This window comes from Cyanobium sp. Lug-B, assembly GCF_024345635.1.
GTDB lineage: Bacteria > Cyanobacteriota > Cyanobacteriia > PCC-6307 > Cyanobiaceae > Cyanobium > Cyanobium minutissimum.
This window is the reverse complement of the sequence record NZ_JAGQBM010000011.1, coordinates 1-57,035: the sequence shown is the minus strand read 5'-3', so window position 1 is coordinate 57,035 and position 57,035 is coordinate 1. Positions and strand designations below refer to the sequence as shown.

54 protein-coding genes and 1 tRNA gene (1 of these 55 running past the window's edge) are annotated in these 57,035 nt (G+C 61.4%); 44 read left to right on the top strand and 11 right to left on the bottom strand.

What is annotated here, in order from left to right; all coding sequences use genetic code 11:
• Both holA and KBY81_RS04645 read right to left on the bottom strand, forming a co-directional pair.
• Positions 1 to 951, bottom strand: the 5' portion of a protein-coding gene (gene holA, locus KBY81_RS04650; RefSeq protein ID WP_106222081.1) for a DNA polymerase III subunit delta. 75 nt of this gene lie to the left of the window's left edge; the window shows 951 of its 1,026 coding nt (coding positions 1-951); it begins with the start codon at positions 949 to 951; its stop codon lies beyond the left edge, outside the window.
• Positions 951 to 1,631, bottom strand: a complete 681-nt coding sequence (locus KBY81_RS04645; protein ID WP_254975791.1) for a type II toxin-antitoxin system prevent-host-death family antitoxin — start codon at positions 1,629 to 1,631, stop codon at positions 951 to 953. Before KBY81_RS04645 ends, holA begins: the two co-directional genes overlap by 1 nt.
• Positions 1,632 to 1,910: 279 nt before the next feature.
• Here KBY81_RS04645 and KBY81_RS04640 point away from each other — a divergent pair, with 279 nt between their 5' ends.
• Positions 1,911 to 2,576, top strand: coding sequence for a precorrin-8X methylmutase (locus tag KBY81_RS04640; protein WP_254971850.1), 666 nt, complete (start codon positions 1,911 to 1,913; stop codon positions 2,574 to 2,576).
• Here KBY81_RS04640 and mutS read toward each other — a convergent pair.
• On the bottom strand, positions 2,549 to 5,422 hold the full coding sequence (gene mutS / locus KBY81_RS04635) for a DNA mismatch repair protein MutS (protein WP_254975790.1): 2,874 nt from the start codon (positions 5,420 to 5,422) through the stop codon (positions 2,549 to 2,551). The two genes, KBY81_RS04640 and mutS, sit on opposite strands and share 28 nt — an antisense overlap.
• A gap of 110 nt (positions 5,423 to 5,532) precedes the next feature.
• Between mutS and ribH the strand changes: the two genes are divergently transcribed.
• From ribH to KBY81_RS04520, 23 genes are all read left to right on the top strand, one after another.
• Positions 5,533 to 6,021, top strand: a complete 489-nt coding sequence (ribH, locus tag KBY81_RS04630) for a 6,7-dimethyl-8-ribityllumazine synthase (RefSeq protein WP_094584241.1) — start codon at positions 5,533 to 5,535, stop codon at positions 6,019 to 6,021.
• Positions 6,018 to 6,926, top strand: coding sequence for a glucose-1-phosphate thymidylyltransferase RfbA (rfbA, locus tag KBY81_RS04625; protein ID WP_094584242.1), 909 nt, complete (start codon positions 6,018 to 6,020; stop codon positions 6,924 to 6,926). Before ribH ends, rfbA begins: the two co-directional genes overlap by 4 nt.
• A complete protein-coding gene (gene rfbC / locus KBY81_RS04620) occupies positions 6,923 to 7,522 on the top strand; it encodes a dTDP-4-dehydrorhamnose 3,5-epimerase (protein WP_254975788.1) in 600 nt (199 codons plus the stop codon). Before rfbA ends, rfbC begins: the two co-directional genes overlap by 4 nt.
• A gap of 86 nt (positions 7,523 to 7,608) precedes the next feature.
• Positions 7,609 to 7,797 (top strand): photosystem II reaction center protein PsbZ, encoded by a 189-nt coding sequence (gene psbZ, locus KBY81_RS04615; protein ID WP_094584244.1) that lies wholly within the window; start codon positions 7,609 to 7,611, stop codon positions 7,795 to 7,797.
• A gap of 1,295 nt (positions 7,798 to 9,092) precedes the next feature.
• Positions 9,093 to 9,563 carry a hypothetical protein gene (locus KBY81_RS04610; protein WP_254975787.1) on the top strand — a complete coding sequence of 157 codons (471 nt, stop codon included), beginning with the start codon at positions 9,093 to 9,095 and terminating at the stop codon, positions 9,561 to 9,563.
• A gap of 432 nt (positions 9,564 to 9,995) precedes the next feature.
• Positions 9,996 to 10,865, top strand: a complete 870-nt coding sequence (locus KBY81_RS04605) for an ABC transporter permease (protein WP_254975785.1) — start codon at positions 9,996 to 9,998, stop codon at positions 10,863 to 10,865.
• 1 nt (position 10,866) lies between these two features.
• On the top strand, positions 10,867 to 12,252 hold the full coding sequence (locus KBY81_RS04600; RefSeq protein ID WP_254975784.1) for an ABC transporter ATP-binding protein: 1,386 nt from the start codon (positions 10,867 to 10,869) through the stop codon (positions 12,250 to 12,252).
• Positions 12,253 to 12,403: 151 nt separating this feature from the next.
• Positions 12,404 to 13,156 (top strand): class I SAM-dependent methyltransferase, encoded by a 753-nt coding sequence (locus KBY81_RS04595; RefSeq protein WP_254975783.1) that lies wholly within the window; start codon positions 12,404 to 12,406, stop codon positions 13,154 to 13,156.
• Entirely contained in the window at positions 13,135 to 14,106 is a 972-nt protein-coding gene (locus KBY81_RS04590; RefSeq protein ID WP_315858473.1) for a Gfo/Idh/MocA family oxidoreductase, read from the top strand. Before KBY81_RS04595 ends, KBY81_RS04590 begins: the two co-directional genes overlap by 22 nt.
• A 7-nt stretch (positions 14,107 to 14,113) precedes the next feature.
• Positions 14,114 to 15,238 carry an SGNH/GDSL hydrolase family protein gene (locus tag KBY81_RS04585; RefSeq protein ID WP_254975782.1) on the top strand — a complete coding sequence of 375 codons (1,125 nt, stop codon included), beginning with the start codon at positions 14,114 to 14,116 and terminating at the stop codon, positions 15,236 to 15,238.
• The gene (locus KBY81_RS04580; RefSeq protein WP_254975781.1) at positions 15,235 to 17,229 is read left to right on the top strand and encodes a hypothetical protein; all 1,995 of its coding nucleotides are present in this window, start codon (positions 15,235 to 15,237) and stop codon (positions 17,227 to 17,229) included. The genes KBY81_RS04585 and KBY81_RS04580 overlap by 4 nt, the downstream gene beginning before the upstream one ends.
• 9 nt (positions 17,230 to 17,238) lie before the next feature.
• Entirely contained in the window at positions 17,239 to 18,201 is a 963-nt protein-coding gene (locus tag KBY81_RS04575; protein WP_254975780.1) for a Gfo/Idh/MocA family protein, read from the top strand.
• A gap of 108 nt (positions 18,202 to 18,309) precedes the next feature.
• Positions 18,310 to 19,026 carry a sugar phosphate nucleotidyltransferase gene (locus tag KBY81_RS04570; RefSeq protein WP_254975779.1) on the top strand — a complete coding sequence of 239 codons (717 nt, stop codon included), beginning with the start codon at positions 18,310 to 18,312 and terminating at the stop codon, positions 19,024 to 19,026.
• Positions 19,023 to 20,405, top strand: a complete 1,383-nt coding sequence (locus KBY81_RS04565) for a CBS domain-containing protein (protein ID WP_254975778.1) — start codon at positions 19,023 to 19,025, stop codon at positions 20,403 to 20,405. Before KBY81_RS04570 ends, KBY81_RS04565 begins: the two co-directional genes overlap by 4 nt.
• On the top strand, positions 20,402 to 22,288 hold the full coding sequence (locus KBY81_RS04560) for an N-acetylneuraminate synthase family protein (RefSeq protein WP_254975777.1): 1,887 nt from the start codon (positions 20,402 to 20,404) through the stop codon (positions 22,286 to 22,288). Before KBY81_RS04565 ends, KBY81_RS04560 begins: the two co-directional genes overlap by 4 nt.
• Positions 22,285 to 22,875 (top strand): SIS domain-containing protein, encoded by a 591-nt coding sequence (locus KBY81_RS04555; RefSeq protein WP_254975776.1) that lies wholly within the window; start codon positions 22,285 to 22,287, stop codon positions 22,873 to 22,875. The genes KBY81_RS04560 and KBY81_RS04555 overlap by 4 nt, the downstream gene beginning before the upstream one ends.
• Positions 22,876 to 22,880: 5 nt before the next feature.
• A complete protein-coding gene (locus KBY81_RS04550) occupies positions 22,881 to 23,606 on the top strand; it encodes a cytidylyltransferase domain-containing protein (protein WP_254975774.1) in 726 nt (241 codons plus the stop codon).
• Positions 23,607 to 23,614: 8 nt separating this feature from the next.
• Positions 23,615 to 24,991 (top strand): aspartate aminotransferase family protein, encoded by a 1,377-nt coding sequence (locus KBY81_RS04545; RefSeq protein ID WP_254975773.1) that lies wholly within the window; start codon positions 23,615 to 23,617, stop codon positions 24,989 to 24,991.
• Positions 24,988 to 25,425, top strand: coding sequence for a VOC family protein (locus KBY81_RS04540; protein ID WP_254975772.1), 438 nt, complete (start codon positions 24,988 to 24,990; stop codon positions 25,423 to 25,425). The genes KBY81_RS04545 and KBY81_RS04540 overlap by 4 nt, the downstream gene beginning before the upstream one ends.
• Before the next feature lie 95 nt (positions 25,426 to 25,520).
• Positions 25,521 to 26,393 carry a bifunctional 2-polyprenyl-6-hydroxyphenol methylase/3-demethylubiquinol 3-O-methyltransferase UbiG gene (locus KBY81_RS04535; RefSeq protein ID WP_254975771.1) on the top strand — a complete coding sequence of 291 codons (873 nt, stop codon included), beginning with the start codon at positions 25,521 to 25,523 and terminating at the stop codon, positions 26,391 to 26,393.
• A 13-nt stretch (positions 26,394 to 26,406) separates the two neighbouring features.
• On the top strand, positions 26,407 to 27,219 hold the full coding sequence (locus tag KBY81_RS04530) for a sugar phosphate isomerase/epimerase (protein WP_254975770.1): 813 nt from the start codon (positions 26,407 to 26,409) through the stop codon (positions 27,217 to 27,219).
• A gap of 1 nt (position 27,220) precedes the next feature.
• A complete protein-coding gene (locus KBY81_RS04525) occupies positions 27,221 to 27,982 on the top strand; it encodes an SDR family NAD(P)-dependent oxidoreductase (protein ID WP_254975769.1) in 762 nt (253 codons plus the stop codon).
• Between the two features lie 19 nt (positions 27,983 to 28,001).
• Complete coding sequence (locus KBY81_RS04520) at positions 28,002 to 28,835, top strand: SDR family oxidoreductase (RefSeq protein ID WP_254975768.1); 834 nt, start codon at positions 28,002 to 28,004, stop codon at positions 28,833 to 28,835.
• Positions 28,836 to 28,983: 148 nt separating this feature from the next.
• On the opposite strand, the gene KBY81_RS04515 is transcribed toward KBY81_RS04520, so the two are convergent.
• Both KBY81_RS04515 and KBY81_RS16705 read right to left on the bottom strand, forming a co-directional pair.
• Positions 28,984 to 29,157, bottom strand: coding sequence for a hypothetical protein (locus tag KBY81_RS04515; protein ID WP_254975767.1), 174 nt, complete (start codon positions 29,155 to 29,157; stop codon positions 28,984 to 28,986).
• A 94-nt stretch (positions 29,158 to 29,251) separates the two neighbouring features.
• Positions 29,252 to 29,668 carry a hypothetical protein gene (locus KBY81_RS16705; RefSeq protein WP_396103659.1) on the bottom strand — a complete coding sequence of 139 codons (417 nt, stop codon included), beginning with the start codon at positions 29,666 to 29,668 and terminating at the stop codon, positions 29,252 to 29,254.
• Positions 29,669 to 29,846: 178 nt separating this feature from the next.
• Here KBY81_RS16705 and KBY81_RS04505 point away from each other — a divergent pair, with 178 nt between their 5' ends.
• From KBY81_RS04505 to KBY81_RS04425, 17 genes are all read left to right on the top strand, one after another.
• Complete coding sequence (locus KBY81_RS04505; protein WP_254975766.1) at positions 29,847 to 30,902, top strand: radical SAM/SPASM domain-containing protein; 1,056 nt, start codon at positions 29,847 to 29,849, stop codon at positions 30,900 to 30,902.
• A gap of 5 nt (positions 30,903 to 30,907) precedes the next feature.
• Positions 30,908 to 31,588, top strand: coding sequence for a methyltransferase domain-containing protein (locus KBY81_RS04500; RefSeq protein WP_254975765.1), 681 nt, complete (start codon positions 30,908 to 30,910; stop codon positions 31,586 to 31,588).
• Between the two features lie 14 nt (positions 31,589 to 31,602).
• On the top strand, positions 31,603 to 32,913 hold the full coding sequence (locus KBY81_RS04495; RefSeq protein ID WP_254975764.1) for a polysaccharide pyruvyl transferase family protein: 1,311 nt from the start codon (positions 31,603 to 31,605) through the stop codon (positions 32,911 to 32,913).
• Complete coding sequence (locus tag KBY81_RS04490) at positions 32,910 to 33,632, top strand: bifunctional 2-polyprenyl-6-hydroxyphenol methylase/3-demethylubiquinol 3-O-methyltransferase UbiG (RefSeq protein ID WP_254975763.1); 723 nt, start codon at positions 32,910 to 32,912, stop codon at positions 33,630 to 33,632. Before KBY81_RS04495 ends, KBY81_RS04490 begins: the two co-directional genes overlap by 4 nt.
• Positions 33,625 to 34,455, top strand: coding sequence for a methyltransferase, TIGR04325 family (locus KBY81_RS04485; protein ID WP_254975762.1), 831 nt, complete (start codon positions 33,625 to 33,627; stop codon positions 34,453 to 34,455). Before KBY81_RS04490 ends, KBY81_RS04485 begins: the two co-directional genes overlap by 8 nt.
• Positions 34,456 to 35,466 (top strand): polysaccharide deacetylase family protein, encoded by a 1,011-nt coding sequence (locus tag KBY81_RS04480; RefSeq protein WP_254975761.1) that lies wholly within the window; start codon positions 34,456 to 34,458, stop codon positions 35,464 to 35,466.
• Positions 35,463 to 36,860 carry a glycosyltransferase gene (locus KBY81_RS04475; protein WP_315858471.1) on the top strand — a complete coding sequence of 466 codons (1,398 nt, stop codon included), beginning with the start codon at positions 35,463 to 35,465 and terminating at the stop codon, positions 36,858 to 36,860. Before KBY81_RS04480 ends, KBY81_RS04475 begins: the two co-directional genes overlap by 4 nt.
• Before the next feature lie 2 nt (positions 36,861 to 36,862).
• On the top strand, positions 36,863 to 37,735 hold the full coding sequence (locus tag KBY81_RS04470) for a glycosyltransferase family 2 protein (protein WP_254975801.1): 873 nt from the start codon (positions 36,863 to 36,865) through the stop codon (positions 37,733 to 37,735).
• A gap of 73 nt (positions 37,736 to 37,808) precedes the next feature.
• Positions 37,809 to 38,612 (top strand): DUF268 domain-containing protein, encoded by an 804-nt coding sequence (locus tag KBY81_RS16700; protein WP_396103658.1) that lies wholly within the window; start codon positions 37,809 to 37,811, stop codon positions 38,610 to 38,612.
• Positions 38,613 to 38,925: 313 nt separating this feature from the next.
• Entirely contained in the window at positions 38,926 to 39,540 is a 615-nt protein-coding gene (gene gmhB, locus KBY81_RS04460; protein WP_254975758.1) for a D-glycero-beta-D-manno-heptose 1,7-bisphosphate 7-phosphatase, read from the top strand.
• 1,276 nt (positions 39,541 to 40,816) lie between these two features.
• Entirely contained in the window at positions 40,817 to 41,665 is an 849-nt protein-coding gene (locus tag KBY81_RS04455) for a class I SAM-dependent methyltransferase (protein WP_254975757.1), read from the top strand.
• Between the two features lie 27 nt (positions 41,666 to 41,692).
• Positions 41,693 to 42,682 (top strand): glycosyltransferase family A protein, encoded by a 990-nt coding sequence (locus tag KBY81_RS04450; RefSeq protein WP_254975756.1) that lies wholly within the window; start codon positions 41,693 to 41,695, stop codon positions 42,680 to 42,682.
• On the top strand, positions 42,679 to 43,614 hold the full coding sequence (locus KBY81_RS04445) for an NAD-dependent epimerase/dehydratase family protein (protein WP_254975755.1): 936 nt from the start codon (positions 42,679 to 42,681) through the stop codon (positions 43,612 to 43,614). Before KBY81_RS04450 ends, KBY81_RS04445 begins: the two co-directional genes overlap by 4 nt.
• Before the next feature lie 177 nt (positions 43,615 to 43,791).
• Complete coding sequence (locus tag KBY81_RS04440; RefSeq protein WP_254975754.1) at positions 43,792 to 44,391, top strand: CmcI family methyltransferase; 600 nt, start codon at positions 43,792 to 43,794, stop codon at positions 44,389 to 44,391.
• Between the two features lie 23 nt (positions 44,392 to 44,414).
• Complete coding sequence (locus KBY81_RS04435) at positions 44,415 to 45,710, top strand: glycosyltransferase family 4 protein (protein ID WP_254975753.1); 1,296 nt, start codon at positions 44,415 to 44,417, stop codon at positions 45,708 to 45,710.
• Complete coding sequence (locus KBY81_RS04430; RefSeq protein WP_254975752.1) at positions 45,710 to 46,612, top strand: hypothetical protein; 903 nt, start codon at positions 45,710 to 45,712, stop codon at positions 46,610 to 46,612. The genes KBY81_RS04435 and KBY81_RS04430 overlap by 1 nt, the downstream gene beginning before the upstream one ends.
• On the top strand, positions 46,609 to 47,427 hold the full coding sequence (locus tag KBY81_RS04425; protein WP_254975751.1) for a glycosyltransferase: 819 nt from the start codon (positions 46,609 to 46,611) through the stop codon (positions 47,425 to 47,427). The genes KBY81_RS04430 and KBY81_RS04425 overlap by 4 nt, the downstream gene beginning before the upstream one ends.
• A 46-nt stretch (positions 47,428 to 47,473) precedes the next feature.
• On the opposite strand, the gene KBY81_RS16595 is transcribed toward KBY81_RS04425, so the two are convergent.
• From KBY81_RS16595 to KBY81_RS04410, 3 genes are all read right to left on the bottom strand, one after another.
• Positions 47,474 to 48,274, bottom strand: a complete 801-nt coding sequence (locus tag KBY81_RS16595; protein ID WP_254975750.1) for a methyltransferase domain-containing protein — start codon at positions 48,272 to 48,274, stop codon at positions 47,474 to 47,476.
• Between the two features lie 158 nt (positions 48,275 to 48,432).
• Positions 48,433 to 49,533, bottom strand: a complete 1,101-nt coding sequence (gene galE / locus KBY81_RS04415; protein WP_254975749.1) for a UDP-glucose 4-epimerase GalE — start codon at positions 49,531 to 49,533, stop codon at positions 48,433 to 48,435.
• 58 nt (positions 49,534 to 49,591) lie between these two features.
• A complete protein-coding gene (locus KBY81_RS04410; protein ID WP_254975748.1) occupies positions 49,592 to 50,980 on the bottom strand; it encodes an exopolysaccharide biosynthesis polyprenyl glycosylphosphotransferase in 1,389 nt (462 codons plus the stop codon).
• A 142-nt stretch (positions 50,981 to 51,122) separates the two neighbouring features.
• On the opposite strand from KBY81_RS04410, the gene KBY81_RS04405 reads away from it, so the two are divergent.
• Positions 51,123 to 51,194, top strand: a tRNA-Gly gene (locus KBY81_RS04405).
• Here KBY81_RS04405 and KBY81_RS04400 read toward each other — a convergent pair.
• Entirely contained in the window at positions 51,186 to 51,662 is a 477-nt protein-coding gene (locus tag KBY81_RS04400) for a GNAT family N-acetyltransferase (protein ID WP_254975747.1), read from the bottom strand. The genes KBY81_RS04405 and KBY81_RS04400 overlap by 9 nt on opposite strands.
• Before the next feature lie 165 nt (positions 51,663 to 51,827).
• Here KBY81_RS04400 and secA point away from each other — a divergent pair, with 165 nt between their 5' ends.
• Positions 51,828 to 54,662: a preprotein translocase subunit SecA gene (gene secA / locus KBY81_RS04395; RefSeq protein WP_254971806.1), complete on the top strand. Its 2,835-nt coding sequence runs from the start codon at positions 51,828 to 51,830 to the stop codon at positions 54,660 to 54,662.
• On the opposite strand, the gene cysE is transcribed toward secA, so the two are convergent.
• Entirely contained in the window at positions 54,652 to 55,416 is a 765-nt protein-coding gene (gene cysE / locus KBY81_RS04390) for a serine O-acetyltransferase (protein ID WP_106222022.1), read from the bottom strand. The genes secA and cysE overlap by 11 nt on opposite strands.
• A 12-nt stretch (positions 55,417 to 55,428) precedes the next feature.
• Positions 55,429 to 56,418: a GntR family transcriptional regulator gene (locus KBY81_RS04385; protein WP_015109798.1), complete on the bottom strand. Its 990-nt coding sequence runs from the start codon at positions 56,416 to 56,418 to the stop codon at positions 55,429 to 55,431.
• Positions 56,419 to 56,522: 104 nt separating this feature from the next.
• Between KBY81_RS04385 and KBY81_RS04380 the strand changes: the two genes are divergently transcribed.
• On the top strand, positions 56,523 to 57,035 hold a 513-nt coding region (locus KBY81_RS04380; protein ID WP_396103657.1), incomplete at its 3' end, for a dienelactone hydrolase family protein.

Here is a 57,035-nt window from a genome sequence, read left to right as displayed (position 1 = left end):
GGCACCGCGCTTGAGGGCCGCCTCCACATCGAGCAGGCGGCGCAGCAGGGCCAGCAGCTGGTCGGGGCTGCGGCCGCGGATCTGCTTGCGCATCACGTAGATCCGCTTGGGATTGCCGATCCCTGCGGCCTTGGCGATCACGGCCACGTCCTGCTCGCCGCTGCGCTCCAGCAGGCACACCCACAGCCAGCCCCGGATCTGACTGGCCAGGGCCGCCACGATGCGCAGGGCGGGCTCGCCCACCTCCAGCAGGGCCTCCACCAGGGCGATGGCCTCGGCGGGGTGCTGGGCCAGCAGGGCATCGCCCACGGCCAGGCTGCTGGTCACCTGGCCGCCGATCAGGGCGGCCACCGCCTCGGCCGTGATCGGGCCACCACCACCGCCGCCACTGCCACCACCGCCGCCACCGCCGGCATGAAGGGCCAGCTTCTCCAGCTCGCTGGCCAGTCGCATCCCGTCGCTTCCGATCGCCTCGGCCAGGGCCTCGGCCGCCGCCGGTGCCAGGGTCAGGCCCCGGTCCCGGGCGGCGCTCTGCACCCGCTCGATCTGCCCGGCTCCATCCCAGATCGGCGGCAGGGTGAAGGATTGCTCTTCGGCCAGGGTCCGCAGACGCTTGGTGGTGCGCAGCCGGGCGTCCGGTTTGCCTTCACTGACCAGGAACAGGTGGCCGTCGGGGGGGATCAGCTCGACGGCGGCCTCCAGCTGGGCGGCCAGCTCCGCCGGGCAGGCCTGGCAGAAGGGACTGCGCTGCAGCACCACCACCCGGGCCCCGGCGCCGAAGGGGGGGGTGCGGGCCTCCTCGAGGGCCCGGGCCGCCTGGCCGGCATCGGCCCCGTCCAGGCGGCTGAGGTTGATCGCGGCCCAGGTGGGATCCACCAGGGCCTCGATCTGCGCCGCCAGGGCCCGCTGCCGGGCGGCCTCGTCGTCGCCCCAGTAGAGGTGAATGGGCATCAGGGAAGAGGCGGTCGCGCCGGCACCGGCAGGGAGGCGAGCAGGCGGGGGTCCCGGCTGATCATCGCCGTGGCGCCGCCATGCAGGGCCGAGGCCAGCTCCAGGGCGCCATCGGGCCCCAGGGCCGGCCCGCTGCCGGGCCGCTGCAGGCGCGCCGCCGCCAGGGCCACCTGGGGGGTGAGGCTCACCAGGGTCCAGGCCGCAGGATCACTGAACACGGCTTCGTAGCGGGCCGCCAGGGCTTCGTCCCCCTGGAGCAGGGGCCCCTCCACCAGCGTCCTCAGGGTGGCCATGCTCAGGACCCCGCGCCAGTGGCCAGCGGCGATCGCGGCGATCAGGGGCTCGTGCCGGCGGCTTGAGGCGTCCCCGCGCAGCCAGGGAATCAGCACCGTGGCGTCGATGGCCACGGCCGACCCGAGGACCAGGGTGGCGCCGCCGTCCAAGGGCTCGATGGGCCCGCCGCTGCCGGCGGGGGGCGGCCGGTGGTCCGGCCAGCAGTCGCGGCCGCTGCCCTGGAGGGCGAGCAGGGCCTGGCGCTGGCCACGGTGGCGTCGCCACAGGGGGACCAGGGCAGCCACCGCGTGGCCATGGCGTGCGATCAGGGTCTCCTCGCCGTCGCGGGCCCGATCGAGCAGTTCGGGGAAACGCTTCCTGGCCTCGAGCACGCCGAGGGTGTGCATGGGTCGCGGGGCCGATATCGGAATCTGTACACAATGTACAGGACTCGGATTCGGTGGAGAACGACTGCCCCTGTCCTTGCCCCTTCGCCTGGCTCTGTTCCGGCTCCTGGGCCCCTCTCCCGGCCCCGGCAAGGGCCAAGCCCATCGGCATGGCTGAGGTCACGCCCCTGCGGCGCCCCGCCCCTACCGGCGCCTCCCGTAGCCTCGCCGTCTCCCCTTCCGGGCTGCAGGCCGCGCCGGGCGCCGGGGGAGGTTCTGCACCCCGGGGCGCCTCAGGCGATGGACAGCTTCGATTCTTCCGGCTCCGCGGCCTCCCTCGACCATCCGATCTTCCGGGAGAGCGTGCGCCGTATCCGCGGCTGGCTGGGGCCCACCGGCCTGGAGGGGGTGGAGCAGGAGGTTCTCGAACGCCTGGTGCACAGCAGCGGCGACCTGGCCCTGGCGCCGGATCTGCGTATGGGTCCGGGGGCCTGCGCTGCCGGCCTCCAAGCCCTGGCGGCCGGTGTGCCGATCCTCACCGACACGGCCATGGCCGCGGCGGCCGTGGCCCCCATGGCCCGGCGCACCTTCGCCAATCCGGTGCTTTCGGTGCTGGCCTGGGCGCCGTCGGTGGCACCTTTTGGCGGCACCCGGGCGGCGGCGGGCATGGAGCGGGCGCTGGTGGAGCACCCCGGAGCGGTGGTGCTGGTGGGCAGCGCCCCCACGGCCCTGGAGCGGCTGCTGGAGCTGGTGGAGGCCGGAACGGTCGCCGCGCCGGCCCTGGTGATCGGCATGCCGGTGGGGTTCGTGGGGGTGGCCGAGAGCAAGCGCCATCTCGCCGCCAGCACCCTCCCCCAGATCCGCCTGGAGGGCAGCAAGGGCGGCGCCGGCCTGGTGGGTGCCGCCGCCAACGCCCTGCTGCGGCGGGCTTGGCTGGATCAGGCCGCTCTGGATCCGCCGCCCTGAAGCCCCACCGCCACATGGCTGTTGGCCTCGATGCGGCCCAGCACCTGGCGGGCCCGCAGCACCACCGAGGCGGGAACCCCCGCCAGCCGGGCGGCCTCGATGCCGTAGCTGCGGCTGGCGCCCCCCCGGCAGACCCGGTGCAGGAACACCAGGTCGTTGCCGGTCTCCTCCACCAGCACCTGGGCGTTGCCCACGTTGGGCAGCAGCTCGGCGAGCTCGTTGAGCTCGTGGTAGTGGGTGGCGAAGATCGTGCGGGCGCCGATGCCCTCGGCCAGGTGCTCGGCCACGGCCCAGGCGATCGAGAGGCCGTCGAAGGTGGCCGTGCCCCGGCCGATCTCATCGAGCAGCACCAGGGACCGGGGGCTGGCGTGGTGAAGGATGTTGGCGGTCTCGGCCATCTCCACCATGAAGGTGGACTGGCCGCTGGCCAGGTCGTCCACCGCCCCCACCCGGGTGAAGATGCGGTCGGCGATGCCCAGTCGGGCAGAGCGGGCCGGGATCCAGCTGCCGATCTGGGCCATCAGCTGCAGCAGGCCGCTCTGGCGCAGATAGCAGCTCTTGCCGCTGGCATTGGGGCCGGTGAGGACGATCAGGTCCGGCGCCGGGGCGCCGTCGGGGCCGGGGGCCGCCAGGTGCAGGTCGTTGGCGGTGAAGGAGGCGTCGACCAGCAGCTGTTCCACCACCGGATGGCGACCCGCCTCGATCACCAGCTCGCGCCCCTCGCTGAGCTCGGGCCGGCAGTAGCCGCCGGTGGCCGCCACCTCCGCCAGGGAGGCCAGGGCATCGAGTTCCGCCACCCGCCGGGCGGCCGCCCGCACGGGGCCCGCCGCCTCCCCCACCCGGCGGCGCAGCTCGCAGAACAGCTCGTACTCCCGCTGGCAGGCCCGGGCCCGCAGCTGCAGGATCCGGCCTTCGCGGCCCTTGAGCTCCGGGGTGACGAAGCGTTCCTCGTTGGCCAGGGTCTGGCGGCGGATCCAGTGGTCCGGAACGGCGGCGGCCCGGGCGCGGCTCACCGCCAGGAAGTAGCCGAAGGTGCGGTGGTACTGGAGGCGCAGGTTGGGGTTGCCGCTGGCCCGCCGCTCGATCGCCTCCTGCCGGGAGAGCCAGGCCTCCTGGTCGTCGAGCTGGTTGCGCAGGCCGTCGAGCACCGGATCGACCCCGTCGTGGAGCAGCCCCCCCTCGCTCAGTGACAGGGGCGGCGTGTCGATGAGGTGGTGGCGCACCTCCTCGGCCAGGGCGGCCAGTTCGGGCCAGGGACCCTTGAGGGCCGCCAGGGGACCGCTGCGGCAGGACGCCACCAGGGCCGCCAGGCGGGGCAGCCGCTCGAGGCCATCGGCCAGGGACACCAGGTCGCGGGCGGAGGCGCTGCCGGCGCCGGCCCGGCCCGCCAGCCGCTCCAGATCCCCCATGGGTCGCAGCAGCCGGCGCAGGCCCAGCCGCAGGGGCCGCTGCTCCACCAGCTCGCTCACCGCCTCCTGCCGCTCCAGGATCGCGGCGCGGTCCACCAGGGGGGCCTCGATCCAGCGGCGCAGGCAGCGGCCGCCCATGGCGGTGGCGGTGCGGTCGAGGGCCCAGAGCAGGGAGCCCTGCAGGGCGCCGCCCAGCTGGGTGCGGGTGAGCTCCAGGTTGCGGCGGGTCTGGGCGTCGAGCACCAGCTGGTCGCCGGCGTGCCAGAGCCGGGGCATCTCCAGCGGGATGGTCGCGGCGGCCTCCGTCGCTGTCGCCGGGGCGGGTTCGGGCGCCGGCTGAGTCGTGTCCAGGTAGGCCAGCAGGCCCCCGGCGGCCCGCAGCGCCAGGGGTGCCTCCCCCAGCCCCAGGCCATCGAGGCTGGCCAGGCGGAAGCGGCGGCGCAGCAGGGCGGCGGCTTCGGTGGGGTCGAAGGGGGTGCGGGCCAGGGCGGTGAGCCTCAGCCCCTCGGGACACCAGGGCGGCGCCTCCTCCGGGCCGGGCCACACCACCTCGGCGGGCTCCAGCTGCAGCAGCTCCTGGTGCAGGCTGCCGCTGCCCGTGCGCTCGGTCACCCGGAACTCGCCGGTGCTGACGTCGGCGACCGCCAGGCCCCAGCGGCCGGCGTGGCTGCCGTCGCCATCGAGGACCACGGCGCAGAGCCAGTTGTTGCGGCGGGCCGCCAGCATGCCCTCCTCCAGCACCGTGCCGGGGGTCAGCACCCGGGTGATGCCACGGCGCAGCAGGGCCCCCTTGGCGGGGGTCGCCTCCAGCTGGTCGCAGAGGGCCACGCTGAGGCCGCGGCGCACCAGGTCGGCGCAGTAGCGCTCGGCGGCGTGGTGGGGGATGCCCGCCATCGGCACCCGGCCCAGGGCCTTGCCGGCGTCCTTGCCGGTGAGGGTGAGCTCCAGCAGGCGCGAGAGCAGGATCGCGTCCTCGAAGAAGAACTCGTAGAAGTCGCCGAGGCGGTAGAGCAGCACCCGGTCCGGGTGGGCCGCCTTCAGCTCCACGTAGTGGCGCAGCACCGGGGTGAGCGCCGCCGGGTCCACCAGGGAATGGTGGTGCCAGCGGGGCAGGTCGCCATCGGGCTCCGCCCCGGCGGCGCCCGGCGCCGCCGGGGCGCCGTTGTGGTCGCCACCGCTCGGGTCACCGGCCTGCTCGCCGTCGGACTCGGGGGCGGAGGCGGCCGGGGCCGACGCAGGCCGCTGGCGGCGGGGGCGGGGCCGGGCGCTGGCATCGGCCAGCAGGGCCTGGTCGTCCGGGGCGCCCTCGTCGGCATCTGACGCCGACACCGACGCCGGCAAGGGAGAGGCCACCGGCTCGGGTGCGCCCCCGAACAGGTCCCCCTGGAGGGCCGGATCGTCCGCGAGCGAGAGCTGCTGCTGGACTTCCCTGGCCATGGGTGCGCCGTCAGGAGCGTCCCGATCGTAGGGGGACCGGGCCGGGGGGCTGGCCGGGTCGGCCCTGGTGCTGCTCAACTGGAGCATGAGCTTGTTCGTGGTCTGACCCCTTGACGGTTTTCGAAGGTCGCTTCACCGATGTCGCCGGTCTGCGGATCGGTCTGGTGATCGCCCGCTTCAACGATCTGGTGACCGGCAAGCTGCTCAGCGGCTGCCTGGATTCCCTCTCCCGCCACGGCATCGACGTCAGCCCCGAGAGCACCCAGCTCGACGTGGCCTGGGTGCCGGGCAGCTTCGAGATCCCCCTGGTGGCCCAGCGGCTCGCCGCCAGCGGCCGCTACCAGGTGGTCATCACGCTGGGGGCCGTGATCCGGGGCGACACCCCCCACTTCGATGTGGTGGTGGCCGAGGTGAGCAAAGGCGTGGCCGCCGTGGCCCGCGACACCGGTGTGCCGGTGATCTTCGGGGTGCTCACCACCGACACCCTGCAGCAGGCGCTGGAGCGGGCCGGCATCAAGAGCAACCTGGGCTGGAGCTACGGCCTCCAGGCCCTGGAGATGGGCAGCCTGATGGCTGCGCTGCCGCAGCCGACGCCATGAACCGCAAGGGACTGATCCTGGCGGGGGGCAGCGGCACGCGCCTGGCCCCCCTCACCACCGCCGTCAGCAAGCAGCTGGTGCCGGTGTACGACAAGCCGATGATCTACTACCCGCTCAGCACCCTGATGCTGGCGGGCATCCGCGAGGTGCTGGTGATCACCACCCCCACCGACCAGCCGGCCTTCGAGCGGTTGCTGGGGGACGGATCCGGCTGGGGCATGGAGATCCGCTATGCGGTGCAGCCGAGCCCTGATGGGCTGGCCCAGGCGTTCCTGATCGGCGCCGAGTTCCTCGACGGCGCACCGGCGGCTCTGGTGCTCGGGGACAACCTGTTCCACGGCCACGACCTGATCCCCCAGCTGCAGGGGGCCAACGGCGAGCGGCCCGGGGCCACGGTGTTCGCCTACCCGGTGAGCGATCCGGAGCGCTACGGGGTGGTGGAGTTCAGCGGCGATGGCCGGGTGCTGAGCATCGAGGAGAAGCCGCCCCAGCCGCGCAGCCGCTATGCGGTCACGGGCCTGTACTTCTACGACCACACCGTGGTGGAGCGGGCCCGCCAGGTGCGTCCCTCGCCGCGGGGCGAGCTGGAGATCACCGACCTCAACCAGCTCTACCTCGATGAAGGCCTGCTGCGGGTGGAGCTGATGGGCCGCGGCATGGCCTGGCTCGACACCGGCACCCCCGATTCCCTGCACGAGGCCGCCAGCTACATCCGCACCCTCGAGAAGCGCCAGGGCCTCAAGGTGGGCTGCCCGGAGGAGGTGGCCTGGCGCCTGGGCTGGATCGACCACGGCCAGCTGGAGCGGCTGGCCCTGCCCCTGAAGAAATCCGGCTATGGCGACTACCTGCTGCGCCTGCTGCAGGAGGCCGCCAGCGACCACCAGGCCCTGGAGCCCCAACGATGAACGTTCAGTTCCTGGCCATCGACGGCCCCCTGCTGCTCACCCCGGCGGTCTACGCCGATGAGCGGGGCTGGTTCAGCGAGAGCTGGAACCGGCGCCGCTTCGCCGAGGCCCTCGGACGGGAGGACGCCGATGCCCCCGAGTTCGTGCAGGACAACCATTCACGCTCCGTGCAGGGGGTGCTGCGGGGCCTGCATTTCCAGCGGGCGCCGCACCCCCAGGGCAAGCTCGTGCGCTGCACCGTCGGGGAGGTGTTCGATGTGGCCGTCGACCTGCGCCGGGACTCCCCGACCCTGGGCCAGTGGGTGGGCGAGCGGCTCAGCGCCGAGAACCAGTACCAGCTCTGGGTGCCGGTGGGCTTTGCGCACGGCTTCCTGACCCTGAGCGCAGTGGCGGAGGTGCAGTACAAGACCGCCGGCTACTGGAGCCGGGAGTGCGAGCGCTCCCTGGCCTGGAACGACCCGGCCATCGGCATCGACTGGCCCCTGGGGGAGCTGCCGGCGCCCCACCAGCCCCTGCTGGCCCCCAAGGACGCCGCCGCCCCCGGTCTGGGGGCCCTGGCGGCCGCCGGGGATCTGTTCGCGCCCGACAACGTGTGAAGGATGGCTCCGGCGGCGGGCAGGGCCCCGCGCTGCATGGCAGGATCGCCCACGCTGCCTGATCCGGCCCCGAGCCTTCCTGCCCCATGCAGATCCTCAACACCCTCACCGTTCTGGCCCTGGTGGTGATGTCCTTCGCCCTGATCGTGGCGGTGCCGGTGCTCTACGCGAGCACCGAGGACAGCGGCCGCTCCAACCGCCTGATCCTGATCGGCGGTGCCGCCTGGGTGGCCCTGGTGCTGGTCAACTGGGGCATGAGCCTGCTGGTGGTCTGAGGCTGGGCGGTCTCCAACAGAGCCTCTGGGACTGTTGCTGGATTGGCTAAAGGTATCGGCGTCGACTCCTTGCAGTTTCGCAATCGGTGGCCAATTGACGCAACAATCTCTTGTTTAGCCGGCTTGCATCAGTTGGCGGCACAGTAAGGACAAGTTGGTTGAAGCCACCAGCTCCTTGATCTTGCAACGGCTCTTGATCATGCACCGTAGCCGGGTGTTCAAGATGCCGAACAGCTGCTTGATGGCCCGGAAGGGGTGCTCCTCTTTGGCCTGATTTGAGCCTTGGCCATCTCAATGAAACTGTCCACCCAGCCATCTGGGTAGTGCTCGACGTTTGCCGGGTCCCATGGCAATCCCGACCTTGATGCTCATCCCCTCCAACTCCTCCCGCTGATCCATGCTGTGGTAGCCAGCGTCCGCGTACACCAACGCTGATGCGCCGTGAAGCAGGTGGCGACTGGGGTCAGATCATGCACGTTGGCTGAGGCCAGCGGGTAGGCGAGGGCCCGCGCTTGCTGCTGCTCTTGGGTGATACGAATCGATCAGATCAATCAACGCCTGCGAAACCACCACAGGGCTGATTGGAGCTGACCAGCTGGGAACTCAAAGCTGGCTTTGGTCTTCTGCAGCACCTGCACCAGGGCGGGTGGCCGGGAAGAATCGGCAGGCCTGGGTCCTGCCCACGGAGGGCATAGAAGAACGGACTGGCCGGGGCTCCAGCCTGTCGTACCCAATGGCTGCGAAAGGCGAGCGAGTTTTGGTTGTTTGGTCAGCAGCGGCAGGGCGGCTTCCGCCGGCCAATTGCGGGGCACTGCGGAGCAGCTGGACATCGGAGGCCAGCAGGTGTTGGGGAACCACGACCTCAGGCAGGGCAGTGCGGCGGCACCCGAAAGCGCTGCTGCCAGGAAGGCGAGCACCAGCTCAAACAACGCCACCAGCACTGCGACGTGAAGGGTCTCGATCAGAACGATGTGGTGGTGGATGGCGAATCGCTACAGATCCCCCAGCCTCTCAGGATGCCCAGCACTGCGGGATGCAGAAGATGTAATAGAGTTGAAAATCAGTGCCTAGCGCGATCCGGGCATCAGGAGTCGGCTTGCGCTAGCTGATTAGGTCGAGATCGGTTGAGGCGTTAGGGCTTTCAGGCGCAGGGTTGAGGCCTTTCCGCCGACCTCAACCCATCCTGAAACCCAGGCAAGAGCCCATCGGATTGACTTTCAATCAGTCCTCGCCTGACGGGGATCTCGGGTCTGACATGATGGTTAAGGCGCTGACGTGGCACCGCAGCTCAGCTCGTGCTCGCAGCCCTCGACTACGGGATTGTTGTGACTAAGCCAAGCTCCTCTGCCGACCCCAGCCCTCGCAGCCGGCGCCGATCCCGCAACCGAGAGCTGTTCTGCCCTGCCCATCCCGATCATTTGCTGGCCGGGGGCGGCAAACGCTATTTCCTGCACTTGCTCAGCGCCGAGGAGCTCACCCAGAGGGGCATTCAAGCCGCCAAGGCCAAACTGCTGATCAACGCCTACCCCGTCTTCACGCTCAGCGACGAGTGGCTGGAGGAGCTGTTCTGCTCCCAGTGCGGACTGGCTCGATGGTGCCATGTGGTGCGCCATAACCGGGTGCAGCACACGGTGCGCTGGGCGCCGCGTGAGCTGTGGGAGCAGGTGGCCCATGTTGATCCTCTACAGGCCAATCCAAGCGTGAGCGACTACAGCCGGCGTGAGGCCCGGCGCGCCAACAGCAACACGCGTTATTGGGACCCTTAAGACGCAAGCACTTTTCCCTTGATCAAACATTTCAGCCGCCGGTCGTCCATTCCCTTCCACTCCAGCTTCCGCAGCCTCATCACCGGCGGCATTGGCTGCTTCGACCACCGGTGCATGCACAGCACCGAATGCGCTCTCCAAGACGACCAGCGGATACTGCGACCTGAGAACTGGTGAGTGGCCTTTTCCAGAGATGAACAGATTGATTTCATCACGTGGGGCGGCGACATGCACGACAGGCCCCTGGGCGATGATCCGCTCCTGTTCAGGGCTCTGTACAGCCTGTACGGTCTTGCGGCGGCGTTCCTGGGCGCGCTTCCCTCTGAACCGTCCAGTCGCCCAGCCGGAACGCCCATCAGGCCGTCGGCTTTCATAGACGCTCCGCCCCTCTGATTCCCTAACGAGCCGCAGCCTCACCCCCATTTGCCCCTGATGCCCACCACCCGCGCCCGCCGCACCACCAGCAGCCGCGACCCCGCCAACCAATGGCTGGTGCTCGAGCCCAACCGGATCGAGAAGCAATACTGGAAAGACCTTTGGCGCTACCGGGAGTTGTTCGCAATCCTGGCCTGGCGCGACATCACCGTGCGCTACAAGCAGACCTTCATCGGTGTTGCCTGGGCGTTGATCCGCCCATTACTCACGATGGTGGTATTCACGGTGATCTTTGGCCGGCTGGCCAGGTTGCCCACCGAGGGGGATGCCCCCTATGCGTTGCTGGTGTTTGCCGGCATTCTGCCCTGGCAGTTCTTCAGCAGTGCCCTGAGCAGCTGCTCCGAGAGCCTGGTTTCCAATGCAAACTTGCTTACCAAGGTGTATTTCCCACGGCTGATTGTGCCGGTGGCTGTGGTGATCACTAGTTTTGTTGATTTCCTGATTTCGTTTGGCATCCTGGCGGGACTGATGTTGTGGTTTCAGTGGTGGCCCAGCTGGCGGCTGCTCACCTTGCCGCTGTGGGTGGCCGTGGCTTTCGCGGCCAGCATGGGAGCCGGGCTGTGGCTGGCCAGTCTGAATGTGCAATACCGCGACTTCCGCTATTTGGTGCCGTTTCTGGTGCAAGTCGGCTTCTATGTGAGTCCGGTGGGTTTCTCCAGCGCAATCGTGCCCGCCAAATGGCAGCTGCTCTTTGCCCTCAATCCGATGGTGGGGGTGATCGAGGGTTTCCGCTGGGCGATCATCGGCCAGGGTGCGCGGATCAACCCTGTCGGCTTCTGGCTTTCGATGGGTGTCACGGCGCTGCTTCTGGTGACCGGCGTTCGCCAGTTCAGGCAGATGGAAAAGCGTTTTGCGGATGTGATCTGAGATGGGTAGCTCCGATGTGGTGATCCGAGTTGAGGGTGTGGGCAAGAAATACGCCCTCCATCACGAGAAGGCTCAGAGCTACACGGCCCTAGGTGATGTGGTGGCGCACCAGGCCAAGGCATTGAGCCGGTGGCTGAATCCCTTCACGCTGGCGGGGCAACTGCGCAAAGCCCAGGGCCAGGCAGCGTTGGAGCGCGCCGGTAGCGAGGAAGACTTCTGGGCTCTCAAGGATGTGAGCTTCGAGATCCGGCGCGGCGAGCGGGTGGGAATCATCGGCCGCAACGGGGCAGGCAAGAGCACCCTGCTGAAGATCCTGAGCCGCATCACCGAACCCACCATGGGTCGTGTGGCGATCAACGGCCGGGTGGCGAGCCTGCTGGAGGTGGGAACGGGCTTTCATCCGGAGCTCACAGGCAGGGAGAACATCTTTCTGAACGGCGCTATCCTTGGGATGACCCGGCAAATGATTCGATCAAAGTTTGATGAGATCATCGACTTCGCTGAAGTTGAGCGATTTCTTGATACACCTGTCAAGCGATATTCGTCCGGAATGTATGTGCGCCTCGCCTTTGCTGTCGCGGCTCACCTGGAGCCGGAAATCTTGATTGTCGACGAGGTGCTGGCGGTCGGCGATATCGGTTTTCAGAAGAAGTGTCTTGCACGCATGGAGAAAACGGCAGAAAGTGGCCGTACGATCCTTTTCGTAAGTCACTCGATGGCAGCTATCAAGACGCTATGTGACAAATCGATGTATCTCAATCGGGGCAAGATCGCAGGCTTTGGGGAAACATCGAAACTGATTAGCCAGTACCTTGCTGACGCCATACCAACAGACGAGAATGATGCTCCTGTCAGACTCTTCCCTGATGACCCGGAGAAGCCCGCGGTCATCAGGCGGGTGGCGGTTGTCGATGATGCCGGTCGGCCGGAACGCTCCTTTGGGATGGACGCCCAGATCTGGCTTGAAATCGATTACGAGTTGAAACGCGATGCACGGGACTGCATGGTGATTTTTGCCGTCAGTCGTGATGGTGTCTATATCTATCAGTCGCACGATACTGATCGAAACGAGTGCTTGCTTGATGTGCGGCATGCCGGGTGCTATCGGGCAAGAATCACCATGCCGAAGAGAGTTCTTACCGCTGGTACCTATCTGGTCTATCCTGCGATCACCATCGGACACAGTGGTCAGTACGGCCACGATGGACATCCAGATGCTCTTTCCTTCGAGATATCGGAGGATGACCAACCGATGGGAATTGAACGAAAGGGTTACTCGTCTACGCGCGGCACATTGATCGTTGCCGAACCCAATTGGGAGGTTGGTATGATAGATCCAGCCCTATGGCGCAGTTCCACAACCCAGTTGCCACCGACAGCAGGTTAAAAACATGGTCAAGCCTGACATTCAAACCGAGAATCAGGGTTCGGGGCGATGCCGACTATGTGGCGGCGCGGTCGCTCCCACTGCACACGCCTGCGGGGACTGCTCTAACCTCCCCGTCGGGAAGTGCAACGATTGCGGGCTGATCCAGCTGATGAACTTTGATCATGTCAGTCTTGATCATTACCGTGATGATTTCTACTTCCCCGAAGACTTCTCGACAGTTTACGCCAGGGAGGCCCATTGGAATATCAATCGCATAGAAAGGATCAAGGTTGAGCTGCCAGATCATCGGCGCAGAAGGGCGCTTGATTTTGGCTGTGGCGTCGGCGGTTTCCTGCGCCGTGCAGGCCCCGAGTTTGAGTATTTGGTTGGATTCGATCTCAGCGCCAGAATGTCGGCAGCTCACCGGGACTCTGGTGCGAACTGCGTTAGCTGCCTTGACGATGTACCGAGCGACATAGATACGCTGATTCTGTTTCATGTGCTCGAGCACGTTATCGACCCATGGTCTCTTCTCGAAAGTCTTGTCCAGCGATTCACGGCTGTCGATCGCGTGGTTGTGGAGGTTCCCAATGGCGCTGAACTTCTGATCGAATCCTTTGAACTTCCTTGCTATAGAGACACACATTTCAGTTCTGACCACCTGTACTATTTCACCAATCGCACACTCGGCATGGTTATGGATAGGGCTGGGCTTCGCGTTCTGGTCGATACCCAGTTGCAGCGGTATACGCTGGGCAACACACTTGGCTGGCTTGCCGAAGGCAAGGGTGGCGGGCAGAACCGCAGGCCATTGTTTAACGGTGCAGAGTTTCATCGGGCTTATGAGTCGGCACTCGCAGAGGCCGGCCTGGCCGACTCTGTCTTTATGATCTGTGAGCCATTGCGGGGACACGGAAACTGAAACTCCTCATCGTTGGTGGTGGACGCATGGGTCAACGGCACCTCATGGGAGCGTTGGGCCTCGTCCAGGAGATCAGCCTCGTCGAGCCGGTTTCTGAGGCACGGGAGGTGTGCCGCAAGCTTGCCGACAATAGGCTTGTCGTTTACGACGCGCTTGCAGCCATCGTTGATGGGGAGCGATTTGACCTGATCATCCTGAGCGCGACAGCTGCGGACCGCTTTGAGCAGTTCGAGTGGGCGTGTAGCCGGACAAGGAAGATATTGGTCGAGAAGCCGCTCGAACAGTCCCGCGCGCGTTGTCACGATATCTTCGCCTTGGCCGATGTCCCGGGCCTTGAGGTGTGGATCAACCACTACCGGCGCAGCCTTCGGGGCTATGACAGGCTCAGAGCAGCCGGTGGACCCTACATCATGACCGTGTCCTCAGGCGCAATGGGGCTCGGCTGCAATGGCATCCACTGGATCGACTTCGCGCTTCACTTGACGGGACAGTCCACCGGGAAGCTGCTGTTTGGCGAGATTGATGCGGAAGAGATACGCAGCGGACGGGGCACACAATTCCGGGACTATGGCGGCCGCGGCCTGTTTGCTTTTCCAGACGGCTCCCGTCTCGTTCTGTCGTCGATGGCGGCAAGTTCAGCACCCACCTCGCTGTCGATCATTACACCGACCAGCCATTGGCTCATTGACCAGACAACGGACCGTGCTTTCCTGCATGAGCGGCTTGAGGCTGTCACCCACCCAACGTATCTGTACGGTAAGGACTATGCGATGTCGGAGCGAAGCGGACTGGAGCTCATCGACCTTTCGGCATTCACGCGGGACTTCATCGAATCCCTGCAGCAAGGCAGAGAGCCGGCGCAGCCCCGGCTCTTGGAAGTGGCCGGGGCCTACGAGATGCTTTTTGACCTGCTCGAATGCAGCAGTCACCATAAGTTCGACTTCACATGATTGAAAGATGACAATCGGTTGGGCGGTTGCAGGGCTTGTTGTTCTTGGTCTCGGGATTGTCGAAGCTGCATTTCGTCTTTGGCATCGCCGCGCTTACGGTCGCAATTATCCCGTGGCTCTCAGATTTCGGTGGTGTGAGAACCATGTCGTCCCTCACCCGTTCCTGACTTTTGCCTACCGTAAGAACTTCGTCATTGACAAGAATCAGCGTCTACCCTACGTACTGCACCCAAATCGCTATTGGTCATTCAACAAGCCGCTGCAACTCAACAGCATTGGGCATTTTGGTGACGACTTGAGCGTCGGCCGAAACGACGACGTACTGCGAATTGCTTGTCTTGGGTCGTCGGGAACAGCCAACAACATTGCAGACGAGCACCAGGACTACAACTACCCAGATCTTTTGCGGGAGAAGCTTGCATCGAGCCCTGAGGTTCGGCAGCACTATCGGGCGGTCGAGGTGATGAACTGCGGAATCGGAGGCTGGACCACGCTTGATGTGTTCGTCGACTTCGCACTGAATGTCCTCCACTACCGGCCCCAGTATGTGATCTTCTATCAAGGGCTCAACGACCTTCCACTGCATCTCATGGAGGGTTACGCCTTTGACTACTCGCACGGTCGGCGCAACCTTGGCGAGGCGATGGGCGAGATAAAGCGCGGCTATTATTTCCCGAAGTTTCGCTGGTGGCATAGCTACGAATTCGCGCGAGACAAGTTATTTGGCACGGGAAACATTCGCAACGAGGTTCTTGCCCGGATTGACACCCAATCTCCCGACTACTATCGCTCCTATCGTCCGCTAGTCGCGGAAGAAATGGCGCTTCGCAACCTTGTTCTCCTTTGTCGGGCGCATGGCATACGCATGCTTGTCGGCAGCTACGTCTTCTACCTGCACAACGATTCGTTGCGTAACCGTAAGCTTCGCGAGGGTGTTGATATCGAAAATGAGTTGTATCGCAAGGTTGCTGATGAGTATGGCCTGCCCTTTGTTGATCTCGACGGTGAAATACCGCGCGATAACGCCTATTTTGTCGATGCGGTGCATTTTACGCCACTAGGTATCGACTTCTTGGCCGAGCGTTTTGCTCGTTGCATTGACGAGTTACTTGCCGGTGCGGCCGTGAAATGATTACCACCACTGGAGTGAGCGCATGTTTTGCAGAAACACCTGCGCAGGCGGAGGCGTTGCGTGTCTGCGGGCTGCCAGTAATGATCGTTGCGACCTCTCCGATCACTGACTACTGGGCAGAGCAGGCCGCCTGTCCAGTGATCGGCATTGAGGATCTGTTTAACGAGCGTGCCCATCGCTACCTGGGCGCCGCGTTGATTGACCGAACGGAAGCGCTCGTTACGGCCATCGACGCTGTCTTACATCGGCTAACGCCTGAGTGGCCCTTCGCCGATGCCGTCTCCTTTGCAGCATTTTTTCATTATGCGAATGGTACGCTTGATTCTATTGTCCTAAGGCTCGAGCAAGTATTGAGAGCTTGTGATGTTCTTGGGGCTACATCACTTGTGGTTTTCCGCCCACGACAGAACTATCAATATACGGGAATCACATCACTTGACCATGCACCATGGGGGCTGATTACTCAGATCGTGCCACTGGTCGCGGCGGCACACAACCTCGAAGTGCACTGGATTGACGAGCCTGTGGGGGATCCGAGTCTTTTCAACCCCGTGCGCGACTCTCCCCAGCCGGTTGCTACGCCAATCTCCGGGTCCATTTCCTCATTTCGAGCTCGTTCTCAACGGCTTCGTAGCTGGATTCGCAGGGCCACATGTCGCTCGGCCGGAGCGCCTGCAGCGGAGCGCGAGTCGTCTCAGCCCAGCTTTGGGGATGGCCCGCTACTGATCTCGTCGCTGTTTTCGGATCTCGGCGATGACGTTGTCGAATGTTGGGCTCGGCGGGGTGGCCATGTCATGGACATGAACCAGGCTTTTTCGCTCGCTGGTACAGAAGAGACTGGCATGCAGGCATCAGCCAGCTGCGAGTTACTTTGGGAGACACTGACGCAAGAGCCGCAGGTACGCGAACTGTTGGTCTGGAATGGAGTCGATCTTTGGCCGCTTTTCGCTCCATGGTTGCAGCAGGTGATTCGAGAGGCTCTGCCGCTGTTGTTTCGGCGGGCGGAGGCCGTCTGGAATCGTCTGATGATGGAGGGGGCTTTCGGCAATGCCGCATTTGTCGCCGGCGGTTGGGTGTCCGACCATTACGTCGTTGCCCGTATTGCACGGCGAGTCGGGCTGCCAACGGTCTCGTACCACTATGGCGGTTTTCTCGGGTTCTCCTTGTTGCCCAAGCACGAGCGTTTCGATTTCGCAGAGTGCGACTATTTCCTTTGTGGCGGGTTCGGAGCGGAGCATGCATTCCGGCAGTCGCCGCCGCAGACACGGTGGAATCCAGCTGTCAGGCGGGCGCGTCCGGTAGCGACCGGCGCGCCATGGGCCGCACGGCTGATGGCTTCGCGGTCCGAGATGCACCAGAAGCATGATCGACGCCGGGTCATGCTTGTCCTGAATGCATTGCTCGGCGATTGCCGTGATCTTGGTTTCGTATTTCCCCCGGAAACGGAGTATTGGCGATGGACGCGAAAAGTCATCGAATGTTTAGCCAAGTGGGACGATGTCGAAATTGTCATCAAGCCTCCGCTTCGAGCCCGTTATCCACAAATGCCCAACCCGTTACTCGACTGCATTCGTCACCGTGGTGTGTCCTCGATCTCGGTTGTCGCGGATGTGCCCCTCAAGGATTGCCTCCATCTGGCTGACGCATATATCTTGGAAAGCCCGAGTACGCCCCTCCTCCACGTAGCTGCTGGCAACAAGCCGATACTGCTATACATCAACTCGCAAGACTATCTTCTCGAACCCGATGCGGCCTCCGCGCTGCGCGACCGGGCAACCGTTTTTGCGCAAACGGAAGCTGATTTCTTTGCAGGACTTGAGCGCTTTCTCGCTGCGCAGGATTGGTCGTGCGACCACGTTGATGATCGGTTTATGCGCGATTATGTCGTCGGTGAGCCGGGAGCGACGCCGGCCGACAGGATCGCCGATTTCCTCCAAGGTGTGATAACACAGCGCACCGATGCCCCATGTTCCACCAGTAGCCCAGATTGAGGTCACCTTATGGAATCCCCATCTGTTTCCATCGTCGTCGTCGGTACCGGCCGGATGTCGAGAGAATATGTGCGCACCCTGCGGCACGCCGGGTTTGCTGGGGAGCAGATTAAAGTTCGTAGCTCGCACAAAGACCGTGCGCGAGTGTTTGCCGAAGAGTGTGGCATCGCTTGCTGGCAAGAAGGTATCGTCGCTCCGTTGGCGATTATCGCCGTCGCGCCCGACAAGACACCGGATGCTGTGCGTCGCCAGGTCGCCGACGGGGCTCGGCACGTCTTAGTGGAGAAGCCCGGTGCCCTAAGTTCGGCCGCCCTGCGCCAGCTCGATAACGACCTAAAGTCTTCAGGCGCAATCGCCTATCTCGCCCTCAACAGACGCTTTTACCCTTCGGTCATGGAGGCCCGCCGTCTCCTAGAGAGCGATGGGGGCGTCATCAATTGCCACGTCGAGTTCACAGATCTTGAAGCACACGTCAAAGCTTTGATTTCGGAGGGCTTTTGGGCCACGGACAACTTTCAGCGCTGGGGTCTGATTAATTCCGTGCATCCGCTTGACCTGGCGTTCTTTTTGGCAGGTGCCCCAGTAGCGTTGTCGAGCTATAGGAGCGGATCGCTTGCATGGCACTCTGCGGGCTCCGAATTCTGCGGTAGTGGCCGTACTGCTTCCGGCGCGTTGTTCTCGTATACAGCATCGTTCGGCGGGGCGGGCCGCTGGCGTGTTGAGTTGACCAGTCGCCGCCGTCGCTTGCTGTTCTGCCCACTTGAGGAGCTACGGCAACAGGGCAAGGATGGGTTTTCACTCGATCTTATGTCGGTTGCCACAGACCCAGCCAACATCAAACCCGGGCTGGCTGGGCTGATCGACGCCTTCCTCCACGCTTCTGGTCCCGGCATCGAGCATCCGAGCTTGGTACGTCTTGAGGACGGCGCAAGCCTTCTCGAACAGGTCGAGTCCATCTTTGGTTACGCCTGACCCCGGTTCTCCAAGGACTGCTCGGCCCAATTTTCAACCGAGATACAGCTTTCCTCGATTGCTCATGGCCAGGACAATGCAGAGTATCCAATCAGGTCTAGTGACGCCATGAAGATGCTGGTCTTGGCGGGAGGGTTCGGGACTCGCCTCCAATCGGCGGTGCCAGGTATCCCCAAGGCGCTAGCGCCAGTCAATGATGTGCCATTCCTGCGTTTGCAGATTGAGCATTGGGTTGAACAGGGAGTTCGGTCGTTCGTTTTCCTCCTGCACCACCAGGCGAGCATGATAATTGACTTTATCCAGGCGGAACAATATGCTTCACTCAGTGGCAGTGAAGTCCGATGGCTGGTCGAGCCCGTAGCAATGGGCACAGGCGGCGCTCTTGCCTATGCCGTACATGAACTGAATCTAACTGATGACTTTCTAGTGACCAATGCTGATACCTGGCTTGGCGGTGGCATATCAGAAGTCATCCATGCCGGAGCATCCAGAGTGGCAGTAATTCGGGTTGCTGATGCAGGCCGTTACGGCTGTGTAGATCTCAATAGCCATAATCGCAGAATCGAGTTGTTTGTCGAAAAGGGTGCTACGAAGACGTCTGGCTGGATCAATGCCGGTTTGTGCTGCCTAAATCCTGAACACTTCAGGAACTGGAACCGACTACCCTTTTCGCTGGAAATGGATCTTTTCCCCGCCGTTGCAGCAGAAGGCAAGTTATATGCAGTGCCTCTTGAAGTGGATTTCATCGATATCGGCGTTCCTGAAGACTATCATCGTTTCTGCCACTGGATCAGAGGCGGTCGAGGAGGTTCTTTATGCGGTTGAATCTCTTCTCCATTTCTGAAGATGCGTTGCTGAAGGACGCGTTAGCGAAGATTGAGGAAAACCAGCATGGATTCATTCTTACCATTGCAGCCAATGGTCGTGTGGTTGGGCTTGCTACGGATGGCGATATCCGCAGGAAGCTACTTGCCGGATCGTCGTTGACCGCCTCTATAGCCTCATGCGCGAATCCGGATTTTGTTTGGGCGGAGAAGGACACGCCGCGAGAGTTTCTACTCAAAAAATTCGACCAAAGTATCCGGGTAATTCCCCTACTCGATGAGCATCGCTGTCTGACTGGCATTGTCAGTCGCGACGATTTGCCGTTACAGGCCGAGGAGCCTGTCTATGCCCGTGCACGCTCTCCGGTTCGGATCAGTTTTGGCGGTGGTGGCTCGGATCTCACCCATTACTTTTCTGGCGATGGTGGTGCCGTCATCAATACGACGATTTCCCTGTATAGCCACGCCACATTGCGAGTAAGGAATGATGAGAAAATTCTCATTCATTCCTGTGACCTGGGCGAGTCCCTGAATGCTGATGATCTTTCGGGGGCGTTGCGGCAGAAAGGGCGTTTCGGACTAATCCAGGCCCTGCTTAAATCCGTCGATCCGGATTTCGGTTTTGAACTGTACCTGCATTCCGATTTCCCGATGAACTCGGGGCTCGGCGGGTCGGCCGTGGTGTCAGCGGCGGTGCTGGGGTGCTTCAACCAGTTTCGTCGCGATCAGTGGGATCTGCATGAACTTGCCGAACTTGCGTTCCAAGCCGAGCGCCTTTATCTCGGGGTGGCGGGAGGTTGGCAGGACCAGTACGCTACCGTGTTTGGCGGCTTCAACTTCATGGAATTCCACATGGACCAGAACATCGTCCATCCGTTGCGAATCCATCCGGACACAATTCTCGAGCTAGAGGAAAGCCTGATCCTGTGTGACACGGGTATCACCCACGATTCCGGAGACATTCATCAGGACCAACGCCAGCAGATGCAAAAGCCGAACGTGCGCCGCCATGTGCAGGCCAACGTTGATCTATCGTATCGAATGCGCAATCAGTTGCTGCGCGGTCGGCTGCTAGAGTTCGGACTGTCATTGCATGAGGCATGGCAATCCAAGCGAGAGCTTAGTAGCAAGATCTCCTCAAGACATCTTGACCAAATCTACGAAAGTGCACTTAGTCACGGCGCCGTCGGTGGAAAGCTTCTGGGTGCCGGAGGCGGCGGTTTTTTTCTTTTTTTTGTTCCGCCGTTCCGCAAGAACGAATTGATGACGAATCTCGAAGCACTGGGGCTCAAGATTCGGCCTTTTCGCTTTGATCAAGAGGGGTTGCGGGCTTGGATGGCACGCGAACGTAACAATCACATGGAAATCGGGTGCGTATGAAAATTGCGAAATGCGAGATCGGCACAGGTCGCACCTACGTCATCGCCGAAATCGGCAACAATCACAACGGCAGCTTGGAACGTGCGTTTGAGCTGATTGATCTCGCCCTCGATGCGGGCGCAGATGCTGTCAAGTTTCAGATGCGGCACCTGGATCAGGTCTATCGCCAACGCACTTTGCGCAAGGACGGCGAGGATCTCGGCACTGAGTACGTGCTCGATCTGCTGCGCAGGTTTGAGCTCACGGTCGAGGAACATCGTCAGCTTGCCGACTATTGCCGAACGAAAGCTGCGCTTTATCTCTGTACGCCATGGGATGCGCTCAGCGTGGACGTGCTCGAATCCTTTGGAGTTCCTGCTTACAAGGTGGCTTCGGCCGATCTCACGAACCTCCCCTTGCTTGACCATTTGGCGCAGACAGGAAAACCGCTGATCCTGTCCACCGGGATGAGCTTGCTGGAGGAAGTGAAAACCACGGTCGCCTTCCTTGATCATCGAAAGGCGCAGTTTGCTCTTTTACATTGCAATAGCACGTATCCGGCTCCCCTGCACGACATTCATCTGAAGTGGATGGGCCCCTTGCGTCAAATCCATCCCTTGGTTGGTTATTCGGGCCACGAACGGGGGATTAATGTTTCCCTCGCTGCTGTTGCGCTGGGCGCCGTCATTATCGAGCGCCATTTCACCCTGGACCGCTCGATGGAGGGGCCAGATCACGCCGCGAGCCTGACCCATCCCGAGTTCAAGCGCATGGTCGATGGGATCAGGGAGATCGAAGCGGCCCTCGGCGAGGGCCAAACCCGGGGTCTCTCCCAGGGAGAAATGATCAACCGCGAAAATCTGGGCAAAAGCCTGGTAGCGGCCACGGCTCTGCCCAAAGGCACCAAGCTTGCTCCTGAGCACATCAAGGTACGCAGCCCCGGCCAAGGGCTCTCTCCCCAGCGGTACGAGGAGCTCCTTGGCCGTACGCTGCAGCACGACATGGGAGAGGAGGACTTCTTCTATCTGTCTGACTTGCTGGAGACAAGAATCTACCCTAGGGCCTACTGTTTCAAAAGACCTTGGGGTGTGCCAGTAAGATATCACGACTTTGCAGAGTATGCGTCAAGGATCAACCCTGACATTTGGGAGTTCCACCTTTCATATTCAGATATGGAGCTTGATCCAGCGGTATTCCTTCAGGGTACCTATGCGGCAAACTTCGTCGTGCATGCGCCGGAACTGTTTGCTGGTAGCCGGCTGATGGACCTGGCTACACCAAATGAGGCTTATCGCAAAGAATCTCTACGGGAGACCCAGCGGGTGATCGATCTTACTAGGAGCTTGAAGCGCTTTTTCCCTAACACCCAAAGGCCGCTGATTGTCGCCAACATCGGCGGCTTTACGATGGACGAGTTGCTCCCTGCGGACGTGATTCCCAGCTACTACGAACGCTTTGCCCGCAGCCTGTCCGAGCTTGATCTGGAAGGTATCGAGCTGATTCCGCAGACCATGGCTCCATTCCCTTGGCACTTTGGTGGCCAGCGTTACCAGAACCTGTTCATCAAGATCGAGGAGATCGTCCATTGGTGCGCACAGTTGAAGTTGCGGATGTGCTACGACGTCTCCCATAGTGCCCTGACCTGCAAGCACCTTGGCTACGATCTCTACGAGTTCAGTCGGCAGATTGCGCCATGGACGGCCCACCTACATCTGGGCGATGCGAAGGGGCTCAATGGCGAGGGCTTGCAGGTAGGCGAAGGCGACATTGATTTCGATCGCCTCAGCGCCATCCTCAGCCAAGGCTGTCCGGATGCCTCGTTCATCCCTGAGATCTGGCAGGGCCACAAGAACAGTGGCGAGGGCTTTTGGGTGGCACTGGAACGCCTGGAGGGAAAGCTGTGACACCCGTTATCCAGACGATCCGCGCCCAGCTGGCCGAGTCTATAGCCGTCAAACAGCTGCTTCTTCAAGATGACAAGCTCCTCTGTCAGATCGAGGAACTCGCTCACCGGTGCGTGACATCACTTCGTGCCGGTTGTAAGATCATCTTCGCCGGCAATGGTGGAAGCTTTGCCGATGCACAGCACCTGTCAGCTGAAATTGTTTCCAGATTCAAGTTTGACCGTGCACCGCTTGCATCGTTGGCGCTGGGAACGAACAATTCCGCCATCAGCGCGATTGGCAACGACTACGGCTACGAGCAGATCTTTTCACGCGAGCTGGAAGCGGTCGCCAAGGCGGGTGACATATTTGTCGGCATCAGCACCAGTGGCAATAGCCCGAACATTCTCGCCGCAGTGAATAAGGCTACCGAGCTCGGCATCCAAGTCGTCTGCTTCACAGGCCGCACAGGCGGAAAACTGGCCAACATGTGTGGATGCTTGCAGATACCCTCGGATGAAACCGCGCGTATCCAAGAGTGCCACGTTACCATCGGTCATGTCATCTGCGGCCTCGTGGAACATATGTATTTTATGGAAGTGGACTAGCGCCCGTGAACAATGTTGTCGCCTTGATCCCCGCCCGCTCCGGGTCCAAAGGGGTTCCGCACAAGAACATCAAGAGTCTGGGAGGGCATCCCTTGATCGAGTGGTCGATCAAGGCCTGCTTGAGATCACGACTGATCGATCGCATCATCGTCTCAACTGATTCTACGGAGTATGCGGAACTCTCCGTCAAGCTAGGCGCAGAGGTGCCCTTCCTTCGCCCCGCGGACATCGCAGACGACCGCTCTACGGACTATGAATTCGTGCTCCATGCGCTCGACTGGTTCGCTGCCAACGGGGGTGAGCCGGAATCCCTGGTTCACATCCGCCCGACCACGCCCTATCGGTCACCTCGACTGATCGATGTGGCGATTGAGGCTTTCCGGAATGAGCCTCGGGCGACCGCACTGCGCTCTGTTCACGAAATGTCTGAGTCCGCCTACAAGACGTTTGAAATCGCCCCGGCAGGCCAGTTGCAGAGTCTTGGCGCCGACAGCACGGCACTGGATGCGGCCAACAACGCGCGTCAGCAGTTTCCTGCCACCTATCAGGCCAATGGCTATGTCGATGTGTTGTCATCCCGCTTTGTCAGAAGCCACGGCATGATTCACGGCGACTGGGTCATGCCGTTCATCACGCCTGCCGTGGTTGAGGTGGATACCGAGGATGATTTCGCTCACCTCGAATTCCTGCTTGATCGCGATCCTGAAATCGCCTACCAAATCTTTACCTGAGGAAAGCCATGGCCGGACACGAGTTTTCCCGTAGTCCTCAACAAGTGCCTTTTGTGAGCACCGAGCATCGGACCATCAGGACGGCGATTCCAGCTCCGGGGACTCAGCAGGTTCTCGCCAGCCTCGATCGCTATGAATCCCGTTCGATGCACGGGCAGTTTCCTCTGATCTGGGAGCGTGCAGTGGACGCCAGCGTGTTCGATATCGCCGGTAATCGTTGGATCGACTTCACCTCCACGATTTTCGTCGCCAATGTGGGTCATTCCAACGCCCGGGTATCGGCGGCTATTCAGGCCATGATGGATGCGCCCATCTACAGCTGCTATGCCTACCCAAACCGCAAACGCGCTGAGTATCTGCAAAAGCTGGTTGAATTCGCCGGCAAGCCCTATGAGAAAGCCTTCCTGTTGTCGGCCGGAACCGAGGCCACCGAAGCCGCCCTGAAGCTGATGCGTATGTACGGACAGAAGATCGGCAAGCGCCGCCGCGGCATCGTCTGCATCGAAGGCAATTGGCATGGCCGCACCATGGGCGCGCAGATGATGAGCAGCAACCTGGCGCAGCGGGACTGGATCGGCTTTCAGGATGCCGACATCCATCACATTCCGTTCCCCTACCCTTGGGCGCTCAATGGCGCCAGCCCAGAAGCTTTCCTCGATGCTGGCCTGGAGCGGCTGGCCTCATCGGGTATCGATCTGGAGAACGATGTGTGCGGCTTCATGCTGGAAACCTTCCAGGGCTGGGGCGCCGTGTTCTATCCCAAGGAATTCGTTCAGGCCATCGAAAAGGTGTGCGGCAAACACCGTATTCTGCTGGCCTTCGACGAGATGCAGGCTGGATTCGGCCGCACGGGCCGCCGCTTCGGTTTCCAGCATTACGAGGTGACGCCGGACCTGATCGCCTGCGGCAAGGGCATGGGTGGCGGCGTGCCCCTTTCCGGCGTGCTTGGTCGGTCCGAGGTCATGGATTTGCCGGATACCGGCAACATGAGCAGCACTCACTCCGCCAACCCGCTGGTGTGTGCCGCCGGCTTGGCGGTGATCGAGGAGCTGGAGCAGCGCGACCTCGTTGGCGAAGCCGCCCGTAAGGGCGAGTTGCTGTTTAAGGGCCTCACCGGCCTGCAACAGCGATTCCCCGACCGCATCTCCGACTTGCTCGGCAAGGGCCTGATTGCTGCGGTCCTGTTCCGCACTCCTGACACAGGCGTCGCCGATAGCGCCTTCACCAGCCGGGTCGCCGAGCGGTGCATGCAGAAGGGCTTGTTGGTGGTTCATACCGGAAGGGAGTCGATCAAGATTGGTCCACCCCTGACCATCTCGGACCAAGCCTTGCTGGAAGGTATCGACGTGCTGGGCGAGGCCATTGCCGAAGTGGCGGCGGAATGATCAGCGCGATTCGCCATACTGGCCTGGTGGTGACAGACCTTGATCGGGCTCTGCATTTCTGGTGCGACCTGCTCGGCTTCAAGGTGGTGAAGCAGATGGCGGAATCGGGGCCCCATATCGACGCCATGATGGGCCTCCAGGATGTCCGCGTGACCACCGCCAAACTGGCGGCGCCCGACGGCTGTCTGCTTGAGCTGCTGTGCTTCCAGTCCCATCCCGACAAGCCCCGATGGGAGGGCACCCCTTATTCGACCGGATTCACCCACATCGCTCTGACAGTGGATGATCTGGATCAGCTCGTTTCGAAGCTCACGCAGGAGGGCGTCAGCTTTCCTGCACCGCCCCAGTGCTCGCCAGACGGCTACGCGAAGGTGATTTACGTCAAGGGGCCCGAAGGCGTCCTCCTCGAACTTGTCGAAGTATTAGCAGCATGAGACACTCAACTGACCAGCGACCGGAGGCCGCCTGCCCCCTCTGCGCATCGGAAGCGAGCGAGATCCTCACCCACCAGCTGCGGCGGGGCACTGGCATGGTGCGCTATTGCCCTGCCTGTTCCCATGGCTACCTGGTCCAGGAACAGGCGGTGGACGCCAAGGAGTACTACGGCGAACTGTATCGCCAGGAGTATTCCCACAATGCCGAGGCGGCTGCGACGAACGCCAGGGAGATCTATCGGGTTTACAAGAACTACCAGCAGGATCGTCTGCATCATATTCTTCCCCACCTGACTACCGGTTCACGGCTGTTGGAAGTGGGGGCCTCAGCGGGTCAGTTCTTGATTCATATCAAAGATAAAGTGGGCGAGGTGAATGCCATCGAGCTCGACAAGGCATGCTGCACATTCCTGGGCAGCGAGCTCGGAATCGAAGCGGATGCGGAATTCCTGGAGAACTCCCGCTTTGCCGGCCAAGGCTACGACGTGGTCTGCGCCTTTCAAGTGATAGAACATGTCGAGCAGCCCGTAGAATTTCTCAATACTCTCCGGCAGGCCACGAAGAAAGGTGGAACGATCTTCATCGAGGCTCCAAACTTGCACGATCCTCTGCTGGCGGTCTGGGGCGTTTCGACATACAAGAGATTCTTCTACCACAGCGCTCATCTCCATTACTTTACCGAAGCCTCTTTGGGCAAAGTGGCGAGGGCTGCTGGCTTCCAACCCGACCAGATCGAAATCAGCTTCACCCAGGACTACAATCTATTGAATCACCTGCACTGGCTCATGAATGATGGCCCCCAAGCCGATTGTCATGTGGGCCTGAGTGAAATAAACCTGTGCGGCCCAAACCAGGAAATTGCGGCCTGGCTGACCGAGGAAATGCGGGCTGTGAACCGAAAGTACATCGCCAAGCTGATCGCAGCAAAATGCACCTCCAACATTCTACTGAAATTGCGCCATGACTAATAAAGCTGGGTTTATGCAGGGCCGCCTCTCTCCATTGGTGGACGGGAAAATCCAAGCCTTTCCTTGGGAATCCTGGCAGCATGAGTTTCCTTTGGCCCAGAGTCTCGGACTAGGGCTGATGGAATGGACCCTGGATCATGATCGGCTTTATCAGAATCCCCTGCTGATGTCCCAGGGCCAGCAGGAGATTCGCCGCCTGTGCGAAGCCCATGAGCTCTCCATACCTTCGCTGACCGGGGATTGCTTCATGCAGGCTCCCTTCTGGAAATCCAGCGGGCAGGACAGGGCAGCGCTCGAGGCGGATTTCATCGCGATAGCCCGCGCGTGTGCCGAGGTCGGCATTCAAATGATTGTCGTACCGCTGGTGGACAACGGCAGGCTTGAAAACGAGCAGCAGGAAGAGGCGCTTCTCGCCTTTATGCTGACCCAGGCTGATCTGTTCCGTGCGCTCGGCCTGCGCATCATCTTCGAAAGCGATTTCGCCCCCAGCGAACTGGCCCGCTTTATCGGACGTTTGCCGGCGGACGCCTTTGGCGTCAACTACGACATCGGCAACAGCGCGGCGCTTGGATACAACCCCTCGGAAGAGTTTGCAGCCTATGGTTCCCGCATCGTCAATGTGCACGTCAAGGACAGGGCCCTCGGCGGAACCACTGTCCCCTTGGGCACTGGCAATGCCGACTTCCCCACGGTGTTTCGGCTGCTTCGCGAGGTTGCCTACACTGGCTACCTGATCATGCAAACCGCCCGAGCCAGGGATGACGACCATGCCGGCGCCCTTCGCCACTACATGGCGCAGATAGAGGCCTGGTCGAAGGGAGCCTGACGTGCAGCTCCACTTGCAGGGGAAATCCGTTCTGGTCACCGGTTCATCCAAGGGCATCGGCCGTGCCATTGCTGAGGCGTTTCTTGCCGAAGGCGCCGAAGTCGCCTTCAATGGCCGCAATCTCGAAGATCTGGAGCGCGTCGTCGCGGCGCAGAGCGGGGGCAAGGCGATCTCCGTCGGCGGCGATGTCGTCAAGCCAGAGCAAGCCCGAGGGGTGGTCGAGAGGGTCCTGGCAGCGTTTGGCAAGCTGGACGTGCTGGTTTGCAATGTCGGGAGCGGTCGCTCGGTGCCCCCCGGTGCGGAAACCCATGAGGAGTGGCTGCGGGTTTTCGAACTGAACCTGTGGAGCACAACCAACATGGTCGAGGCCGGCAGAGACGCCCTGGCCAGTAGCGGGGGCACGATCGTTTGTATCTCCTCCGTTTGCGGCTATGAGCTGGTGCCTGGTGCCCCCCTGACCTATTCGGCTGCCAAGGCCGCCCTCAACGCCTACGTGCGCGGCATGGCGCGCCCCCTGGGGAAAGACGGGGTGAGGATCAATGCCGTTGCCCCGGGTAATATCCTGTTTGAGGACTCGGTTTGGCAACGAAAGGTCAACGAGAATGCCGCAGCAGTCGAGCAGATGCTGGCACGGGATGTGGCCCTGGCAAAGCTGGGAACGCCCCAGGATGTCGCCAATCTCGCCTTATGGCTGGCGTCCAGTGCGGCATCGTTTTGCACCGGCAGCATCTTTGTCTCGGACGGCGGGCAAGTTCGCGGTTAAACAATGGATAGGCTGAATGATGGCTTTTGAGAAATTTGATCTAACCGGGAGAACCGCCCTGATCACCGGCGCCGCCGGCCTACTGGGCATGGAGCATGCGTCGGCGCTGCTGGAGAGCGGCGCGACAGTCGTGCTGACCGACGTGAGCGCGGCGGTGCTTGACACTGCAGCGCAACACCTGAGCGAGCGCCATGATCGCTCGCAAATCCTGACCGCGGTGATGGACGTGACAGATCCAGCGGCCATCGGCAGCGTTGCGGAAATGCTATTCGGGCGCGGTTCGCGAGTGGACATCCTGGTCAACAACGCAGCCATCGACCCGAAGGTCAAGGGCGACCAAGGCATGGTGGAGACGTCGCGTCTTGAGCACTGTCCGGTTGAGCAATGGGACCTGCAGGTGGCCGTCGGCCTGACCGGCGCGTTCCTCTGCAGCAAGGTTTTTGGTGGCGCGATGTCATTGGACGGGAAGGGTGGTGTCATCTTGAACATCGCTTCCGATCTCTCGGTCTTCGCCCCCGACCAGCGGCTCTACCGCAAGGATGGCCTGCCAGATGAACTGCAACCCGTGAAGCCGGTGACCTATTCGGTGATCAAGGCAGGGCTGGTTGGATTGACCCGTTATCTGGCCACCTACTGGGCGGATAAGGGCGTGCGCTGTAATGCCCTATCGCCCGGTGGCGTCTACAATGGACAGGGAGACGACTTCGTCAGGCGGCTAACCTCACTTATTCCGCTTGGGCGGATGGCCGACAAGGACGAGTACCGGGCTGCGGTGCAATTCCTTTGCTCGGATGCCTCGGCTTATATGAATGGTCAAAATGTGGTGATGGACGGTGGGAGATCCGCTTGGTAGCTATTCGATACGCCTTGAGGGGTCGGGACGCAGCACCACAGAAGTCCCTCACTGGTCACCCATCACACGCGATCACTGGCACTTGGGCTGATGGCGGTGTTTCAGGGGTACGCCATCAGTGAAGGCATCACCCCCACGTGCTGACAGCTCAGCTCCACGACCAGCTGCTGCGTGGTCCGAACGCCAGCCAGATGTCTCGGCAACGGAGCTGCAACGCCGCCCAGCAGATTGTTCCGTCGTTGTCGCGGTGCCACTGCTCAAACAGCTGTTGCTGCAGGTCCAGCAGCAGGTGGTTGTAGGCCGAGAAGCGATCGTTCACCATGATCGCGCCAAGCCCTGGATCCGCAGTGCCATGGCTGCGGCCGCGGAGCGGCTCATGTCTTGTACAGGCTCCGCCACCAGGGCGGCCACCATGATCAACGGCCCGCCGCGCTTGCCCTTGGGATCATCGCTAACCGCTTCGCGCAAGACTGCGTCTCCGCTGTGACCGGTGGTTCAACCGGCTTCATCAACACAGGCCGCCCGTTGCCATCGCCTGCACCAGTGCAGCGCTCAGGCGCCGGCGGGGTCGTTGCGGGCATCGTGCTGCCTCTGCACTCCACCCCCACCAGTGGCCTGATCGGTGGGATCCGGACCACCTGATGACGCAACGGATCTGGGTGCTGTTCCAGCACCTGATCCCTCCGTTCAATCATCATCAGCTCCGGCCCAGCGCCGGGATGTCCCGGCTGGCCACCGCGCTGTCGGCCACTGCGCTTGTGCCTCACTGGTGGCTGACAGCCAGGGGCATCGTTGGAGGGTGGTTTCGAGGAACTCCGCGAGCTGCGGCCAATCCGCTCTCGCCGGCCAGTCCGCGACTGAAAGCCCAGTCGGAGCGGATAGCATCACAAGTAGTCTCAGCCTTAGATGCAAACAGGATTCAAGCCACCTTCAGGGTCTCAGCAGGCATGAAGTTCGCAGTGGGCTGTCTCGCCCCCTGAACAGGTAAACTAACCAAACATGAGGATGTAGATGACAGCTCCCAACCAGCCGATTCTTGACCGGTTCCTTGATCTCTTCTCGTTTATTCCTGCAGCCGACGAAAAACGATTGCGTCGAAGGATTCTTCGCGAATACCAAAAGTCGCAAGCGTACGGTATCCTGCCCCGCCAATTGGCAATCGAGACGGTAAATCATTGCAATGCAGCTTGCGTCATGTGCCCTTACCCAACGTTGGAGCGGGAAAAGGGATTCATGACGCCGGAGGCCCACAAGGTGATTGTTGACAAGGTCGCTGAATGGGGTGCCCCCATCGAGCTGATTTCCCATGCTGGGATGGGAGAGCCGCTTTTGGACAGGACTCTGACGGATAAGATTGCCTATGAAAAATCTGTTTTCCCTAAGGCTCGTGTTGCCGTTTATTCGAACGTCAGCGCCCTCGATGAAAAGCGCGCGAATCAATTGATTGATGTGGGCCTGGATATTCTTTCAGTGAGCCTCAACGCTATGGACAAGAATACCTATGAGGCGGTGATGAAGTTGCCATATGAACGCACTCAAAAAAACCTTCACCGGTTTGTTGACATGAATGCTTCGCTTGGCAAGCCTGTAGAGATTCATGTCTCCCTAATACCAACAGAGCACCATACAGCCGATGAGATCGAGCGTTTTCGGGCCTATTGGGGGCCTCTTGTTAACAATGTCATCGTGCCGCCTTTAATCGGTTGGGGAGGCCACTTTAAGGTTGGCACTACAAAAAAACAATACTCATGTCGTTACATCTGGCAGGTTCTTCAGGTTGACTGGGACGGGACGGTGGCGATGTGCTGCGAGGATTATGAGACACGTTACCCCCTAGGCAATCTGCTTTCCCAGTCTCCTGATGAGGTGTACAACTCACCGATGTTCCAAGCGCAGAGAATGCGTCAAGTTGCAGGTGACTTCGCCATGCCAGAGGTATGTGTGAACTGTGTCGAAAGCCATGAAGTCGCGCGCGATTTCTGGCGGACCGCAGACATCATTCCGGCGCCGGCCAACAAGCCTAGCCTTAAGGTGAACCCCATTGAAACTCTCGAAAAGAACGTCTAAGCCCTATGCGCTCACTGAATACTGGTTTTCATCCCGCTTCGGCGTTGTATAAGTATGCCCTCGGGCGCCTTCTTGGCTGGGGTCGTTATGTCAATCGCTTCCAGTATCCATCCGGTCACTCGCCGGTACCGACGCCAGCGCGGCATTACATCAATCTATTTCTTGAGCGTTATGACTGCGACGTTCGCGGACGTTGCTTGGAGTTCGCGCCACCCTATTATCGCGAGCGCTACATTTCCCGTCCCGAGGTTGTCAGCTACGACGTTTGGGATGTGGATGAAAGCCAGGGAACGACGCTGGTCGGGGATCTGCAGGACGCTTCCGGGGTCGCATCCGAGAGTTTCGACTGCATTGTAATGACCCACGTTCTTTGCAATGTCGAGCGACCTTGGCTGGCGGTGAACGAGGCCCGGCGCCTGCTTAGTCCGGGTGGCCTCATTCTATGTACGGCGCCGATGGTGCTTCAGGGCTATGCACCCCATCCGCATGACTATTGGCGTTTCACGCCGGATGCCATGCGATCTCTGTTCGCGGATTTCTCACGTCTCGAAGTGCACTCTTACGGCAACGCAGCCACCGCTTCGGGGTCACCGCAATACCTGATGTGCGAGCATTTTTCCTCTGCAACCCTGAACTATCATGATCCGGCCTGCCCGAGCATCGTGGCGTGTGCAGCATGGAAGTGAAGGCTCCGCTCCCCATGCGTCGGGTTTTCGTCGATCATGGTGAGGCCTATGGAAATCTTGGTGACGAGGCGATGCTGCTCAACGCGCTGCGCCGACTGACGCGCAGCCTTGGGCCCTGTCACTTTGTCATTCCTCGCGAGAGTTCGCGTCCTCTGCCTCGGCTCGACGATTTCGTCGTTGAGCATGTACCGTCTCCATTCTTGTTCTTTGACAGGACGGCAGGCATCCTGGACCGCTACCGCGGTTTACTTGCGCGGACACGCCTGCCGGTCCCGGCCGCGGGTTTGCGTGCCAAAGTTGCGTTTGCCAGGCTTGCGTGGCGAGGTGTGCGGCTAGGCACCTGGCGGGATGACTACGGACTTCGGCAGGCCATGCGGGCGATTCGCCAATGCGATGTCTTTTATGGTGTGGGGGCGGCCGATTTCAATGACTTCAATGCTTCTGGTGCGGCGTACAAATGCTGGCTCTATCGGATGGTTCGCCCGTTCGTGCCAATTGTGGCGGTGTCGGCACAGGGTTTCGGACCGCTCGACAATCCGGAATTGAAGATGCTGATGGCCGCCGCCTTCAACGAAGTCGATCTACTGGGTTTTCGTGATCATGCGTTCAGTGAGCGGTTCACCCGTGGGCTTGGCCCCCTCCAGTGTCGAACACGGATTACGGGAGACGAGGCCTTTTCGCTTGCCTCAGCGGGTCCCATCGTTCGCGATGCCTATCTCGCTGAGACCGGATTGTCGCCGGAAGAGCCGTTCATTGCCGTTCATTGGCGATCGACCGACTACACCCAGGATACCAATCACCTCTTTTCCCGCGTTGCCGAGTTGTGGGACGTGGCAACTCAGTCCAGTGGCTTACGGTTGGTCTTCTTCCCGATGAGTTACGACACTCATTCACGCCATGACGATGCCTGTTGCCAGGCAATAGGTAGCATGATGAGGTTTCCGGATCGGTTATTGATGGCTCCCATGTCTCACGATGTGGGACTGATCAAGGCGGCCATTGGTGCCAGTCGATTCACTCTGGGTTTAAGTTATCACGTACATGTTTTCGGCTTGTCTCAGGGCGTACCGGCGCTGATTCTGTTCAGTGGCGACTACTACAAGTTCAAGTCGGATGGGTTGGTTGCGTTCTATGGAGGCGCCAACCAGGCCGTGAACATCGGGACACCTGAGGGTGTCGAAGTCGCCCGTAGCGCCATTGAGGCAATGCTTGCCCAGGAGACGGGCGTGCGCAAGGCCATTGGCACAACAAACAAGGCACTGGCGCAAGACAACGATTGGATGCTCGGCGAGATATCGGCGCGTCTCGGCGGAGTCAGGCGATGAAAGCTCTTCTTGATCGTTTGCTTGGACGTCGATCCGGAACCTTCGATATGGGAGATCTGCGCTCGCTGCAGCCCGTTAGTGACAGTTTCGGACAGGATCGCGGCACGCCGATCCGGAGATACTATATCCAGCGTTTTTTTGAGCAACAACGAAATCGGCTGAAGGGACATGTTCTCGAGGTTGGCGACGCCCGCTACGCGACCATGTTTGCCGAGCGTGGTGCCAAGATCGATGTCCTGGACCCCGACCCAGCCTGTCCAGCCGCAACCATCAGAGGAAACCTGCTGACTGGCGAAGGGGTTCCAAGGGGATGCTTCGATGCCATCATCCTGACACAGGTTTTACATGTACTCCCGGACATGCAAGCGGCAATATCGGTTGCCGAGGCTGCCTTGAAGCCGGGTGGGTGCATCTTGGCGACCCTGCCCTGTATCACCCAGGTCAGTCGTTTCGACATGGATCGATGGGGAGACTACTGGAGGGTTACTGATCGTGGTGCGAGAGCACTTTTTGAGTCGTCGTTCCCAGTGTCTGCAGTGGAAACTTCCGTTTATGGCAACGTCCTGTCTGCGATCACATCATTGACAGGCCTTGCGGCTGAGGAACTGAGTTCCAAGGAGCTCGATTTCTGTGATCCTGACTATCAGGTGCTCGTTTGCGTAGTTGCGACTAAACCAACGGTACCACTTACATCTACAGAGCTCCTGAACCATGCCTAGCTATTCGATTATTCATCGCCTTTTGGGACGTTCCGAGAAGGCAGCTCCAGCAGTTCCGCTTTTGTATGACAAGGCCGCAGCAAGCTTCGAACCATCTGAGCAGCAGTCCGTTTGGGATCATCCCGCATGGTTGGACGCATCGAATTCCTATGTTGGCCGGTTGCGCGGTGAGGCCACTGAAGATCGCCTCGCGCCCGAGGCCTATCTGGCACCCATCGCACTGTTGGCATCTCAAGTGGCCAAGAGGCAGGGCATGGTGAAAATTCTTGACTTGGGGGGGGGAGTTGGGCCGTGCGTGGATGTAATCATGCGGGGACTTCTTGAGGCGAAATACGTTGTGGTCGATGGTGCAGCCAGCTGCGAGCAGGGATCTTTGATGTTCGCGAACGATCATCGCGTCAGCTTTGCCGAGACGTTACCTAATGATGGCGAGATGTTTGATATTGCGATGTTCAGCAGTGCGCTGCAGTACATCGATAGCTGGCGACTGGCGCTTGCCGCGCTCGCGAATCGTGTTGCCGAAAACGGAACCTTGGTGATCAATCGCATTCCTGTTTCCTCCAATGAGACGGTAGCGCTACGGCAACACATTTCACTCGGCCAACCGCCAGCTTGCATCGGATCGGTGTGGCATTGGGTGTTTTCTCGGGATGAGTTGATTCGTGAAGCACAACAGCTCGGATATCTTTTGATTTATGATCAGTTCATTCGCGACGTTGGGCCCGAAATGACTCAGGCCGCTGCGCTTGGGCGCGTAGACTTGAGACTATTGATGTTTTCAAAGGATTCTTGTCCGCCTACTCCAGTACATCATAACAACTGAATGTTCTTCTCCCGCATTAAAAACTTGCTAGGTGCCCTCAAGCCCTGCGGGCAGGTCTTGCTTTACCACCGTGTGTCCCCGACTTTGTCGGATCCACAATTGCTGGCAGTATCGCCCCTGTGCTTCGCGGAGCAGATGGCGTATCTCAGCCGGAACGCTGTACCAATGGCGTTGACAGACATGGTGAAGGCAGCCATCGAAGGAACACTTCCTCGCCGTGCGGTCGCGGTTACCTTCGACGATGGTTACGCGGACAACTACCACTACGCGAAACCAATTCTGGAGAAGGCGGGTGTTCCTGCGACCGTGTTTGCGGTCAGCAGCGCGGTCAGCGCCCAGACCGAGTTTTGGTGGGATGCCATTGAGCGGGCCCTTCTTGGCCAGAATGGCTCCTTGACACTTCAACTCGATCTTGCCGGAGAATCGAGAACTTGGGTGCTCAGCGGTGATCCTGGTGCGTATCCAGAGTGGACGGTGATGGATTCTTTCGACCCCACGCCGCGGCACACGGCCTATCGGGATATCATGCCGCTCGTCAAGCCATTGACTCCCGGCGAGCGTTCAACCGTTTTGACGAGTATACAGAATCAGACCGGGGTCGACGCTGGCCCAACAGAAGACCGGTGTCCAATGACTGAAAGCGAACTTCGCAGTCTCGTCGAGAGTGGTCTCATTGATGTTGGTGCCCATACTGTTTCTCATCCTCAGCTTTCGGGGCTTTCGATGGAGGAGCAGGCAGCTCAGATCTCGGGCAGCCGAGGATGCCTAGAGGCGATAGTTGGCCGGGAAATAACGACATTCGCCTACCCCTATGGGACGAAGGTCGACTACACGACGCAGTCGGTCGATTCAGTCAAGCATGCTGGGTTCACTTTGGCCTGCTCCAACTTTCCTGGATGCGTGCTCAATAGACGGGTCGATGCGTTTGAGGTGCCCCGTTATCTCGTTCGTGAGAGCCCCTTGTCGACGTTCCGTGCCAACTTTGAGGCGCGGATGCGTGGTGCCAAGTGACAGAGGCAGCGCAGCCGTTGAGGGTGTTGCTGGTCGACTCTGTTTTTGGGCGGGGAGGGGCTGCTGCCATCACTTCTAGTTTGCGTCTCGGGCTCCATTCGCGCGGGCATACAGTCGCTCATGTTGTTGGGCATTGCGACGATCCTTCGGCTCCTGTTATGACGATGCCAAGTCAGCGGGGGCGTCTGGCACGAGCTCTTGGGTACGGTGCCGCAAGGCTTCCGGGACATCTGGGCCATCTACCTTCTCGATTGGCGGCTCGCCTTCAGCGCCCTAAAGCTGCATCCCCTGGACTGGAGAACTTCAATTTCCCAGGCTCGCGGGATCTATTGCGTCTGATGTCGCCACGACCGGATCTCGTTCATTGTCACAATCTGCACGGCGGTTATTTTGACCTCCGTTATCTGCCCAAGTTGAGTGCCCGGGTGCCAACGCTACTGACTCTGCACGACGCTTGGCTGCTTGCAGGACATTGCGCTCATTCGTTCGGTTGTGAGCGGTGGATCACCGGCTGCGGCAATTGCCCCGATTTGACAATCCCGCCAGCCATTCCGGTGGATCGAACCGCCGATAACTGGCGTTGTAAGCGGGACATTTTCAGCCGTAGCAGACTTTTCATTACGACTCCTTCACGTTGGTTGATGGAGAAGGTTGGCCGGTCGATCCTTTCGATGGGATCGATCGACTCCCGCGTCATTCCAAATGGAGTCGATCTTGAGACCTACTGCCCGTCAGACGGGCGTCTAGCTGCACGCCGCGAGCTGGGAATCGGCTTAGACGATTTTGTCGTTGTCTTTGCAGCCAATGGAGTTCGGGACAATGTCTGGAAGGATATGGCGACTCTGCGGCTTGCCCTGGATGTTGCGAGCCGTGCGCTGAATGGTCAGGCTCGCGTTCGTTTCTTGGCCCTTGGCGAATCGGCGCCGCCCGAGAGAGCGGGCGACGCAACCCTTGAGTTTGTCCCTTATGTCAGCGAAGCAGCCCACGTTGCGCGCTATTTTCGTGCGGCAAGCGTCTACGCGCACGCCGCTAAAGCCGATACGTTTCCAACCACGATTCTCGAAGCGTTGGCTTGCGGTACACCGATCATAGCGACTGCTGTCGGTGGCATTCCGGAACAGGTTCGATCGCTAGATCTGTCAGCCATTTCGGTGGGATCACCCAGCTATTCGATCGACAATGCAACGGGCATTCTGACTGCGCCGGGGGACGCCGATGGTCTCGCTGCAGCGATGGTCTATTTGGCGCATGACGTTGCCTTGGTCGGAAGGCTTGGCCAGAATGCGCGGCTGGATGCTGAGCGCCGTTTCGACGTGAGGCGGCAAGTTGATACCTACGTTGAGTGGTACCGGCACATGCTCGAACGTTCGACTCCCTCCCATTCGTTCGCTTGACGATGCACCCCAGCGTCTCCGTTGTTCTTGGCTCCTTCAATCGGAGCGATTTCCTCAAGCTCACTCTTGCAAGCATTCGGAACGAGCTTGCAGGCCTTGACGCTGAGATCATCGTTGTCGATGGGGGCTCAACTGATGGCTCGCTACAGTGGCTGATGCGTCAGAAGGATGTATTGACCATCGTTCAGCACAATCATGGTGTCTGGAACGGTGTTCCGGTAACGAGGCGTTCCTGGGGATATTTCATGAATCTGGGATTTCGCACCGCCAGTGGTCAGTATGTCTGTATGCTTAGCGATGATTGTCTTTTGGTGCCCGGAGCAATCCGAAATGGTATGAGAGCGGCAGAACGATCGATTGCCGCAGGTACAAAGGTGGGAGGGGTGGCATTCTATTGGAGAAACTGGCCAGAGCAAAGTGACTACCAGGTCGGCTTGACACTCCTCGGGCGAATGTTCGTCAACCATGGGCTCTATCTGAAATGTGCCGTTGATGAGGTTGGCTTCGCAGACGAGGAGACCTATTCCTTCTATCATGCCGACGGTGATCTCGGTCTTAAGATGTGGGAGGCTGGATACGTATGCATCGATTCTCCGGAGTCCTACGTCGAACACTATTCACATGCCAATATGCAGGTGCGCACGTCGAACTTGGTTCGACAGAAGGAGGATTGGGACAACTACCTCTCAAAGTGGCAGGAAATTTCTGGAGTTGAAGATGTGCTGGCCGGCCAGGGGTGGGTGACGCGCGCTTACGATGATCCGGAGAATACGGCGAAACAGTTCCTGAAAGTCAAAGGCGTCGCCTCTGGTTTATTCTTTGGCAGGACACTGTCTGCCCTGATGGGTGTTTCCCGCCGTCTACGGAGGCACTAAATCCTTCGACCGACGCCGCAACTCGATCAAATTCATCCATTTCCAAGGTCAACCCCAGTGGCAAGGGTAAGTTATGTTTGACGAAATGACCTTTCGCGCAAGAACCTTGGTCAGTAGATGGTGGGAAGGGCTGCCCTCATGGGCTAGCGTACCCAGCAGACTTATTTCAGAAAAGCGGTCTAATCTGAAGTTTGCGAAGCAGTATTCGACATTTTCCAAACTTCATCATGCTGCAGGCCGATCTGAAGTCGTGGATTGGGTAGATCGATATCCTTGTCTTGGTGATGCGACTGGTGCAACTGGTTTTGACAGACACTATATTTACCATCCTGCTTGGGCTGCACGGATCCTCTCTCGGACTCGTCCGCTGGAGCATACCGACATTTCTTCCACCTTAACTTTCAGCACCCTTCTTTCTGCGTTTATACCAACTCGATTCTTCGATTACCGGCCGGCGCCCATCGTTCTTAACGGCCTGCAGGCCGGTAGCACAGACCTCGTGAACCTTCATTTTGCAGATGAGTCCATCGACTCATTGTCTTGCATGCATGTCATGGAGCACATTGGGCTCGGTAGATACGGGGATCCGCTCGATCCGATGGGCGATCGAAAAGCCGCAGGTGAACTGCAGCGAGTTCTGAAAAGAGGAGGCAACCTGCTTGTTGTTGTACCCGTCGGGCGACCTCGAGTGCAGTTTAATGCTCATCGCATCTATGATCATCGAGATTTCCGGGATTGGTTCGATGAGCTCGAACTGGCTGAGTTTTCCCTTGTTCCCGACGGCGACGCCCCTCATGGTCTCATCGTTAATCCACCACCAAGCCTTGTTGACGAACAGGAGTATGGCTGTGGCTGCTATTGGCTCAGAAAGCCATAATTCCTTGAGTCACTCGGCGGATCCAGCATTATGCTGCTAGATATCCCTGCCGATCTCTGTAGACCTAGACACGCTGTGCATTCGCTGCCGCCTTGAAGGCCAGTGGCGTCTTCAGTTCTCGAATGATTCTTTCACCTGGTATGTGATGTCTCACGCCGCTTTTCCCAGTTGTACCAGGTGAGCTTCCCCAGTCTGGTTGTGGGCATTTGAATAGACGGTTCACAGGTGCAATGAATACTTACAATCTGACAGCATTAGTGCCTTGGCCTTATGAAGTAGGCGTGGCTTTGCTCGTTGGCTATGGGGCTAACACATGAAGGTCAGCCAGCCAGAAATCGACCACTCAATGTCTGAAATGAAGAAAGCAGCTATTTTTCTTGACCGCGACGGCACCCTTAATGTCGAGAAGGGCCATCTATTTCGGTATGAGGACTGGGAATGGATCCCTGGCGCTGTTGAGGCGATCATTCAGATCAACCGCATGGACCTTATGGCCATAGTGATCACTAACCAGGCTGGCGTTGCCAGGGGGTACTACGACGAAGTCGCTATTCATGAACTGCACAATCAAGTTACTAATCTGCTCTCGCAATGCGGCGCCAGGATTGATGCCTACTATTACTGTCCCCATCATCCTCAGTATGGTGCCATGGTTCACTGTACTTGCAGAAAGCCTGCACCTGGTATGTTATTGCAGGCAGCAGAAGATCATAATCTTGACATGAGCCGGTCTTGGATTATTGGCGATAAGCTGTCTGATGTTGAAGCGGGCTTCCGTGCAGGTGCCACGCCTATTCTTGTGCGAACGGGATATGGAGCGATGCAACAAGCTCTTGGCGCTCTTGGCGTTCAAATCCAACCGGATGTTCTGTCGGCAGTACAGTCAATTGAGCGTTCAGGCCAGCGGCGATCTCATTATTCTTCATGACTTCAACTCATTGCCCTTGGGACGCGCTGTGATGGGACTCTTCTCTGGTCTTCAAGGGCTCCAACATGCACGCTTACCGCATCTGAGGCCTGTAGGCCATGGTTTTCGCCATGGGTCGAGCTGAGCTGACTTGGCCCTGCTGGCGCCTGCAGGATCTTTCCGAATGTGAGACTTGGCCTCATGCCATACGTTGAGAGGAGCTATCCCCCGATCGGCGGCGGCCACCACTTGCCACTGCGACGAGAGGTGAGGCTCCTGCTGCTGTTCAGATAGCTGTTGTCAACGTCGCTGGTTTGCTTTCCACTCCCAGTGACCGTGGGTTGATCCATGCAACCTCCGGCAGATAGCAGCACCGTATGGCTCGTGACCACCGGCGCTGTATTTGTTGGCGTGCCTGTTCGTCGTCGACAGGCTGAGGCCCACAGCTCTCTATGGCCTGACAGGTATGAAGCTGTTCTGGGCGCAAACTTGATGACGCCGTTTCAATGCCGACCGGTGCACGATTCCCAAACGAAGCCAGCCAGGCCATGTGGCACTTGGGTTTACTATCGATCAGCAGGTCAGTCGGCAACAGGGCATTCCTGGCCTCCGTGGTGCCGTAGGGCATCACTTAGGCCCACTCCTCCTTCAGGGTTTTGAGGTCGACGATGTCGGCCGGCGTCCATACCGATTGGCTGCGTCGTAGGTTCTTGGGCTGTCTGGCATGGCCTTCTTCAATATCAATCCCATGGCCTGGCAGGCTTTGCGCCAGCCATCGCCCATCTAGGTAGACCCGTTGTCGCTGAGTAACCGCGGGTACTCGATTCCGTGACCGTTGAACCAAACCACCGCGCGGCTCAGGAAGATCGCGGTGCTTGTCCCCTTTCTCGTTGGCCGGAGCCCGGATGAAGGACCTGCAGGTGCCGTTTTGATTTGTGATGTTGACCTTCTCCTTGTTATCCCCGGGAGAGGAGCCCTTTTGTGGATTGCCCGTGATCCGACGGCCTACCCGCTCAAACTGGGCCAATGTGTGATGTCGACATGACTGTGGATGTTCCACTCCTCTGTTAGCCGGACCAACCTCGTGATGCGACACAACGAAGCTCTCTTCACGCTCACGACGAGTCTTGCTGATATAATCTGGCGCGGCGTAGCCCTCAGGCAAGTGGAAGTTCTCCCATCGTGGTCTCAGTGTTCGATTGGAACTGGACAGCACCCAATCCGTCACTGATTGACTTGTTCCCTGCGCAGATACTTGAGTTGTTCAATCCTTTTGCCTGACCCAGTGATGCGACTCATGCTGCCGATCGTCAAAGCTGATGGAGGTATTCCTCGCCAACTCTATGCTTGTAATCAGTTTAGAAGGAAGGCGCAGTCGTCGATTCGGGGTCTGTTCTCAATTACTTCTCGAATTCAGGACCCAGCTCTGATTGTCGGGACCACGAATTCAAGCAAGCGTGACCAGTGGGTCCAATCAGTTCTGGCGCAGATTGCTCCTGGCGCACGGTTGCTGGATGCCGGCTCTGGCGAGCAGAAGTATCGACAGTTCTGTTTGCATCTGAACTACGTCTCGCAAGACAATGCGGCTTATGACGGGAAGGGTGATGGCCGTGGGGGTCATGTTGAGGGCTGGACGTATGGAGCGACTGACTATGTCTGCGATATCGTCGCCATCCCGGCACCCAATGATTCTTTCGACGTCGTCTTGTGTACGGAGGTTCTAGAGCATCTCCCTGACCCTTTGGCCGCGATTGGAGAGCTTGCACGTGTGTTGCGACCTGGTGGTCTGCTTCTGCTGACGGCTCCATTCTGCAGCTTTACTCACTTCTCCCCTTATTTCTTCTCAACTGGCTTTTCCACTAACTGGTATTCCAGCCATTTAGAAGATCTTGGATTTGCCAGTGTGGAGATGACGCCGAATGGAAACTACTTTGAGTATCTTGCTCAAGAAATCAGGAGGCTGCCGCAGATGTCCAGCTCTTACTCCCTTGCGAAAGAGTCGTGGCGGGTGCGATTGGCGATGCTTGTTATTCTGAGATTTTTGCAGGTCTGCTCATCTCTTGATCGCGGTTCTTGGGACTACAGCTGTTTCGGCTGGCATGTCAAGGCGACCAAGGCCATGGCCTCCTCGGTTCCTGCTGATTAGATGACGTCTCAATCTCCGCGTGTTTCGGTGGTCTTGCCCGTTTACAACGGTCTCCCCTATCTGCATGCGGCCATCTCCAGCATTCTTTCTCAGTCGTTTACGGACTTTGAGCTGATCGTTATTGATGATGGTTCTGTTGATGGGTCGGCTACTGTTCTTGATGATTTCGACGATCAGCGCATCCGCTTTTTCCGCCACTCCAACCAGGGCCTTGCCCGTACCCTCAACCATGGCATCTCCCTTGCCTGTGGAACCTATGTGGCTCGGCAGGATCAGGACGATCTTTCCCATCCCGATCGCCTCGCCTTGCAGGTTGCTCACATGGATGCACACCCGGACTGTGTTCTAGTGGGTTCATGGGCCCAGATCATGGAGGTGGATCGTCTCGTGGAACGGTTTCACCGCCATCCTGTCGATGAGCCAACCCTGCGCTATCAGCTGCTGTTCAACAACCCTTTTGTCCATAGCTCTGTTCTCCTGCGACGTTCCGCGTTGCAGCACGTCGGCGGCTATACGACAGACCCAGCGCGGCAGCCGCCGGAAGACTATGAATTGTGGTCGCGCCTTTCTCGTATTGGCTCCGTTGCGAACGTTGGCCAGGTTTTGCTCCTCTATCGGGAGATTCCGGGCAGCATGTCCCGAGTCGGCCCGTCCCCATTCCGTAGTCGCCTGATCACGATCAGCGCGGAGAACATCGCCGCCGCAGCCGGTTTGCCCAGTGGTGATCCGTGCGTGCATGCCATCGCCGCGCTCACCCATGGTGACGCCTCGTCACTTCAGCCCCCACTCGACTTTGCCCGGATGCAGCAGGTCCTGCTTCAGGCGATCCAGAGCCTCGCTTCGGGTCAAGCCCTGACACCCCTCAGCCAGGACGCCCTTGCCCGCGTCCAGGCCATGAAGGGGGCATGGATGGTCCGTGCGTCGCCCGCCTACGAACTCCTGCATACCGTCGGCCCTTTGCGGAACCTTGCCAAGCGGATCTGGCGGCTGGCCCAACGGTTCAGGGGCCCGCAATGAAAACCATCGTCATCGGTGGTGCCGGGTTCATCGGCTCCCTCGTCAGCCAGCAGCTGATCGCTTCCGGCCGTGAAGTCACCGTCGTGGGACGGCGTCCCCCCGGAGCCCACACGGCCTCCCTGCCGTACGCCTATCGCTGCGCCGATCTCGGCAACCGCGCCCAGATGCGGGAGATCCTCGAGCCGGGCTGTGAGGTGATCGACCTGGCTTACGCCACCGTCCCGAAGACCAGTTACGGCGACCCTGCCTTCGATCTGCTCGCCAATCTGCCTGGCAGCGTCGGATTGCTGGAGGAGGCGCTGGCCGTCGGGGTTCGCCGTCTGCTGCTTGTTTCCTCTGGTGGCACGGTCTATGGCCCTCCGTGCATCCTGCCTATTGCGGAATCCCACCCAACAGCTCCCATCAGCCCCTACGGCATCACCAAGCTGACCATCGACCATTACGCCCTGATGTTTCATCACACCCGTGACCTGCCGGTGGTGGTGGTGCGGCCTGCCAACGCCTACGGCGTCCAGCAGCGTTCCAGGACCGGCCAGGGTTTCCTCGCCGCTGCCATCGACTCCACTCTTTCGGGCCGTGAGATCGAGATCTATGGCGAAGTGGGCACCATCCGCGATTACATCCATGTCAGCGATGTGGCCAGTGGCATCCTTGCGGCCCTGGATTTCGGCGGAGACGGTGAAACCTATAACATCGGAACCGGAATCGGGGCCAGTAATCTGGATGTGATTGCCATGCTGCGTCCCTTGGCCGAGGCTACCGGCCGCACCATTCAGGTGCGCCATCTTCCCTCACGGCGTTTCGATGTGGAGGCCAATGTGCTCGATGCCCAGAAACTTCGCTCTGCCTGCGGATGGCGTCCGGATGTATCTCTCCAGGGTGGTCTCACTGAGATGTGGGATCATGCCCTAACGACGTCCTCCACCCTTTGAGGACGCGCCCTGCCCGCCCGATTCAGAACCATGGGACTCCTTAGTCGGCTGCTGGATCTTCGTAGGTCCTCGGCTGAACGTTCTACATCCCTGGACCCCTTCCTCGGCACGGCCAACCCATCGCGCAATCGCGCCTGCGGGGAGTTCGAAGTGGACGGTTGGGTCACCTCAGCATTCGTGGCCCGCACCCTGGTTCCCCTGGTCGGCGTCCATCCCTTCCCCCTCCAGGAACTGATGCTGATGACGGCGACGGTCTGTCACTTTGAGCCCTCGCTGATCTTCGAGTGGGGCACCAACATCGGCAAGTCGGCGAGGATCTTTCACGAAATTGCCCAGTTCTTCCACATCCCGACCACCATCCATACCTGCGATCTCCCCGACGATGTCGACCATGTGGAACATCCCCATGCCCAGCGGGGCGTGATGGTACGGGGCCTCAAGGATGTGCAGATGCACCAGGGCGACGGCCTGACCACTTCCCTGGACCTCTGGGAACGGGCGGGGCGTCCCCCTTCCCCCTTGTTCTTCCTTGACGGTGACCACAGCCACGCCAGCGTCAGGCGTGAGATCGACGGGATCCTGGCGGCCATCTCTGATCCGGTGCTGCTGCTCCACGACACCTTTCTCCAGTCCCCCGAATCTGGTTACAACATCGGACCCCGCCAGGCCATTGAGGAGTCGTTGGCCGCCCATCCCGGCCGCTTCCAGGCGGTCCATTCCGGCCTCAGTCTCCCGGGCATGACCCTGCTCTATGGCGCCGACCCGGCAACGGCGTAGGTTCGCCCCAACCCCCTCGATCCATGAAGATCCTCCATACGGTCGAGTCCTACCTTCCAGCCCGGCATGGCATGTCTGAGGTGGTACGCCAGATCTCAGAACGCCTCGTGCAGCGAGGTCATCACGTCACGGTTGCCACAAGCAACGACCAACGGCGGCAAACCAGTCAGATTGAGGGCGTTGATGTCCGGTCCTTTGATGTCTATGGCAAGAGCGCAATAGGAATCTGGGGAGATGCTTCTGGCTACCAGAAATTTCTTCTCGACTTTAATCCAGATGTCATTGTGAACTTTGCGGCCCAACAATGGGCTACCGACCTTACCCTGCCGCTGCTCTCCAGGCTGAAAGCCCGCAAGGTGTTCGTGCCAACGGGCTTCTCTGCGCTCGCCGATCCGATTTTTCGAAACTATTTCTCCGCAATGGGAGAGTGGATGCGCAGCTATGACGCCTGTGTCTTTCTTTCCGACTCCTACCGAGATGTCGACTTCGCTCGCACGGCCGGTGTTGAATCGATTGCCATCATTCCGAATGGAGCAGCGGCCGAAGAATTTGATCGCTCCAAAGATGCTGCATTGCGTGACCGTCTTGGAATTCCGATCGACCACCATCTGATCTTGCATGTGTCTGGCTATCTTTCATTGGCAAAGGGCCAGGCCGAAGCGGTAGAGATCTTCTCCCGCTCTCGCTTAAGGAAAGCAACGCTTTTGCTCGTCTGTCCTGACTTCGACCGACCAGCCTTATCATTTGTCAAGCCGATTCATATCCTCAAATCTCTCTACTACATCGCCTGCGGCAAAAGTCTGCGTGGCGTTGTCTTTCCCCTTTGGTTTCAATTCTTGCGCCGATTGCGGCGGAGGCGCAACAGAGCCCAAGACCGCCAAATCAAGTGTGTTTCCCTCTCGCGTGAGGACACAATCAGTGCCTTCCTCGAGGCCGACCTGCTGCTGTTCCCCTCCTGGATCGAGTGTTCCCCCCTGGTGCTGTTCGAAGCCGCCGCGTCCCACACGCCCTTCCTGGTCACACCGGTGGGCAATGCAGCGGAGATCATTGCCTGGACCGGGGGGGGCGAGCTGTTGCCCGGTGAGCGCAGTGACGACCGGGAAGGCAGCGTGCGAGCCGATGTGCCCGCCGGGACCCAGCGGCTGGAGGCCCTGTTGGCCGACGCCCCCGCCCGCACCAGGATGGCCGCCTCCGCCCACCGGGCCTGGCAGGCCCACTTCACCTGGGAGCGCATCGCCGACCAGTACGAACGGCTGTACCGCTGCCTTCTGGAGGGGGAGGCGATCACCGATCAGTTCCCGGCTCCGCCCCAGCTCTGATGCGCACCCTCACCCTGATCTTTTCCAAGGATCGGCCCCTCCAGTTGCAGGCGACCCTGGCGTCGTTCGCCCTGCATTGCCGTGAGGCGGCGCAGACGCCGGTCACGGTGCTCTACCGGACCAGCTCAGAGGCGTTTGCCCAGGGTTACGCCCAGCTGCAGCAGGAGTTCCAGGGTCGACTGATGATCGACTGGGTGGAGGAGCGCTCCTTTCGCCACGACCTGCTGGCCTGCCTGCGGCAACCCCCCGCCGCCTCCCGCTGGCGCCGGATCCTGGATCGGCTGCGGCTGCGCTCCTGGCGTCCGCGCTGTGAGCAGCTGCTGTTCCTCGTCGATGACAACATTTTCGTGCGGCCCTTTTCGCTGCGATCGATCGTGGAGGCCCTGGAGCAGCAGCCCTCCGTCATCGGCTTCTCCCTGCGCGTCGGCCGCAATACCACGCGCTGCTATTCGATGAACTGTGCCCAGCCGCTGCCGGATTTCCAGCAGGTGGCTTCGGGTCTGCGCTTCCGCTGGGTGGGCCAGACCGGCGACTTCGGCTACCCGGTCGAGGTGTCCAGTTCCGTCTACCGCCTCGCCGATCTGATCGGCCTGCTGCGGACGCTCCCCTATACCAACCCCAACCGCCTGGAGCAGGTGCTCTCCTCTTCCAGTTCCCTCTTCGCCCTGGGCAAGCCTGACCTGCTCTGCTTCGAGCAGTCGGTGGCCTTCTGCGCACCCATCAACAAGGTGCAGACGATCCTCGACAACCGGGCCGGCGCCTCCGATGACTACTCCAGCGAGGCCCTGCTCGAACGCTTCCTCGCGGGGCAGCGGGTGGATGTGGCGGCCCTGAAGGATTTCGTTCCCCGGGCCGCCCACGAGGAGATCGAGCTTCCCCTGCAGTCCGCTTCGGCGTTGTGACCGCGCCCATCGCGACCCTGCTCTGCATGAAGGGGGACACCCCGGTGGCCCTGGCCCTGCGGGCCATCCGCAGCACGGCCGCCAGCCTGGCCGCCGGCGATCTCCTCTACCTGCGGGTGGATGGAGGGGCCCTCAGCGATCCAGAGCTGTTCCGTGCCGCCGCCGCCCCGGCCCGGCTGGTGCTTCGGGAGGTGGCCGAGGGACGGGGGCTGGCCCACGGCCTCAACCAGCTGGTGGAGGAGGTGCTGCGCGATCCCGGCATTGCTCTGATCGCCCGGATGGATGCCGACGACGAATCCCTTCCCGGAAGGATGGAGCGCCAGCGCCGGTTCCTGGCGGAGCATCGGGAGGTCGACATCCTTGGCACCGCCTGCCATGAGGTCGATGAGCACGGCGCCTATCTGCAGCTCAAGCGCATGCCCCTCAGCCATCGGGCGATTGTGGCCACCCTGCCCCGCAGCAATCCCCTCAACCACCCCACGGTGATGCTGCGGCGCCGTGTCTTTGAATCCGGCCTCCGGTACCGGGAGGATGTGAAACGCACCGAGGACTATCACCTCTGGATCTCGGCGGCGGGATCAGGTTTCGTGTTCGCCAACCTGGCGGAACCGCTGCTGAACTTCCAGCGGGATTCCGGGTTCTTCGGGCGCCGTGGTGGCTGGCGGCAGGCCTGGGCCGACCTGCATGTGCGGATCCGGGCGATGCGGGAGCTGAACATGTTCAGTCCGCGTAATTGTCTTTGGGCCTTTTCCGCATTCCTGCTAAGGCTGCTTCCCGGTTGGGCTCAACGATGGCTCTATCTGCGTCTACGCTGATCAATCGGCCTGCCGAGGGGTTTGGGCTTTGCAAAACAATCATTTCTCAGGTCTTCTGTATGGAAACAGTAATCCAGTTTTGATTCTTTGATGTGCTGATCTCGAATCTTGCATTCTCCGGCAGCTTCTCGTCAATAAAGTGCTTTTCGTTTCTGTTCCAAACGGCAAATCTGCCATCGATCTCGCATAAATTCCATTGATGAAGACCGTTGTAATCTTCGGATACCGCTACATTGATGTGATGGCCTAAAAGCACTGTGCCAGATGGCTTTACCAGCGAAAACATCTGCTGGATTGCCGATACGGGATCATAGCAATGATCAAGGCAGTTGCTCGCATAGGCAAAATGAAAAGAATCGGGCCTATATGAATCCAATAAACTCTCCGCATCACATTGAATGACGGGAAATCTAGAGTTGATTCCAAAGTCCCTGAAAATGGCGGCGAAAGCATCTGCCAATGCATCAGTTGGTATGATTGTGATGACTTTATCCGCAACTCCTTTGCCGCCAAGGGATGCCATGGCACCAACGCCTACCTCTAGGCATAAGATATCCCTTTCCGGAAAATGTGAAATAAAAGCTGGAAATTGAAAGTCAAAATCGGAATCCAGTCTCTGTCGGTAAGAATCAGCCCAGTTCCAGCCATCTAGGGCCACAGATAAAGACCAAAACCGAAGTTCATCCACAAGCCCTTCCTGCCATTGCTTGTAGGCATCGGTTGCGATGTCTTTGGGTGGGGGGACGAACTCAATGGCGATTTGCTTGCAGCGGCGTTCTACAGCATGTTGGTACACGCTCTTTCTCTTGAATATCTTCCTTGCGAAGGCTTTCAGCTGCTGCCGCACGGCACTCCCTGATTCACTCTTTAACTCTACCATGAACCGACGTTTTCCCTTGGGCTTAGTTTCGTGTTTTCTCAGTTGTAGCCAGCCTTAGTGCCTTTCTGGAAGACTCGGTCTGTTGCTTTAGTTTTTGGTGCATGGTCAAGCATGGCTCGCAATCGTTAAGATGATGCATAGCCGTATTTGTTCTTCCTTCTCCACGCCCAGCCATCCCGGCAGATGTCCTCCAGATTGCGGGTGGTGGACCAACCCAGCAGCTGCTGCGCCGCGGTTGAATCGGCCACACTCTCCGCCACATCGCCTGGCCTGCGGGGCGCGAATTCGTAGGCCACAGGACAACCGTTGATCCGCTCGAAGGCCTCGATCATTTCGAGCACGGAGTGTCCCTGACCGCTGCCGAGATTCAGGGTGAGGATCTGTTCGTCCGTCGTCAGGAGCAGATCCAGGGCCTGCCTGTGGCCCTCGGCCAGATCCATCACATGGATGAAGTCACGGATGCCGGTGCCATCCGGTGTGGGCCAGTCGGAGCCGAAGATCTGCACGTGGGATCGGAGTCCCATGGCCACCTGGGTGATCAGGGGGAACAGGTTGGAGGGCACCCCGTTGGGGTCTTCGCCGATGCGTCCGCTGGGGTGTGCTCCCACGGGGTTGAAGTAGCGCAACCTGGCCATGCGCCAACCCGGTTCGCTGGCGGCCGTGTCGGCCAGCATCCGCTCCACCGCCGCCTTGGTCTGTCCGTAGGGATTCGCGGGCTGGACACAGGCGCTCTCAGGAATCGGCAGCTCCTTCGGGCAGCCGTAGAGCGCGGCGGTGCTGCTGAACACGATCGTCCGGCAGCCGTTGCGCCGCATCGCCTCGAGCAGGCAGCGGGTGCCTTCGACGTTCACGTGCCAGTAGCTCAGCGGCTCCTGGATCGAGTCACCCACGGCCTTGAGGCCGGCGAAATGCAGCACGGCCGCCACGTCCCCGCCGCCGCTGGCGCGGAACGCCCCATCGAGGGCCTCCGGGCTTCGGATGTCACCGTTGATGAAACGCAGCCGGCGATCACCCGTGGCGGTTTCCCAGGCCTGATGAACTCCGTCCTTATCAACAGTCTGCCGGCAGGGGCTGAGCTGGCAGATTTCTGCCACCCGGTGGAGCGCTTCGACGCTGCTGTTATGCAGGTTGTCGATGACAACCACGTCGTGGCCGGCACCGATCATCACCAGACAGGTGTGACTGCCAATGAAGCCAGCCCCTCCAGTGATCAGTACAGTCGCCAAGGACCATGACCAAGGGTTGGCAATTCTACGCGGTTACGGGCCGTCCATCCCGTGAGACTCAAGGAAGAGCCTTGAACCGGGCCATGGAACCCCGGGGGTGCACACCCGGCTGGGCGCCCCTGGCTCTGGCCAGCAGGCGAATCGTCTTGATCAGGATCAGTGTGTCAAGCATCAGGCTGGCATTGCGCAGGTAATAGAGGTCGTAGCTGAGTTTCATCCGGCTGTCCTCAATGCTGGCTCCGTAGGGATAGCAAACCTGTGCCCATCCGCTGAGGCCGGGCCGCACCCAGTGGCGGACCCGATAATGCTGGATCTGCTGCTCCAGGGTGGCTTCGATCTCGGGCCGTTCCGGCCTCGGGCCGATCAGGCTCATTTCCCCTTTGAGCACGGCAATCAGCTGGGGAAGTTCATCGATGCGCAGCCGCCTCAGCAGGGCCCCCACCCGCGTGATGCGGGGGTCGTTGCGGCTGGCCCAGCGGGCCCCCCGTGCCTCCGCCTCCTCGCACATGGTCCTCAGTTTCCAGACCTCGATGGCCTCTCCGTAGAGACCGGTCCGGACCTGGCGGTAGAGGATTCCCCCCCCGCCCTCGAGACGGATCGCCAGGGCGGAGACGAGCAGCACCGGGGCGGTGAGAATCAGCAGCAGGCTGGCGACGATCAGATCCCCCATGCGCTTGAGCCGCCATCCCCAGCGGTTGGGCTGCAGCTCGAAGCCGTCGGCCTGCAGCAGCCAGCGGCTCGAGAACAGCTCCGGCGGGACCCGCTGGAGGTGGTGCTCGGCCCAGATGACCAGACTGCAGACGCTGGCGCCCCGTTCCCGTCGCGCCAGCAGCCGCTGCAGCAGGGCATCGTTCAGTTCGGCCGCCTCGCTCACGGCGATGCCGTCAACCGCCACCAGGATGGTCTCGAAGGACGGCTCCAGGGCACGGCAGTCGCAGTAATGGAGATCCAGCAGGTTCTGGCCGCCGTCCCGTTCCAGTTCCCGCTGCACCACCGTCAGTTCGGCCGCCTCCCCCACCAGCAGCCAGGCCTGGCGCCGGCTCAGCAGCCGGGTGACCAGCAGCTGCGCCGTCCCTGACGCCAGCGTGACCGCTGCCAGCAGGGGAAGGACGAAATTGCGGAAGGTCCGTGGATCCTCCACCTTCAGGCCCCAGTTGAGACCCACCACGACGACCGCCAGCACCAGCAGGGCGACCACGGCGGTGGCGCCCAGCCGTCGCCGCTGGGAATCCCGCTGCCCCTGGTCGGGCTTGGAGTAGCGCCCCAGCAGGTAGGAGGTTCCCACCCAGAGCAGGGCCAGGCCCACGATCGAGCCGGTGATGCCCGCCCAGCGGTCGAACCGCTGCAGGAACAGGGTGTTGTAGGTCCCCAGCAGCAGCAGGGTGTCGAACAGGGCCAGCCCCAGCAGCAGCCGCCGCTGTCTCAGCCAGGGAGTCCGCCACCACATGCCTTGCCGCCTCCGCCTCCGCTCGACTTTATGGGCGCTGCCGGACCCGGTCCCGGCCGCCCCATTTGACCGAGGGGCACCCCATGGGGCATGCTCGATCAGCCGGCAACGCCCGGCGCGGAACCCGGCAGTGGCCGATCCTGCGGATGTAGCTCAGTGGTAGAGCATCTCCTTGCCAAGGAGAGGGTCGAGAGTTCGAATCTCTTCATCCGCTTGTCTTTTTCACGATCGTCTTCAGCATCAGCCGCTGGCTGTCCACCCGGCTGAAGCCCAGCTTCTCGTAGAAGCCCTCCCCCGTGGTGGTCATGAGGTAGACGCGCTCGGCCGCCGTCACCTGCGGGCTGGCCAGCAGCGCCTCGACGATCCGCCGGCCGACCCCCCGCCCCTGCTGGTCCTCGGCCACCACCACGTCCCAGAGAACGGCGCGGAACACCCCGTCGCTGGTGGCCCTCCCGAAGCCCACCAGGGTGCCCGCCTGCCAGGCGCTCACCACCACCTGGCTGCCGCTGAGCATCCGCCCCAGCTGGGCGGGCCGGCGGCCGGTGGCCCAGAAGCTGTGGCCATCGAGCAGGGCGCCGAGGGCCGCCAGCTGCCAGCGCAGGCGCAGGCGCAGCCGGCCGTGGCGGACCAGCCGGATCGGGGCGACGGAGGGGGTCTCGGGCCTGGGGGGGGCGCTGCTCAACGGACCGGGGTGGGACGCATCAGCTGCGAATCCTGCTCTGCGGCCGGCGCCGGGGTGCGGATCCCCGACGGCAGGGGCGCTGAAAACCCTTGCTGCAGCTCACTTCTTCGCCGCCGGTCACCATTTTGCGATGGTAGGGTAAGCAACTACGGACAGGCCCTTTCCATGCTCAAGCTGCTGCTGGGTGATCCCAATGCCCGCAAGCTGAAGCGTTACCAGCCGTTGGTGTCCGACATCAATCTGCTGGAGGAGGAGATCGAGCCCCTCAGCGATGAGGAGCTGCGGGGCCTGACGGCCGAGTTCCGCCAGAAGCTGGAGAAGCCCGAGACGGCGGCCCGGCGCAAGGCCCTGCTCGATGAGCTGCTGCCCCAGGCCTTCGCGGTGGTGCGGGAGGCGGGCAAGCGGGTGCTGGGCATGCGCCACTTCGACGTCCAGCTGATCGGCGGCATGGTGCTGCACAACGGCCAGATCGCCGAGATGAAGACCGGCGAGGGCAAGACCCTGGTGGCCACCCTGCCGGCCTACCTCAACGCCCTCACGGGGGCCGGGGTGCACGTGGTCACGGTGAACGACTACCTGGCCCGGCGTGACGCCGAGTGGATGGGCCAGATCCATCGCTTCCTTGGGCTGAGCGTCGGCCTGATCCAGCAGGACATGAGCCCGCCGGAGCGGCGCCGCAACTACGCCTGCGACATCACCTACGCCACCAACTCGGAGCTGGGCTTCGACTACCTGCGCGACAACATGGCGAGTGACATCGCCGAGGTGGTGCAGCGCGACTTCCACTACTGCATCATCGACGAGGTGGATTCGATCCTCGTGGACGAGGCCCGCACCCCCCTGATCATCTCCGGCCAGATCGAGCGGCCCCAGGAGAAGTACATGCAGGCGGCCCGGATCGCCGCCGAGCTGCTGCGGGCCGCCGAAATGGGCAAGGACGGCATCGATCCCGAGGGCGACTACGAGGTCGACGAGAAGCAGCGCAACGTCACCCTCACCGATGAGGGCTACCAGAAGGCCGAGCAGCTGCTCGGGGTCCAGGACCTCTTCAACCCCCAGGACCCCTGGGCCCACTTCATCAACAACGCCCTCAAGGCCAAGGAGCTGTTCGTCAAGGACGTCAACTACATCGTGCGGGGCTCCGATGCGGTGATCGTCGACGAGTTCACCGGCCGGGTGATGCCGGGGCGTCGCTGGAGCGATGGCCTGCACCAGGCGATCGAGGCGAAGGAGTCCCTGCCGATCCAGCCCGAGACCCAGACCCTGGCCAGCATCACCTACCAGAACTTCTTCCTGCTCTACCCCCGCCTCGCCGGCATGACCGGCACCGCCAAGACCGAGGAAGTGGAGTTCGAGAAGACCTACAAGCTGGAAGTGGCGGTGGTGCCCACCAACCGGGTCCGCTCCCGCTCCGACTGGCCCGATCAGGTCTACAAGACCGAGACGGCCAAATGGCAGGCCGTGGCCGCCGAGACCGCCCAGGTGCACAGGAGCGGCCGGCCGGTGCTGGTGGGCACCACCAGCGTCGAGAAGTCCGAGCTGCTTTCCACCCTGCTGCAGGAGCAGGCGATCCCCCACAACCTCCTCAACGCCAAGCCGGAAAACGTCGAGCGGGAGGCCGAGATCGTGGCCCAGGCGGGCCGGGCCGGTGCCGTCACCATCGCCACCAACATGGCCGGCCGGGGCACCGACATCATCCTGGGGGGCAACAGCGACTACATGGCCCGCCTCAAGCTGCGGGAAGTGCTGCTGCCCCGGCTGGTGCGCCCCGAGGAAGGCCATCGCCCGCCGGTGCCCCTGCAGCGCTCCACCGAGGCGCCGGCCGGCTTCGGCGGCGCCGTGGCCCCCAGCTCCCGTCCGGCCAGTGAGGCCCGCGCCATCGGCAACCTCTATCCCTGCAGTCTCTCCGAAGAAACGGAGAAGGCCCTCGCCGGCTTCTCCCGTGATCTGGTGGCGGCCTGGGGAGACCGCACCCTCACGGTGCTCGAACTCGAGGACCGCATCGCCCAGGCCGCCGAGAAGGCCCCCACCGACGACCCCCAGATCCAGCGGCTGCGGGAACTGATCGCCCAGGTGCGCGCCGAGTACGACGTGGTGGTGAAGCAGGAGGAGGCCCAGGTCCGCGCCGCCGGCGGCCTGCACGTGATCGGCACCGAACGCCACGAGTCGCGCCGGGTCGACAACCAGCTGCGGGGCCGGGCCGGCCGCCAGGGCGACCCCGGCAGCACCCGCTTCTTCCTGTCCCTGGAGGACAACCTGCTGCGCATCTTCGGCGGCGACCGGGTGGCGGGCCTGATGAACGCCTTCCGGGTGGAGGAGGACATGCCGATCGAATCGGGCATGCTCACCCGCTCCCTGGAGGGGGCCCAGAAGAAGGTGGAGACGTACTACTACGACATGCGCAAGCAGGTGTTCGAGTACGACGAGGTGATGAACAACCAGCGCAAGGCGGTATACACCGAGCGGCGCCGGGTGCTGGAGGGACGGGAGCTCAAGCAGCAGGTGATCGGCTACGGCGAGCGCACCATCGACGACATCGTCGAGGCCTACGTCAACCCGGATCTGCCGCCCGAGGAATGGGATCTCACCCGCCTGGTGGAGAAGGTCAAGGAGTTCATCTACCTGCTGGCGGATCTCTCCCCGGATCAGGTGAGCGGCCTGTCGATGGAGGAGCTCAAGGCCTTCCTGCAGGAGCAGATGCGCAATGCCTACGACATCAAGGAGGGGCAGATCGAGCAGATGCGGCCGGGCCTGATGCGGGAGGCGGAACGCTTCTTCATCCTGCAGCAGATCGACACCCTCTGGCGCGAGCACCTGCAGGCCATGGAGGCCCTGCGGGAATCGGTGGGGCTGCGGGGCTACGGCCAGAAGGATCCCCTGATCGAATACAAGAACGAGGGCTACGACATGTTCCTGGAGATGATGACCCAGATGCGGCGCAACGTGATCTACTCCATGTTCATGTTCCAGCCCCAGGTGCCCCAGGCGGTCACGGCCTGAGGGGCGTCTCCTCGTTGTTCGAGGTCTCCCCGAGGAACTCCAGGATCTCCCGGTCGCGCAGGTTCTGGGCCGTGCCGCTGCAGGGCTCCTTCAGGGGCCGGCCGGCGGCCACCTCCTGCAGGCAGGCCTGAAGCCGGTTGACGTCGTTCTCGAGGCTGTCGATCCGCTCCATCAGGTTGCGGATCACGGACGCCTCCGCATCCGGCAGGGCGGAGTGGGCCAGGGGATCGATGCGGGCCCCGGCCTGGTGGATCACCCGGCCGGGGATGCCCACCACGGTGCTGTCGGCCCCGACGTTGCGCAGCAGCACAGAGCCGGCGCCGATGCGGGTGTTGGTGCCCACGGTGATGGCCCCGAGCACCTTGGCCCCCGCCCCCACCACCACGTTGTCCATCAGGGTGGGGTGGCGCTTGCCGTGCTCCTTGCCCGTGCCCCCGAGGGTCACCCCCTGGTAGAGGAGGCAGTTGTCACCGATCACGCTGGTCTCGCCGATGACCACCCCCATGCCGTGGTCGATGAACACCCCGCGGCCGATCCGGGCCCCCGGGTGGATCTCCACGCCGGTGAGCAGGCGGCCCAGCTGGCTCAGCAGCCGGGGGATCAGGGGCAGGCCCATCCGCCAGAGGCGGTGGCTGACACGGTGCAGCTCAAGGGCGTGGAATCCCGGGTAGCAGAGCAGGATCTCCAGGGTGCCCCGGGCGGCCGGATCCCTCTGCCGGATGATGGCCAGGTCGGCCCGGAGTGCATCGAGCATGGATTCCCGCCGTCAGGCCGCCAGGAGGCCGATCTCCTTGCGCAGTTGGTCAATGGTGGCGCTGCCAAGGTAGCTCTGCGCACAGTGCACCATGGGCAGGCGCATCAGCTGGGCGCGGTTCTGGCGCAGGGTCTGCTCCACCAGGGGCAGGCTGGGCTTGTCGCAGATCACGTGGCTGGAGGCCCGCAGCAGGGCCAGCAGGCGGCTGCTGGTGTCGGGATTGGCCGTCATCACCAGCAGCTCGTTGCCCCGCATGCTGTGCAGGATCACCTCGGCGGCCCGCAGGATGCCGGGGCTGATGCTCACCAGGCCCACGCAGCTGCCGGGCCGCAGCTCCTTGAGCATGCCCAGCTCGTGGCCGAAGTCGTTGAGATCCACCGGCACCGCCCGCACGCCGTGCACCTTGGCGATCTGCTCCACCTCCTGAAGGAAGTAGCGGCTGGTGACCACCGTGCCCTTGCTGGAGGTCTCCAGCACCGATTCGAGCTCCTCGATCGGCACCACCTCGACGGGCACCTCCAGGCTGGGCTTGAGCTCCTCGGCGATCAGGATCGAGGCGCCGATGTCCTCCCTTGAGGTGCTGACCAGCACCCGGGCGCCGCAGCGCAGCCGCCAGTCGATCTCGCGGGTGAGCAGCTCCCGGGCCTGCTGCAGGGTGCAGCCGGCGTTGAGCAGGCCGTCGACGCTCTGGCGCACCTCCCGGTCGATGTCCGGCAGGGCCTTGCTGCGCAGCCCCGGCGGCGGCTTGATCTCGCGGGGGTTCTGCTGGTCGCGCACATAGATCCCCGAGCCGGCCATGGCCTCCACCACGCCGTCGGTCTCGAGCTGGCGGTAGACCTTGCTGATGGTGTTGCGGTGCAGGCCGGTCTGCATGGCCAGCTGGCGCGTGCTCGGTAGCCGGTGGCCCGGCGGGTAGTGCCGGGCGGCGATGGCGAAGCAGATCTGGTTGTACAGCTGGGTCGACGCCGGGATGTCGCTCTCCTGCTGAATGTGAAAACGCACGCCGGTGTGGCCAAGGTGTCCTTGGCCGCCACCCTAAGGAGCTTTGGGCCCCGTGACAATTCCCTCGTTGGCATACGACCATGTGCCGGTTGCCCTGTGCCGGTTTGTCCCCTTCCGCCTGCGTCGCCTCCTGGCAGACCCTTGACCCCCGGCGGCCGGAGCAGGTGCCGCTGCGCTGCTGGTGGGCCCGCCCCGCCGAGGGGCCGCCCCGGGCCGGTGTGCTGGTGCTGCCGGAGGTGTTCGGCCTCAATGGCTGGATCCGGGGCGTGGCGGAGCGGCTGGCGGCGGCGGGGTATGCGGCGCTGGCGGTGCCCCTGTTCGCCCGCACCGCCCCCGATCTGGAGCTGGGCTACGACCCCGATGCGCTGGCCCTCGGGCGCAGCCACAAGGAGCGCACCCGCACCGAAGCGCTGCTCGCCGACGTGGGCCTGGCCGCCGACTGGCTGCGGAGCCAGCTGCCCCCCGAGGCCGCGGGCGCGGGCCTGGGGTGCGTGGGCTTCTGCTTCGGCGGCCACGTCGCCCTGCTCGCGGCCAGCCTGCCGGCGGTGGCCGCCACGGGGGATTTCTACGGGGCCGGCGTGGCCTCGGGCCGTCCCGGCCGGGGGCCCCCCAGCCTG

What these genes read in the sequence shown, in the direction of transcription:
- rfbC (WP_254975788.1), top strand. Translation starts at nt 6,923, where the DNA reads ATGAACGTTCAGTTCCTGGCCATCGACGGCCCCCTGCTGCTCACCCCG.
- KBY81_RS04490 (WP_254975763.1), top strand. Translation starts at nt 32,910, where the DNA reads ATGAAAGCTCTTCTTGATCGTTTGCTTGGACGTCGATCCGGAACCTTC.
- KBY81_RS04435 (WP_254975753.1), top strand. Translation starts at nt 44,415, where the DNA reads ATGAAGATCCTCCATACGGTCGAGTCCTACCTTCCAGCCCGGCATGGC.
- KBY81_RS04445 (WP_254975755.1), top strand. Translation starts at nt 42,679, where the DNA reads ATGAAAACCATCGTCATCGGTGGTGCCGGGTTCATCGGCTCCCTCGTC.
- KBY81_RS04535 (WP_254975771.1), top strand. Translation starts at nt 25,521, where the DNA reads ATGGTGCGCTATTGCCCTGCCTGTTCCCATGGCTACCTGGTCCAGGAA.
- KBY81_RS04500 (WP_254975765.1), top strand. Translation starts at nt 30,908, where the DNA reads ATGCGCTCACTGAATACTGGTTTTCATCCCGCTTCGGCGTTGTATAAG.
- KBY81_RS04520 (WP_254975768.1), top strand. Translation starts at nt 28,002, where the DNA reads ATGGCTTTTGAGAAATTTGATCTAACCGGGAGAACCGCCCTGATCACC.
- KBY81_RS04570 (WP_254975779.1), top strand. Translation starts at nt 18,310, where the DNA reads ATGAAGATGCTGGTCTTGGCGGGAGGGTTCGGGACTCGCCTCCAATCG.
- KBY81_RS04505 (WP_254975766.1), top strand. Translation starts at nt 29,847, where the DNA reads ATGACAGCTCCCAACCAGCCGATTCTTGACCGGTTCCTTGATCTCTTC.
- KBY81_RS04640 (WP_254971850.1), top strand. Translation starts at nt 1,911, where the DNA reads ATGGACAGCTTCGATTCTTCCGGCTCCGCGGCCTCCCTCGACCATCCG.
- KBY81_RS04560 (WP_254975777.1), top strand. Translation starts at nt 20,402, where the DNA reads ATGAAAATTGCGAAATGCGAGATCGGCACAGGTCGCACCTACGTCATC.
- KBY81_RS04485 (WP_254975762.1), top strand. Translation starts at nt 33,625, where the DNA reads ATGCCTAGCTATTCGATTATTCATCGCCTTTTGGGACGTTCCGAGAAG.
- KBY81_RS04480 (WP_254975761.1), top strand. Translation starts at nt 34,456, where the DNA reads ATGTTCTTCTCCCGCATTAAAAACTTGCTAGGTGCCCTCAAGCCCTGC.
- rfbA (WP_094584242.1), top strand. Translation starts at nt 6,018, where the DNA reads ATGAACCGCAAGGGACTGATCCTGGCGGGGGGCAGCGGCACGCGCCTG.
- cysE (WP_106222022.1), bottom strand. Translation starts at nt 55,416, where the DNA reads ATGCTCGATGCACTCCGGGCCGACCTGGCCATCATCCGGCAGAGGGAT.
- KBY81_RS04540 (WP_254975772.1), top strand. Translation starts at nt 24,988, where the DNA reads ATGATCAGCGCGATTCGCCATACTGGCCTGGTGGTGACAGACCTTGAT.
- KBY81_RS04595 (WP_254975783.1), top strand. Translation starts at nt 12,404, where the DNA reads ATGAACTTTGATCATGTCAGTCTTGATCATTACCGTGATGATTTCTAC.
- KBY81_RS04470 (WP_254975801.1), top strand. Translation starts at nt 36,863, where the DNA reads ATGCACCCCAGCGTCTCCGTTGTTCTTGGCTCCTTCAATCGGAGCGAT.
- KBY81_RS04410 (WP_254975748.1), bottom strand. Translation starts at nt 50,980, where the DNA reads ATGTGGTGGCGGACTCCCTGGCTGAGACAGCGGCGGCTGCTGCTGGGG.
- KBY81_RS04600 (WP_254975784.1), top strand. Translation starts at nt 10,867, where the DNA reads ATGGGTAGCTCCGATGTGGTGATCCGAGTTGAGGGTGTGGGCAAGAAA.
- KBY81_RS04455 (WP_254975757.1), top strand. Translation starts at nt 40,817, where the DNA reads ATGCTGCCGATCGTCAAAGCTGATGGAGGTATTCCTCGCCAACTCTAT.
- psbZ (WP_094584244.1), top strand. Translation starts at nt 7,609, where the DNA reads ATGCAGATCCTCAACACCCTCACCGTTCTGGCCCTGGTGGTGATGTCC.
- gmhB (WP_254975758.1), top strand. Translation starts at nt 38,926, where the DNA reads ATGAAGGTCAGCCAGCCAGAAATCGACCACTCAATGTCTGAAATGAAG.
- KBY81_RS04645 (WP_254975791.1), bottom strand. Translation starts at nt 1,631, where the DNA reads ATGCACACCCTCGGCGTGCTCGAGGCCAGGAAGCGTTTCCCCGAACTG.
- KBY81_RS04545 (WP_254975773.1), top strand. Translation starts at nt 23,615, where the DNA reads ATGGCCGGACACGAGTTTTCCCGTAGTCCTCAACAAGTGCCTTTTGTG.
- KBY81_RS04430 (WP_254975752.1), top strand. Translation starts at nt 45,710, where the DNA reads ATGCGCACCCTCACCCTGATCTTTTCCAAGGATCGGCCCCTCCAGTTG.
- KBY81_RS04515 (WP_254975767.1), bottom strand. Translation starts at nt 29,157, where the DNA reads ATGGTGAACGATCGCTTCTCGGCCTACAACCACCTGCTGCTGGACCTG.
- KBY81_RS04530 (WP_254975770.1), top strand. Translation starts at nt 26,407, where the DNA reads ATGCAGGGCCGCCTCTCTCCATTGGTGGACGGGAAAATCCAAGCCTTT.
- KBY81_RS04575 (WP_254975780.1), top strand. Translation starts at nt 17,239, where the DNA reads ATGGAATCCCCATCTGTTTCCATCGTCGTCGTCGGTACCGGCCGGATG.
- KBY81_RS04585 (WP_254975782.1), top strand. Translation starts at nt 14,114, where the DNA reads ATGACAATCGGTTGGGCGGTTGCAGGGCTTGTTGTTCTTGGTCTCGGG.
- KBY81_RS04580 (WP_254975781.1), top strand. Translation starts at nt 15,235, where the DNA reads ATGATTACCACCACTGGAGTGAGCGCATGTTTTGCAGAAACACCTGCG.
- KBY81_RS04495 (WP_254975764.1), top strand. Translation starts at nt 31,603, where the DNA reads ATGCGTCGGGTTTTCGTCGATCATGGTGAGGCCTATGGAAATCTTGGT.
- KBY81_RS04605 (WP_254975785.1), top strand. Translation starts at nt 9,996, where the DNA reads ATGCCCACCACCCGCGCCCGCCGCACCACCAGCAGCCGCGACCCCGCC.
- secA (WP_254971806.1), top strand. Translation starts at nt 51,828, where the DNA reads ATGCTCAAGCTGCTGCTGGGTGATCCCAATGCCCGCAAGCTGAAGCGT.
- mutS (WP_254975790.1), bottom strand. Translation starts at nt 5,422, where the DNA reads ATGGCCAGGGAAGTCCAGCAGCAGCTCTCGCTCGCGGACGATCCGGCC.
- KBY81_RS16700 (WP_396103658.1), top strand. Translation starts at nt 37,809, where the DNA reads ATGTTTGACGAAATGACCTTTCGCGCAAGAACCTTGGTCAGTAGATGG.